This window comes from Clostridium sp. MSTE9 (assembly GCF_000277625.1).
Taxonomy (GTDB): domain Bacteria; phylum Bacillota; class Clostridia; order Oscillospirales; family Acutalibacteraceae; genus Faecalispora; species Faecalispora jeddahensis.
In genome coordinates, this window is sequence record NZ_AKFU01000008.1 from 1 (window position 1) to 57671 (window position 57671).

Sequence of the window (57671 nt, forward strand, 5' to 3'; positions counted from 1 at the left end):
CAATATATTCACTTGAAAATTGTAAAAACCACAAAGACAACAGTTGGTTTTCTTTCTATATATAGTATATAATGAAAGCAGCAGAGAGAGGCAGAGGGGTGATGATATATGCTGTTTTTTGGCATGGTAATTCAAAATGAGGAAGACCGAAGTACAATAGAGAATTTATACCATAACTACCATCGGCTGATGATGTACATAGCCAGAGAAATTTTAAAAGATCAGGAAAAAGCGGAAGACGCAGTTTCTCAAACTTTTATCAAGATTATTGACAACCTGCAAAAATTTTCTTTCGAAGATTGTAACAAAACAAAGGGCTTAATCGGTATATTAGTGAGGAATATTTGTTACGACATGCTCAGGTCAGAAAATCGATGGGGCCTGGTTTCCCTGGATGAAGCCGATTTACGCGGCAATTTGGAGGATTTTCCTTACGAAAAGCTTGCGTCAGAAGAAGGCTACCAGACAATTTTGAGTGGAATTTCCGAGTTAAGTGAAAAATCGAGCAGCGTTTTAAAGCTGAAATATATTTACGATTACTCTGACCGTGAAATAGCGGAATTGCTGAATATCTCGCAGGAGAATGTACGGGTGCGACTACACCGGGCCAAAACCGCCCTTTTACAAAAACTGACAGAAGGGGGAGCAAACCATGAATAAGCAGGAAATGAAAGATCAGATTTTTGAAGTTATGCTCCAAACGGCGGTGAAGGAAAATTTCGAAAAAGAATTACACGAACTTCCAACAGCAAAAGAGCTGACGGATGATTATGAATTATCTGAATCTACCCGAAAAGAAATCGAAAAATGGATCAAAACCGCCAATCACAAATCCACACGCCTGCGGATGCAAAAAGCAGCGAAAAGGGCAGCGGTGATCGCAGCGATCATCATCCCGGTTTCTATGGTTAGTCTTCTGAGCGTAGAGGCTTCCCGGAATTTGATCTTCAACGCTGTGATGAATTGGGCCTCTGACCATGTCGCTATTCAATATCAGGATGGACAATCCTCTTCCAGCGAGATGTCCTCACCGGATGATTCTGAAATAAGACCACACTATCTTCCGGAAGGATTTGTAAAAACGGAGACAACCCAAACAGATTCAAGTTTTACTATACAATACCGAAACGATCAAGGCGAACTCATTCTTTTTCGAAAAAGCCCCATATCAAAACAAGGACCCTTTGCGGTGGATACGGAGCACACCACTCACAAAGAAATTGAAATACAAGGAGAAAAAGCCAGTCTTTTTATTGCAAATGAGCCGGATGGAATGTCTTACTTGGTGTGGAAAAATCATTCTTACAGCTTCCAACTAAGCTCTGAAATTTCTCCGGAGCAACTCGTAAAAATGGCAGAAAGCGTGACAAAATAAAAAATTTAAAATTTTTGGGAAATTTTTGTAACAAAATGGGGGGTTCAATCGTTATATCAATGTAAGGAAATTCAAAAATAAAGGAGAATGGTTATGTATAAAAAAATCCTCGCTTTTTTATTGACATTTTCGGCGATCTTTACCATGAATGTTCCAGCCTTCGCAATGGAAACAGAAAGATTAGACGTGCCAAAGGCAAATTCCGGATATCAGGTTATGTGGACTAATACGGACATCGTCACAGTCTCTTTGAATTTTTCCGGAAACAGGGCATCATGTACAGCAGAAATTTATGCTAAATCCGGAACAAACAAAATTTCAGCTACTCTTTTACTGATGCAGGTAACCAGCAATGGAACTAAAACAGTAAAGTCATGGACAAAGAGCGTTTCCGGTAGTTCATTGTATTTTGATGAAGCGTATTACGTTACGAGCGGAAATACATATATACTGGAAGTCGACGCAAGTGTCTATCGAAACGGCACGGTAGAATATGTCTCTCTTTCCGACAGAGATTCTTGCTGATCATTCCCCAATAACTTCCTATTTGAAAAAACATCCCTGTGTAATTTAAAATTTAAAAAATTTTGATACTGATAACCCCTCAAACTTCTCATAACAAAAAGACAATTTCAACGAATTCGCTTTTTTCATGATGTAACATTCCTCCATTTTCTTAGTATCCCATCCGCAATTAATGCGGATGGGATACTAAACCCTCAAGAATAAAACATCTTTATTGTTTTATTCTCCTGCCTTATCGGTTTTATTCTGGAAATCAATTCATTCCGACAATATCAAACGGAATGTAACCATAGCGATAATTAATGACTAACAGTTTTTTCCTTAAAAAACCATATATTTTATTGACAGTTATTGTTTTATGTGATATATTTGCTTTAAAATTAAAACAATAAATAAAATATTGGAGGAGGAGAGATTGCCGTGCATTTACCAATCGACGAAAAACAGAAACGTCTCTCTCCCTCCGAAATCGGAATTCTTATTTTTACAGTTGTACTGCTGATGTTCAGCGGCTGTGCCTTTCCGTCTTCCTCCGCAAAAATCCAGTCGGAAATACAGTTGTCTACGGCGCTCTCCAATTCCTTTACACGAGGCTGGTTCGATAAATGCAATGCCCTGCAAAATGTTGCAAAAATGGCGACTGAGCAGGATTCTGGAAAATCTGCCGACTACCTGCTGGGCTACCTGCAGGGTAGCAGTCCCTCCCGCGTCGGTTATTTTCTCCGAAATATTTATTTCAGTCAGTCTGAGCTGAAAGACCAGCTGATTCCAACGGATGTCAAGCAATCCCTGGACTCCTTTACCGCCGCAGAATCCGATTATTTGGAGCAGCTCGGAAACAGGCTGCAGACAGATGGCCAAGTTCCCCAAGAGGAAGCATTTCAAAGAAATACCCAGGAGTTAGCTGAGCTGATTCCGTATATTAATATTTGTGCGGGCGACCTGAAAGAAAAACAAGAGGTCAAGCTTTTCCAGAATAACCTGGAAAAAGCGGTACAACTGATGAAAGCCGCTTTCCCGCAATCCAATCCCGCAGAGGCCTTCGCACCATCCGATAATATCATCATCCTCCCGGCCTCTTGATTCATTTTTATATTGCTTTCCACGTAGGTTCTATCCTAGTCTATTTATCCCGAAAAGAGAAGCGCCCCCTGTGCAATGCACAGGGGCGCTTCTCTTTTTCTGATCAAACGGGGAATGGCCCGATCTTTATTTTACGAGACCCAGGTTTTTCAGGAGTGCGGGAATCTCCATCTCGAAATTCACGCCGAAGCGGATGTCTGTTCCCGCCGCTTTGGTTCTGCGGATCGCCCCGCAGGTGAAATCGACTGCCAGCTGCATGGACTTCTGCAAACCGAGCCCATTGAGGAGACCGGCCAGCAGCGCACTGCCGTATACGTCGCCGGTGCCGTGGTAAGAGCCCCCAATCCGCTCCGAAAACGCATAACTGATCTCACCCGTGGTGCTGTCGTACCCAGCGGAGCCAAGCTGACTTTCATCGAACCAAACGCCGGTCAGAACCACTTTCTTGGGGCCGAGCGCCGCCAGCGCCTTCAGCAGTTCTTCGATTTCCTGCTTCTCATACGGGCCCTCCTGATACTCCCTCTCCAGCAGGAACGCCGCCTCGGTCAGGTTAGGCACAATCAGATCCGCGCTTTTGCACAGGCGCGCCATTCCCTTGGCCATTTCGGGCGTGTAAATGGAGTACAGCTTCCCGTTGTCCGCCATGACAGGGTCCACCATAATCAGGTTATCTTCTGTTCTGAATTGGCGGAAAATATCCTCTACAATATCAATCTGCTCAAACGAGCCCAAAAAACCGCTGTACAACGCATCGAACTGCAGGCCAAGACTCTTCCAGTGCGCCGCGAACGGCGGAAGATCCTCCGTCAGGTCCCGATACGTAAAGCCGGTAAATCCGCCCGTATGGGTGGAAAGCACCGCTGTAGGCATCACGCTGGTTTCAATCCCAGCCGCCGAAATAATCGGCAGCGCCACGGTGAGGGAACATTTTCCGAACCCCGAAATATCGTGGATCGCCGCTACTCTTTTTTGCCGTTCCATCCCTAAAACACCTCTATTTTCTTTCTGCAATTTCGCCGGCACATTTGTAAATGCTGTTCGGCGGTATCACTCCGCGCACCATCGAAAGCGGATACACTGTACTGCCGGACCCCACAACCGTACCGGGATTCAGAACCGAATTGCATCCAACCTCTACCGAATCGCCCAGAACGGCACCGAACTTTTTCAGCCCCGTTTCCAGTATTCCGTCTTTGCTGCGAACTGTTACCAAGGTTTTGTCGGACTTCACATTGGACGTAATGGAACCGGCCCCCATATGGGAACGATAGCCCAAAATCGAATCACCCACATAATTGTAATGCGGAACCTGCACCTTGTCGAACAGAATGACATTTTTCAACTCCGTGGAATTCCCCACCACACAATCCGCGCCCACCAGAGCGCTTCCCCGGATGAACGCACAGTGGCGCACCTCGGCGCCCGGCCCGATGATCGCAGGCCCCGCGATGTAAGCCGTAGGGGCTACCTTGGCGCTGCGCGCAACCCAAACGTCTTCCCCGCGCTGTTCGTATTCTTCCACTGAAAGCGCCGCGCCCAGCTCGCGGATCCACCCGCTGATCTGGGGAAACGCCTGCCAGGGATACCGACAGTCCCGCAGAAACGGAGCCGCCAGCGTATGCGTCAGATCAAATAAATCCCTTGTCTCAATACTTGACATATTGCTGATCTCCTAAAAATTGGTATCGTTTTGTTTCCTCTTACCATTATTCAGCTTATCACCAAAAAACGGCGACTTCATCCCCTGACGAAGTTAAGGGATGAAGTTAACACGATTTTAAACTGTATTATTTTATTTTTATCTGAAAAAGAGCAAATGTCAAGGGGATTTATTCAATTCTTTTTTCAGGATCAGCAGGTCTGCCGTTGTCAGCTGCCCGTCGCCGTCCAGGTCCGCAGCGGAAAACGACGCCTCGTCCAGTTCCGCCGTACCATTCAGCACACGGTACAGCAGCTTGCTGTCGGTCTGCGTCAGGCGCCCCGTGCCGCTCAGGTCACCGGGCACGATCGCGGTAAGGCCGTCCGTCACTTCTCCGCTTCCGTTTTTGGCGAGCAGCACCGCTCCCGTCATCACATAGCCGCTCACAAGCGGCACGCCGTTGGGCTTCTGCGCCTCCAGCGTTCCATTCTGTACCCGCAGCATGTTTTTGAGCGCCGCATATGTAGTATTTGCAGGTAAATAGATTTTTTGCGCATCGCGGTCAATTCGAACCGCTTCACTGAGACTGAAAATCTCTGTAGTCTGGTCAGAGTTCGAGGATGACTGAGAAGATTCTTCAGAAGACGAGGACTCCCCTGTCTGCGAAGAGCTTTCCTCGCTGCTATCTTCCTGCGAAGAATCATCGGGCTCCTCCAGCAGGTCGTCCGTCACCGGAACAAAATACCAGCCATCCTCACCCCGTACCACTGCGGCTGCGCGATCCCCGTCCGCGGCCAAAGAAATCAGCTCTCTGCCGAACCCATAGGTGCCGATGCGTTCGCCGTTTTCAAACGCGTCGGCGCGGGAATCTCCTGTTTTGACCAGAACGCAGCCGGAAGAAAGCGCGGCGGCACAGTTAAGGTCTCCCCCTGTTTCCGCCGAGCGGCTGAACAGACGCGTGTCGGGCAGCACGTCGTACAGATCACCGGACTCATCAATCAAAATTTCAGCGCTTAAAAAGCGGAAGCCGCCCCGCGGAATTTCACTGGCAAAGAGCGATGGCTCCCCGAGCTGCGTCTCCTCCCGAATGGAGTCGGGCAGAACCTTCACACCCAGCTTGCTTTCATCAGAATATAATGTATAAAGCACATCGTCTGGCGATACCGCCAGGGAGGAAAACTCCCCGCGCGACGAAGAGATCTGATTCAGCAGCCAACCCGAAAAATCGAACAGCAGAATTGTTTCCTCCATTGGGGTATGGAGCGCGTAATACCGCCCCGCGGAGTCCACATCGAAATCATTGCGTTCCTCTACATAAATCTGAGGAAGATCGATAAAGAGCTTTGTATCCAGCCGATCACGCCGAACCGTATAGGTATAAACACCCACGCCAAACTCATCCTTGCTGGTACCCCGATAGGGACAAACCAGTGAAAGATTTCCCTCACGATACAAGGGGTAGGCCATGTGAGCTGAAACGGTGGCCTGATCGATCACCTGTCCGTTTTCATCCAGCAGAAGGACAAATGATCGATTCTCCTCGGTTCCGCAGAGCAGAAAATGATTCTCCCCGGCAGACAGCAGCTCCACCCCTTCCGGATCCGAGAAGCCGGAGGGGAACGTCAGAGACACCGCCGCGGCAGAAGCCCTCGCAAAAATAGAGTGCGTACCAATCGCCGTAAGCAGCAGGACGGCAGCTAACGTCAACACGACCAGAACGGAGCTTTTTCGACCAAATTTCATCTTTTCCCCCTCCTTTTTCATTATTATAGTAGAGTAGAGAAAAAATTTTCCATTTATGTGAAAAATGTCCATGTAGTAATTTTTCATAAAAATAATAAATCTATTCGTTGATTTTCCCTAATCAAAGGCGGAGAAAAATCCCTGTTTTCACCCTTGCATCACAGATTCACATCAAAAAGGAACGGCCCATCGCATCCAGTATGCTTTGGGCCGTTCAGGAGGAATATGAGAATCACAAAAAAGAGTGTCAAAACGCGTAACTTTCTACTTCTCGCAGCAAGGGGATCGACGGTGCGGCCCCGTGCCGGGTAACTGCAATAGAAGAAGCCTTCGAAGCCAGCTCCAGCGACTGCGGCACGCTCAGGCCGCGGGTCATCCCGGCCAGGAAGTAACCGGTAAAGGTATCGCCCGCCGCGGTGGTATCCACCACCGGCACGGGGTAAATCCCGTGCGAAAAGCGTTCGCTTTGATGTTGATAAACCACGCCCTGACTGCCCAGCGTCAGCACGACCGCCAGCTCGGGATATTGATGTGCCAGAACCTCCAGAATCGAGTCAGGCTTCCGCTGCGCGCTGATCTGCCAGCCCTCGATTTCATTGACCAGCAGGATGGACACCTTAGAGAGGTCACACTCGCTGATCACCTCATCATACGGGGAGGGATTCAGAACGATCCGCATGCCGCGTGCGTGGGCATTCTCAATCAGGCGTGGGATTCCATTGATCTCGTTCTGCAGCAGAAGAAGGTCTCCCTCGCCGAATGCGGCAAGCACCTCGTCGGCAAAGTCCTGCGGAATACTGCGGTTGGCTCCGCCGAACAGCAGGATATTGTTCTGGCCCCCCTTATCCACCTGAATCACCGTGTGGCCGCTTTTGCCCGGCACCTGACGAATATATTCGGTATTCACACCGTTTTCGCGGCACATCGTAAGAAGCTGCCCGCCTTCCTCGCCTACCTGCCCGGCATGCCACACCTCGGCTCCCGCGCGGGCCAGCGCCACCGACTGATTCAGGCCCTTGCCGCCGATGAAGGTTTCCATCCGCCATGCGGCGGAGGTTTCTCCCGGCAGCAGGATATGGTCGACCGAATACACATAATCGTAATTCAGAGAACCGAAATTGAGTATCTTCATAGAAAGGCTCCTTTAATCGGGGAACGCCACGCCCGCCTGTAAAATCAGATTGGAATACGGCGTGAACTCGCCGGTGCGCACGGCAAACTTGATGTTCTCCGTCTGGCGCTTCAGCTCGTCGTGCGGAATCGTCTGTTCGGGAATCCCCAAAAGCTTGCCGCGAACATAAGCCACCATGGCGGGGTTCTTCTCCTCCGCCTCTGCGGCAAAGGTATAGCCCTCCACTACCGTTTCATTCAGCACGGCGTCCACTACCTGCTGAAAGGTGGGGATTCCGCCGCACAGCACCAGGTCAACAACCGGAATCCCTTTCGGGACCGGCATCCCCGCGTCGCCGATCAAAAAACGCTCCTTATGCCCCAGCCCGGCGATATATCCCGCCAGTTGGGCGTTCAAAATACCCGTTTTTTTCATGCCAAATTCCCTCCCGGATTGGAAGCCGCCGTTTCTTTTTCCTCGCCCCTCGCCTGAAGCGCCATTTTTGCCTGCAGGTTCCGCTGGAACTGGTCAATGACGACCGCGAATACGATCACAAGGCCCTTAATGACCATCTGCCAGAACTCCGAAACGCCGCACATGACCATGCCGTCATTGATGACACCGATGACGAACGCGCCCACGATGGTGCCGCCGATACCGCCGATGCCGCCCGCCATGGAGGTTCCGCCCAGAACCGCCGCCGCAATGGCGTTCATTTCCCACGATTCACCGGAGGCGGGGTGTGCGGCCACCAGCTGCGCGGAATTAATGATACCGACGATTGCCGCGCATACGCCGGACAAAATGTAAACCATGATTTTGACTTGATTGACCTTGATGCCCGAAAGCTTCGCGGCCTTTTCATTGCCTCCAATCGCAAACACATGCCAGCCGAAGGGCGTGAATTTCAATAGGATCGCGGTGATGACTGCGATGATCACCAGAATGATCGCGCCAACCGGAATGCCCATAATATTGCTGCCGAAGAAATCATAGCCCGTGTTGCCAAGCGCCGGCTTGCCGACGATGTTGGAATAGGTAGCGCCGTTCGAATGCAGCATTGCAAGGCCGCGCGCCACATACATCATGCCCAGAGTGGCGATAAACGGCGCGACATTGAACCGGGTGATCACAATGCCGTTCAACCAGCCGACCAAAGCGCCCACCACAATGGTGATCAGCACGATGAGCGGCACATCAAAATACAGTGTGACGCCGAACATCGGCAGCGTAAGGCCTTTGTTGATCAGGCCGCCCGCCACCATGCCGGCCAGGCCGACCACCGCGCCAACCGAAAGATCGATGCCGCCTGTGATGATGACGTAGGTCATACCGATCGCCAGAATCCCGTACAGGGCCACATGCTTCGCAATCAGAAGCATCGTATTCTGCGAAAAGAAGTTGGGCGCCGCAAAGCTGAAGAAAATCAGCAGAACAATCAGCACGATGAAGGTTCGGCCCTTCAGGAGCGTCATCGCGAGCCCATGATTGGATTGATTCTTTTTCATACCAGCATTCTCCCCTTTATGTTCCCGATGCCTGCAAATGATGCCCCTGATAGGACGCCATCACAAGATTATCTTCCGTAATTTCATCCCCGGCCAGCTCCGCTGTCTTCTTTCCGTTCGAAAGCACGATAATGCGGTCGGCGATCGCCAGAATTTCTTTCAGCTCAGAAGAAATCACGAGGATGGTCAGGCCCTGCTCCGCGTACTGATTGATGATATCGAATACCTCGGCCTTCGCGCCGACATCGATTCCGCGGCTGGGTTCATCCATCAGCAGTATTTTGGGGTCTGTCAGAATTCCCTTGCCGATGACCACCTTTTGCTGGTTGCCGCCCGAAAGCGACAAAATGGGCAGGCGCTTATCCGCAACCTTAATATGAATGTCCTTGATCTGCCGTTCCACCTGTTCGTCTTCTGTCTTTTTATCCAGAAAAATTCCTTTGGTACAGGCTTTGAGGCTGGAGAGGGAAATGTTCTTCGCAATATTCAGGGTCTGCACCAAACCCTCGCGCTGACGATCCTCCGGCACAAGCGCAAAGCCCCGGTGAATCTGCCCAGCCACGCTATCGACCTTGATTTCTTCCCCGTTCAGCAGTACCTGGCCGGTATGCTCGGGGTGCAGACCCATGATACACTCAAACAGCTCCGTGCGCCCCGCGCCGAGCAGCCCGTAGATACCGAGGATTTCTCCTTTTTTCACCTGAAAGCCGACGTGGTCGAGCAAATACCCGCCCCCGCTTTTCGGCAGGGTGATGTCGCGAACCTCCAGCACAGTGGGGACCTCACTCCAATCCACGTTCCGCTCCCGGTGGGCGTAGCCCTTTTCCTCGCCGACCATCCGCTTGACGATCCACGGCACAGTGATGTTTGCAACCTCTTCGTCCGCAACGTACTTCCCGTCGCGTAAAATGGTAACGTGGTCGCCGATCTGCAAAATTTCTTCGAGACGATGCGATATGTACACGATCGAAATGCCTGCGGCGGTCAGCTCGCGCATGATCTTGAACAGAATCTGCACCTCCTGCGCCGAAAGCGACGAGGTGGGTTCATCCATAATCAGGATTTTCAGGTCATCCTGAATCAGATTGCGGGCAATTTCAATAATCTGCTGCTGCCCCACGCGCAGGTTGCCCACCAGCGTTTCCGGCGGAATGGGGTGCTCCAGGCGCTGCAGCACCTTTTCGGTCAGCTCCGCGTGCTGGGCGTTGTCGAGCCGGATATGATGCTTTGTTTTTTCGCGCGACATAAAGATATTTTGATAAATATTCAGATTCGGGAACAGGCTCAGCTCCTGATGAATGATTCCGATTCCGTGTGCGCGGGCCTCGGTGGTATCCCGGAAGGAAACCTCCTGATCATCCATGTACAGCTTGCCGGAGCTGGGCCGCTCAATTCCCGCGATGATCTTCATCAGCGTGGATTTTCCTGCTCCGTTTTCTCCGATCAGCACGTTCACCTTGCCCCTGAGTACTTGAAACGACACATCGTCCAGCGCCTTGGTGCCGGGGTAAATCTTACAGATGTGCTCCGCCCTAAGGCAGACCTCTTGATTATCCATGCTGTTACCCCCTATTTCACTGTCATCTGCACTGGGGTGATGAGCAGCTTGTCGTTGCCGTCTACGGTAAAGCACCCGATGAATTCCACGGTTTTTCCGGTAAGCGAGGAAACGTTCAGCGGATCGAGCACCTGCTTTTGGATCACCGTGTGGATGCTCTGGGACACGTTGGCCCACTGCACCTGATTCTTGTAATCCTCATACTTGATAAAGTTCAAAGAATCGCGCACGGCAGAACCCTTGAACACCGAGCCGATCTGCAGCTGGATGGTTTCGGGGCCATCATAGCCCTGAAGCTTGACATCCATTACGCCGGCCTTCTTTGTCTGGTCTACCTTTACCACCTCGGCAGTTCCCTTTACCACATAGTTCAGCTCGCCGGAGGTTCCCATGGAGTATTTCCCGTATTTGTCCGCCAGGGTTTTGAGATCTCCCTTGGATTCCGTCAGGAACGCATTCAGGTCCACCGCTTTTTCCGTCAGCTCCGGTACCGCTTTCGACTGCCAGATGCTTTCCACGTCACTGTCCGCGTTAAAGGCGACTTCCCCCGTCAGCTTGCCCTCTTCCCCGATTTTCACCACTTTTACGCAGCCTGTCAGGGAGGATGCTGCAAACGCCAAAACCAAAAGCAGTGCGGCTAATCGTTTTTTCAACTTGCACTCCCCATTTCTGAAATATCGCTGAAAGCCCTTTACAGGCTTTTGTTTTCCAAGTTACATGCCCTTTTAAAATCAGTGAGGATAAGGGAGAGCGTGCTCTTTTACCCTTCTCCTTATCCTCACCCATCAAATCTTGCGCTTTCTGCTCAATTGATCTTTTATGGCAGATTCCGTTAAAAATCTTCTCTTTGGAGTTTTGGCGCCCCGCCAAAGCCGCCGGTTCTAAAGTGTGCTTGGCGGTTCAGCCGGAATATACGAAGTTCTTCAGTTTGTCTACGTTGTCTTTGGTGATGGCGATGCAGTCTACGAGCTGCTTCTCATCCTTGCCGGTGCTGCCGGTTTTCAGGTACTGGTCTGCCTGCTCTGCGCCCATTTCGGCGATCAGGGCCGCCTGCTGCAGCGCTGTGCCGACCATGTTGCCCGATTTGATCTGCTCCGCCGCTTCGTCAGATCCGTCAACGCCGACAATCGCAATATCCTTCAAACCAGCCGCTTTAATGGCCGCAGCCGCGCCAACCGCCATGGTGTCGTTGCCGCAGACGATGCCTTTGATGTTGGGGTTGGACTGCAGAATGGTTTCCACCTTCTGGTAGGCTTCGGTCTGCTCCCAGTTCGCGGTCTGCTGTGCAACCATCTTCATGTCGGGATACTGGTCGATGATCTCGTGGAATGCGCTGGAACGCACGCCCGCGTTGGTATCGGACTCTTTGCCGAGCAGCTCGGCATATTCGCCCTTCTCACCCATGGCCTCAACAAATTTTTCTGCGATGGCCTTGGCGCCCTGGTAGTTGTTCGCTACGATCTGAGAGATCGCCACGCCGGATTCATTGATTTCGCGGTCAATCAGGAAGGTGGGAATATTGTTGTCGCGGGCTTTCTTGACTGCCGCAACGGTCGCGTCGGCGCCGGCGTTATCGCAGATGATCGCGGCTGCCTTATCGGCAATGGCGTTGTCGAACAGTTCGGCCTGCTTGGTTGCATCATCATCGTGAGAAACAACCTTTACCTCATAGCCAAGCTCTTTTGCTTTGGCGGAAGCGGACTCCGCCTCTGTCTTAAAGAAAGGATTCGAGTGCGAGGGAGTAATGATGTACATGATTTTTGATCCGCCGCCGGTAAGCGGCTTTGCTGCCTCAGCTGCAGAAGAAGCCGGTGTGCTGGACGCTGGCGCCGCGGAGCTTGCGTTGTTTCCGCCGCAGCCTGCCATACTCGCTGCCATTGCGATGGCCAAAAGACCTGCTGTCAGTTTCCTTGTGTGCTTCATTTTGTTTCCTCCCAGTTTTTGTAATATATTCGGGGCTTGCCGTGCTCTTTTCCGGCCTGCCCCAACAGAGACCACAGGACCCCAAATTTCCCGTTGGTCTTCTATCCGTGATTCAGTGCCGTCTGTACGGCATGCTTCCAGCCCCGGTACAGCTCTTCGCTCTGCCCGGCCGGCATTCTGCGCTCATAAGCCGTGCGTTCCATACAGGAGAAAATCGCCGCCTGGTCATAAATACCCGCCGAAATTCCGGCGGCATAGGCCGCGCCCATCCCCGAAAGCTCCTGCCACTGGGGCACACAGACGGGGATACCCAAGATATCGCTCTGGCGCTGCATCAAATAGCCACTCTCCGTCGGCCCGCCGTCTACCCGCAGCTCGCGGATCGCAAGGCCCGACTCCTCGCGCATCAGGTTCACGATATCCGCCACCTGATAGGCGATACAGTCCACCCCGGCCCTGACCATCTCGGCCCGGCCAGTCAGGCGGGTGATGCCCGTAAACAGCCCTGTTGCGGCGCTGTCCCAATACGGCGCGCCCAGCCCTGTGAACGCGGGGACAAAATAGGTTTGATCGAGTGGATTCGCGGCAGCGGCCAGCTCATGAGCCTGCTGCACCGTCTGCACCAGCTGCAAATCGTTTTTCAGCCAGCTGATGACCGAACCCGTGTAATTAATGTTTCCTTCCAGCACATACTGCACCTTGCCGTGCATACACCACGCAAGCGAGGTGACAAGCCCGTTTTGACTCACGATGAGATCGTCGCCCGTGTTCAGCATTACGGAAGATCCCGTGCCATAGGTCGCCTTGACCAGTCCCGGCTCCCGGCAGTCCTGCCCGAACAGTGCGCCGTGTGAATCGCCCAGCACCGCAAGAATGGGAAGGGAATGATCGAAAAAGCCCTCGAAATCTGTATCCCCGTACCATTCGTCAGAACCCCGAATCTGCGCCATGCAGTCCAGCGGAATGCCGAACAGCATACAGAGCTCCGGGTCCCACGAAAGGGCGCGAATGTTGAACAGCTGCGTGCGCGACGCATTGGAATAATCGGTAGCATAGGTTTTTCCGCCGGTCAGGCGGTACAAAAGCCAGCTGTCCACCGTGCCGCAGCAGATGCCCCCGGCTCTGGCGCGCTCCTCCACGCCGTCTACATTCCGGAGCACCCAGGCGATCTTCGCCGCCGAAAAGTACGGCGAAAGCGGAAGGCCAGTGCTCTCGCGAACCCGCTCCGCATAACCCGCTGCGCGGATTTCCTCGCAAATTGGCTCACCACGCGCACACTGCCATACGATGGCATTGTAAACCGGCTTTCCGGATTCACGATCCCAGACCACGGCAGTTTCACGCTGATTGCTGATGCCGACAGCCGCGACCTGATTTTTATCGATTCCCGCCCGCTCTACCACATCGTGTACAACGGCGATGGTATTGCGGTAAATTTCCTCCGGGTCATGTTCTACCCAGCCTTTATCATCGATCCGCTGCGCGTGGGAGCGGTCACACCGGGCGGTCAGTTTCCCTTCGGCGTCGAACAGCATCCCCTTGGTGCCCTGAGTGCTTTGGTCTATCGCAAGCAAATAGGTTTGCCGCATCGTCAGATCAACTCCATCGCAGCCCTCGCAATGCCCTCGGCATTCAGGCCGTAATAATCAAATACCTGCTGGGATTTTCCGGTGATCACCGGTTCATCCGGCAGTGTGAGACTCTTTACCCGTACAGGGTGCTCTGCGCAGACAATCTGGCTGACCATAGAGCCTAGCCCGCCGAACGCGGTATGCTCCTCGATCGTCACAATTCCCCGCGTCTCCCTTGCAGCCTTTAAAACCGCCTCCCGGTCGATGGGTTTGAGACAGTACATGTCGAGCACACGGGCCGAAACACCCTTCTGCTCCAACAGCTCTCCCGCCTGCTTTGCGGCAGAAACCATCTCGCCGCACGCGATGATCGTCACATCCGTGCCGTCGCGCAGCAGCGTCGCTTTATTTAATGTAAAGGGAACTTTCCCCTCCTCGTAAACATCCTCCACGGCGTTGCGGCCCACCCGGATATACGCGGGCTCTCCGTCCTTGAGCAGGGCCCGAATCAAACACTCTGTCTGCAGGCGGTCGCTCGGAAGATACACCCGCATATTCACAATCGAGGCCATCGCCGCGATGTCGTTGGTGGAATGATGCGTCAGACCCAGCGCACCGTAGCTGACACCGCCGGAAATGCCGATTAGCTTCACGTTCGCGTGGTTATACGCCACATCGACCTTGGCCTGCTCCATGCTGCGGGTAGAGAGGAAGCACGCGGGGGAAACGACAAACGATTTTTTGCCGCATTTGGCCAGCCCCGCGCTGATCGTGACAAGATTCTGCTCGGCAATGCCGGTTTCTACAAACTGCTTTGGCCGCTGCTCGGCAAAGGGAGTCATGGAGCCGGAGCCGCGCGAATCGCTGCACAGCACAACAATATCCTGATCGTGCTCCGATTCCTGCAGGAGCACGTCGCAGATCGCCTGCTTATTCGCAATCTTGTTCATGTGCCGCCCTCCTTTGCTCCAGCTCGCGCATCGCGAGTTCATAATGCTCGTCGTCCACAGATTTGTGATGCCAGGACGCCTGGTTTTCCATAAACGATACACCGCAGCCCTTTGTGGTGTTCGCAATAATCATCGTCGGCCTGCCTTTGATCTGCTTTGCCTCCTGCAAGGCGAAATCCAGCGCTTTGGTACTGTTTCCATCCACTGAAAGCACGTGCCAGCCAAATGCGCGCCAGCGCTCCTCCTGGCTGTCCTGCGCCATCACCGTCTCTGTCGAGCCGGAGATTTGCAGGCGGTTGCGGTCGATTACGGCGGTGAGGTTGTCAAGCTTGTAGTGGGCCGCCGCCATAGCGCCTTCCCACACGGAGCCCTCGGCCAGCTCGCCGTCGCCCATCACGGTGTACACGCGGTACGGTGCGCCGTCCATTTTGCCGGCCAGCGCCATGCCGATGCTATACGACAGGCCATGCCCCAAAGAGCCGGAGCCGATCTCGACGCCGTTGACCTTATCGCTGGGGTGACCGATATATTTCGAAAGATAGCCAGAATAGCTATCCAGATCCGACTTTGGGAAATAACCCTTATCCGCCAGGATGCAGTACAGCGCCTCCACACAGTGGCCCTTGCTTAAAATAAAGCGGTCGCGATTCGGGTCGTTCTGGTTTTCGGGCGAGCAGTTCATGTGCTTGTAGTACAGCGTAACCAGAATATCGGTTACGCTCATATCGCCGCCGATGTGGCCGCTGCCCGCCTTGTGGATCAGAGTCACCACGTCTTGTCTGATCTGCCATGTCTTTTCCTGCAAATTCACCATTTTTATTCCCCCCTGAGATAAGCGCGCACCTGCTCCTCAATCGGATCATAAAAATCGGGTGTTACATGGATGTATTTGCAGGCCTCGTACAGAACCGGCACCACATTTTTGTGGATGCCCACACAGTGGTGGATATACGGGCCGCAGACGATTTTATCTTCCAGGCGCTTGATGTTTTCCACTTCGATCCAAAGGTAGGTTCCCATGCAGTTCGGGCCGTCGACGCCCTTGGCGTTGCCCAGCAGCATGGAGTATTCGCCGTTGTCGCCGTCAAACCGGCATAGGGTCAGCTCGCCGTGCTTTGCTTCGGCGGTCAGGCTCCCCGGATGCTTGAACGCCAATGGGTAGCCCAGAACCGGCTTTTGCTGCGCGACCGAAACCGGCCACGGGCCGCAGTGCTGCAGCAGCTCGCCGTTTTCAATGTCGGGGTGGCGCACCGTCCAGTCCGCAAAGAACGAACGGGTTTCGCCCATCCCGGCGGCTTCCACCAAAAGGGCGGTGATCGCGCCGTGAATATCCGTTTCGCACACCACCGGGATCCCCTCATCGTTCATCAGCGCGTTCGCCGCGCAGGGCATGATCCCGATTTCCTGCTGCAGAGCATTCCAACACTGAATTGCCACCGCGTTGCAGCCGTATTTTTTCACCAGATGCTTCATCGCAACCTTCAGAGCCGCCACGTTCTCCAGCGCCTCCTCCGCGATGCGGACATCCATGTTTTCGCGTATGTAGCCGAGCACCTGCTCGACCTCATCGGGAGTGTGCTCCTTGGCCAGCCGCATTTCCTGCGTCAGCTCGGGCATCGGGATGGGCGAAAGCTGAATGTTGAAGCGCTCGAGCAGCTCGCCCTCGTTGCACATGGTGGTCCAAAAATCGAACGGGCGGGTAGAAATCTGCAGAATACGGGTATGCCGGAACGTTTTGACCACATTGCACACCGCCATAAAATCACGCAGACCGCGCTCGAACACGGGGTCACTCAATCGACAGTTTGTCATGTAGGTAAAGGGAACCTGAAAGCGCCGCAGCACCTTGCCGGTGGCGAACAGGCCGCACTGGGTGTCGCGCAGACGCACGCCGTTCGGTTCGGGGCGCTCGTCGAGCGGGCCCCACAGCAGCACCGGAACATTCAGCTCTTTGGCAAGCCTTGCGCACACATATTCGGTGCCGAAATTACAGTGCGGCAAAAACAATCCGTCGATCTTCTCGGCTTTGAATTTTTCGGCAATCTTTTGCATATCGGCGTCGTCGAACAGCAGGCCCTCGTCGTTGATGTCTGTGATATCCACAAAATCCACGCCCAGCTCATGCAGCCGGTCGGCCGTCAGATTCCGGTATTTGAGCGCGTCCGGCGCACTGAAAATGCTTCTTCTGGTAGGCGCATACCCCAGCTTGATTTTCTCCATCGAAAAGCCCTCCCTTAGTTATGTTGCATTCAGGTCGCGAACGCTTTCACGTTCCACAAATTCGGTGCAGACCTGTATTTTCGTTTTGACCTTGCTCTCCTGCCGGATATGGTCGTTCAGCCGCCGAACGGCGATTTCGCCCATCTCCTGCTTGAACACGTGGATGGTACTCAGGCGAGGGCTGGAAATCTCGCAGTACGGGATGTTGTCAAACCCGATGATCGAAACATCCTCCGGCACGCGGTAGCCTTTTTCCTGCAGCGCGCGCATGGCGCCAAGGGCGATCACGTCGTTATCGGCAAAAAAGGCCGTGGGCAGATCCCTTGCCCATTCCAGGTGGGCAACCATATCGCGGTAAGCGGACTCCGTTGTGGTGCCCAGGGTAATGATGTGCTGCGGCTCTATGGAAAAATTCGCTTTTCCCAGCGCACGTTTATAGCCAATGCTGCGGTACGAAAACGCCTTGATGCGGAAGCGCCCACGCAGATAGCCGATCTTTTTATGCCCCTTTTCGATCAGGTATTCCACTGCATGGCAGGCGGAATCGGTGTTGCTGATCAAAACACTGTCGAACGTGATGGTATCGCTCCAGCCGTCGAGCAGAATCAGGTGGCATTTCGGATTGCGGAACAACTGAAAATCCTGCTCCGTCATCTCGGTACCGAGGAGGATCACCGCCGCGCTGGTATCCTCCAAAATGCTATGTACCTGCTCCGCGCAGTCGGGGCTGCTGCTGTCGATATTGCAGAACACGGTTTCAAACTGCAGATTTTTCGCCTGACGTTCCACTCCCTCGATCACAGCCGGGAAAAACGGGCTGTCGTTGATAATCAGACCGTTCTTTTTATAAATGACAAATTTGATTTTGGATATTCTGGGCTTTACAGAGTACCCGATCTCTTCCGCAACCTGCAAAACACGTTCCACCGTCTGCTTGTTGACCCCTCTTTTATGGTTCAATGCATTCGAAACGGTTGCCGGAGAAAAGCCGGTCATTTCGCTGATCAATTTAATGGTTCCCTTCAACGGAATCCCTCATTTCCTTCCTGTTGCTCACCATTATACACATCATTTAAAAATTTACAATCGAAATTTTAGTCATTTTCATATTTTCAAATAAATTTATATAGTTATAACGAATAAAAATTTAGTATATTATTTAAATCGACCATGGATTGTCTAAAAATAAACGATATTTTACATTTTTACATGCATATTTATATAAAAATTTATATAAATATTTATAGAATTCTTCAAAATCGAGCTGAAAATATTCTGTAAATTATCTATTTTGAGGTGGAGATTTTATGGAAAATCACTTGTTTTCTGAGCAGGTCCTCAGAAAATCAAATTGTGTGTTTTATATAAAAACCACCGCAAATATTTTGTAATTTTTTCACTACGGACATGCCATTCAATTTGAAGGCACACAGACAAAGTGTTATAATAACCTCAGCCGCAGACCGAAGCAAAGCTTCGGTCTGCGGCTGAGAAAATATGGAACTATCAGCTTAGTGGCTCTGCCGCTTGAGCTGTTTTTCTGTGATTTCATTTTAAGATTAATGATAGAATCCGAAATGCGGCCCCACAGGGCCGCGTTTTCCTGAACGGGAGCTGTATTTCACGTGGAAAAAGCAAAAACCAGAATTTATCGCATCCTCTCTGGAATGAACCAGCTCAAATGGAGCCTGACTTTGAAAGGAATTGGGGTTGGGGTGCTGGCGGGTTTACTCTCTATATTTTACCGAATGGGCATTGAGCATGGAGTAGATACCTCCATTCAAATTTATGCTTACCTGAAAACACACCCCCTGCTTTTGCTGCCGTGGCTGGCTTTGATCGCGGGAGTCGGTTTTCTTCTGAATTGGATGATAAAGCACGAGCCGATGGCTTCCGGCAGCGGCATCCCGCAGGTGAAGGGCGTCGTGCTGTTCGGCCTGAAAATGAAGTGGAAGTCGATTCTGGCCGTGCGGTTTGCCGGCGGTATTCTATGTTCCTTTTTCGGCCTGTCTCTGGGACGGGAAGGTCCGTCGATCCAGATCGGCGCGGCGGCAGGGCAGGCTGCGGCGGAGCGCTGCGGCCGTCATGGCACGCTGGAGGACGATTACCTGATCACCGGCGGCGCAGCGGCGGGACTTTCCGCAGCATTCAGCGCGCCTCTTTCTGGAATGGTGTTCGCACTCGAGGAAATCCACCGCAGTTTTTCCCCGCTCATTTTGATTTCGGCGACCGCCGCTTCTCTTACAGCAGACTTTCTGTCTAAAAACTTTTTCGGGCTGAGGCCTGTTCTTGATTTTACCGATGTGCCCGTACTGCCCATCCCCTATTACGGGTGGCTGCTGCCGCTGGGCATCGTTTCGGGCCTGATCGGCTCGCTTCTGAACCGTACGCTGCTCGACTTTCAAAAATTGTACACCAAGCTCCCCGCACCGGTGCGTCCGTGCGCAGCACTGCTGATTGCGCTGCCCTGTGGGCTGTTTCTGCCTCTGACGCTGGGCGGCGGGCGCGATCTGATCCGCCTTTCCGAAAGCACACAGCTCGGCCTTGGTATGCTTTTTATTTACCTGATTGTAAAGCTGCTGTTTACCGGCGCCAGCTTTGGCAGCGGTGTACCGGGTGGTATCTTCTTCCCCATCCTCACCGTAGGTGCGCTCTCTGGCAGTATCGTAGGGTACGCCGCTTCCGGAATGGGCCTGCCGCCGCAGTATATTTCAGATTTTGCCGTATGTGCTATGGCCGGCGCGCTTGCAGCCTCTGTAAAAGCACCCGTTACCAGCATTCTGCTCACGGCAGAGATGTCCGGCTCGCTGGTTCATTTACTGCCGGTGGCGGCCTGCGCATTTGTTGCACTCCTTGTTTCAGACATGCTGAAAATCGAGCCGATCTACGATTCCCTGCTGGATCGCTACCTGGAAAAGAGCGGGAATTCCTCCCCTCATCCCGAGCAGGGCGGCCTAATTGAGTTCCCGGTGGAATACGGCAGTACCGCCGCAAATCACACGGTAAAAGAGGTCAAATGGCCGCAGGGCCTTTTGATTGTGGGCCTGCGGCGCGGAACCAAGGAACTGATTCCCAACGGTAAAACGCGGATTCTGCCCGGAGATTATCTGGTCATTCTTTCTTCGGAAACCCAAGAGAGGAATATCCGTGAGCAGGTGCGCTGTCTGTGCCGAACTGCGCAGGACTAACCCCCTTAAAATCGGATAAAAAAAGCCACCGGAGTGCCCGGTGGCTTTTTTATCTGGAGCCGCGGAATGTACTCCGCGGCGCTTTTGTATTCTATTTTTTATTTTACAATCTGCGCAAAGGGCTTAAACAGGTCGCCTTTCGCGGCGCGCATCATTTCAAACAGGGCCATTTCGGTGCTGGTAATCACCGCACCCATTTCACGCATGCGCTCAAGAGCAATATTGCGATTCCACTCGGTGCGCGACGATACCGCATCCGACGCAACATGCACCTCATACGGCTGCTTGAGCAGATCGCGCACTGTCTGGTATACACAAACATGCGCTTCAATCCCGGCAACCAGAAGCTGGCGGCGGCCCGCATCGCGCAGCTGCTGCTGGAACTCCTCACTGTCGCAGGCACTGAAGAAAACCTTCTCAATCGCAGGCTGGTCGCCCAGCAGCTCGCGCAGGGCCGGAGCCGTTGGCCCAAGGCCCTTCGGGTATTGCTCCAGAATCAGAATCGGCATCTCAAACAGTTTGGCCGCCTGAATCAGCTTTGCGCAATTCTCCAGAACCATATCGGGCTCAAACATGCTCTGTGCAAGCTTTCCCTGCATATCAATCAGCAGCAGTGCCGCATTTTCTTTTACCAACATAACGCATTCCTCCCAGAGCTTTTTGATTTCATTTTAGCCGATTCGCCGGAGTAATGCAACCCGCCAGCTCTTTTTGCAGGCAAGCCAGCCGCAAAGGGCGACTGGAGAATCGATGCCGTATTCTTCCATTTGAACAATCATCTCTCATTATTTTCGTATATTTATATAAATTTAAAAAATGTATATCGTTAAATATATACTTTTTGTGGTAAAGCTGTTATAGTATAGACAATCACTTGATTGATTTATCAAGCTACCATTTTATAATATTAGGAGGATGCCATATGAAATTAAAGGACAAGATTTGCATTGTTACCGGCGCGAGCGCTGGTATGGGACGTGCCATCGCCAGACTGTTCGCGAACGAAGGCGCCACCGTAATTGCCGTGGCCCGCAGAAAAAACCGATTGGATGAACTGGCCGCCGAAAATTCCAACATTCATCCTCTGGCAGCAGATATGATGGAAAAGGATCAGGTCATCGCCATGGTAAAAGATACGATCAAAACCTATGGCAGACTCGATATTCTGGTCAACAACGCGGGAATCATGGACGATTTTACCATGCTCGCCGATGTATCTGACGAACTGTGGGACAAGGTAATGCGCGTCAACGTAACCGCACCGATGGTTGCGATGCGCGAGGCGCTGCCCACGATGGTCGAGCAGGGCGGCGGCGTGATTTTGAATATTTCGTCGATCGGCGGTCTGCAGGGATGTAGGGCCGGCACGGCGTACACGGCCTCCAAGCACGCGCTCAACGGCATGACAAAGAACGTCGCGTTCCAGTATGCGCCGAAAAAAATCCGCTGTAACGCGATTTGCCCCGGCGGCGTGGATACCGAGATTCTGAGCGATTTCTCTCATGTGCATAAAGAAGGCATGGAACGCTCGATGGCCGGCACCGGCGCGAATTACCGCAGCGGCAGCCCCGAAGAGATTGCCAACGCCGCACTGTTTTTAGCCAGTGATGACTCCAGCCTGATCAACGGCGCCCTTCTGGTAGCCGATGCAGGCTTTACCGCTTATTGAGCTCACACACAAAAGCAAAGGGCAGGCCAATTATGGCCTGCCCTTTGCTTTATTTTTGTTCCCCGCCGGATGGCAGGTTTTCTGCCTGCGTCTTCAGATAAGAAATCATCTTTTCCAGAAACGGCGGAAGCTGCACACCGGTTTGCGCAATGTTCTCCAAAATGGAAAGCAGCTCGTTGCAGATCAGCCATACGGCGACCAGCGACGCTGCGGCATAGCCGAACGGCAGCGTGATTCCCGTCTGCTCGGCGGCATACGCCGCCAATATGTCGATGACAGCGCCAACGGCAACCAGCAGCCACATGCACACCTTCTTAATGATTCCGCGAATCCCCCGATAGGAACTGACCGTTTCTTTCCGACAAATAGAGGCCGCAATGCCTGTGGCATAATCGATCACGTTCGTCACTACCAGCAGATAAACCGGCACGGCCAAAACTCCCATCCAGGCGGAAAGCACGGTAAAGCCCGAAATGGCCGCCGCCTTAATTTTTTCCATATTCTTCTCCCTTCTTCCATTCATTTTTCCACACAGTGCTTGCATTGTGTGGAAACGCCTCTACCCACCCAAAAAAATCGCCGGAACTTTCCCCCTGAAAGGAAAGCTCCGGCGATTTGCCCAATCGTTCAAAATAGAGTCATCCACTTTAAAACAACGAGCGATTTCTTCCCCCGCCTGTGGCGGGGGAAGAAATCGCTGTACTTACAGCAGCTATGGAAATAGACTTGCCGATACAAAAATCCCCTTGTCAAAGCCCTGCTTTGACAAGGGGTGGTTTTAAAATTCAGCCTTCTTCCTCCGGGCAGATGTAGTTCAGCTGGCCTACCGGCTTGCCTTCGCGCAGGAACACACGCGGCACACGCTTGCCAACCAGGCAGACCATCTCATAATGAATCGTACCGTCCAGCCGGGCAATTTCATCCACGCTGACCTCATTTTCGCCGTCACGGCCCCAGATCGTCACCGTCATCCCCGTGCGAACATCGGGAATATCGGTCACATCCAGAATCACCTGATCCATGCAGACGCGTCCTACCACGCGGGCGCGTTTCCCGCAGACAAGCATGTCGGCCCTGTCGTGCAGGCGGCGGGGATATCCGTCGGCATAGCCGATCGGCACCGTGGCCAGGGTCGTACGCCGTTCGGTCACAAATTCCCGCCCGTAGCTCACGCTCGTGCCCGGCTCCACCGTTTTCAGCTGAGAAATCACCGTTTTCAGCTCCATCGCGGGGCGCAGGTCCAGATCGCGCCGCATCTGATCCGACGGCATCAGACCGTACAAAATCACGCCGGGGCGCACCATGTCGAGGTCCAGCTGCGGGTAATCGACCACCGCGCCGCTGTTCGAACAATGGCGCAGCTCAAAGGTAATCCCGCGCTGTTTCAGCTCCCTGACGGCACCGTCAAAGCAGTCATACTGAAGCATGGTGAAATCTTCCCCGGCACCGCCGTCATCCGCAACGGAAAAATGCGTAAAAATTCCTTCCGGAATCAGGCCCGGCTCCTTGCAGACGGCTTCGATTTCGGAAAGCGACCCGCTGTCCCTCTCCGGGTTTTGATACAAAAAGCCGATGCGGCTCATCCCGCTGTCGAGCTTAATGTGAATCCGCACCCGAACACCGGCCGCCACGGCGCAATCCGAAAGCTCTTTGCCGTATTCCGCGGAAAAGACCGACTGCGAAATCGACAGCTCCCGCAGGCGCTCCGCCATCTGAGGCGGCGTATAGCCCAAAATCAAAATCGGGCGCAGAATCCCGGCCCGCCGCAGCTGAACCGCTTCCTCCAAATTGGATACCGCAAACCAGTCCGCCCCTTTTTTCTGAAACTCACGCGACACAAACGACGCACCATGGCCGTAAGCGTCTGCCTTCACGACACAGCAAATCTTCGTTCTGGGGTCAACCGCAGCACGGATCACATCGTAATTGTGATCCAGAGCATCCAGGTCAACCTCCGCCCAGGTACGTTTTAAAAAATGATTCATGAAACACCGGTTCCTTATTTTAAATTCAAAATCGGGCTCAAAGCCCGTGCTTCTATTTGTACGGATATGGCTTCTATTATAGTACCGCTGTGTGAAATAATCAACCGCCGCAGGCAAGATAAAAATACGCAAAAAACGAACAAATTTTTTTTGAAACCGGAAAATCATTCGTCATTCTTTTGGAATTTTTTCAGAATTCAGGGCATATACTGGTAGAACACTTTTTAAAAAATAAGATAAGGGATTGGGGAGGCGATGACATGGAACAGACCATGCAGCTGAATCGCCCTGAAAATCTGGATGATGACCTGTACCGTTGTCTGTACAGCGAACTAACTGCCGGTGTTGACCTGGATGATCTGATTTTCAATGGCGAAGAATGGTACGAAAGCGAGCGCTAAAGGATATGAAAACCGAAAAACAGAAAGGCTGTCGCAGAGCTCCAAAGGAGCAGTCGCGACAGCCTTATTTTTTTGTTGTTTATTGAAAGTATGCTACACCGGATTCAAAAATCTGCTGATCCTTTGCGCCCGGCACATTCTTGTACAGGTTTTCGCCCTTGCGCTCTGAATGGGCCATCTTGCCCAGCACGCGGCCGTCGGGGCTGGTGATGCCCTCCACCGCCCACACGGAACCGTTGGGATTCCACTGCGTTTCGCCGCTGAGGATTCCCTCCGGCGTGGTATACTGTGTGGCGATCTGACCGTTTTCCATCAGGCGGCGCAGCGTTTCCTCATCCGCTACAAAGCGGCCCTCACCGTGTGAAACCGGCACGCAGAACACGTCACCGGCCTGCACACCCGCAAACCAGGGCGATTTGACCGAGGTGATGCGCGTATACGCCATGCGCGAAATGTGGCGGCCCAGCTCGTTAAAGGTCAGTGTGGGCGCGGATTCCCCAGTAGGTACAATGTGACCAAACGGAACAAGCCCCAGCTTGATCAGCGCCTGGAAGCCGTTGCAGATACCAAGCATCAGACCGTCGCGGTGATACAGCAGTTCTTCCACCGCCTGTGAAAGACGCGGATTGCGGAATGTGGTGGCAATGAATTTGCCGGAGCCGTCCGGCTCGTCACCGCCGGAAAATCCGCCGGGCAGCATGATGATCTGCGCATTGCGAACCGCTTTCTCCAATCGGTCAATCGTCTCCTCGATCGCCGACGGCGTCAGGTTGCGCACAATCAGAACCTCTGGCTCCGCTCCGGCTTTTTCAAACGCGCGTGCGGTATCGTACTCGCAGTTCGTGCCCGGGAACACCGGAATCACCACGCGGGGCTTCGCCGCTTTAATGGCGGGCGCACCTGCAAAGCGCTCTGTAAACAGCGGCACCTCCGGAGCAGGTGCCTCTTTCGTTTGGGTCGGGAAAATCTTTTCGAGCGTACCGGTCCAAGCGGCAAGCAAATGATCGACGGAAAGTGCTTCCTCGCCCAGCACCACCTCGGGTTCCTCGGTCACCGTGCCCATCAGGGCGGCACGCAGCTCTTTCGGCAAAACAGCGCCGGGTGCGGCTTCGATCACCAGCGCGCCGGACTGCGGCGCGAACAGCAGTTTTTCAGCCAGCGCTCCACTCTCAAAGCGGAAGCCCATACGATTGCCGAAGCACATGCGGGAAATTGCGGCGGCCGCGCCGCCCTCGCGCACGACCGAAGCGGCAGCTATGCCGCCCAGTTCCGCCATTTCGCGCACTGCGCGGTAATACTCCTGCAAAGCGGGATAATCCGGCAAGCCGCTCTCCTTCTGCTCCGGCAGCGGCAGTAGATATACTTTGTCGCCGGGGGCGGAGAAGGCCGCCGAAAGCGTGCGGCTCGCCTTTGTCATCGTCACCGCAAAGCTCACGAGCGTGGGCGGAACATCCAGCTCTTCAAACGAACCGGACATACTGTCTTTTCCACCGATCGCGGCAAGGCCCATGCCGATCTGCGCAGAAAACGCTCCCAGCAGCGCGGCCGCAGGCTTGCCCCATCGCTCGGGGTCCTTGCGCAGGCGCTCGAAATATTCCTGGAATGTCAGTCTTGCACTCAGGGGGTCAGCGCCGACCGCTGCAAGCTTCGACAGGCTTTCCACCACCGCCCAGGCCGCGCCGTGGAACGGGCTGAAACGCGAAATGCCGGGAATAAACCCGTAGCTCATCGCGGTTGCGTCATCGGTTTCTCCGCTGAGAACCGGGAGCTTTGCCACCATCGCCTCTTCTGGCGTACGCTGGTATTTTCCCGCAAAGGGCATCAGCACGGTTGCCGCGCCGATGCTGGCGTCGAACCGCTCCGCAAGGCCCTGCTGCGAGCAGACCTCGAGGCGCGACAAATTCTGCTCGAACGCCTTTGCCAGCGGCTGGCCCACCAGCTCTGCAGGAACCAGCTCGCGGTAATTCTGAGAAAGATCGGGCGCCGGAATCGCCGCCTTCGCGGAAAGCGTCACGCCGTTCGTATCAAGAAACGCGCGGCTGAGGTCGACGATCGTATCGCCGCGCCACTCCATACGCAGGCGTGGCTGCTCGGTGACCTCAGCCACCACCACCGCCTGCAGGTTTTCTTCCTCCGCCAGCGCACAGAAACGCTCCACGTCTTCGGGGGCAAGCACCACGGCCATGCGCTCCTGCGATTCCGAAATCGCGAGCTCGGTGCCGTTTAGACCTTCGTATTTTTTCGGCACGGCATCCAGCTGAATCTGCAGACCGGCAGCCAGCTCGCCAATGGCGACGCACACACCGCCCGCGCCGAAATCGTTGCAGCGCTTGATCAGCTTTGCTGCTTCGGGGCTGCGGAACAGGCGCTGAATTTTGCGCTCCGTAGGCGCGTTGCCCTTTTGCACCTCGGCCCCCGCCTCCTTGACGGATTCCAGCGTGTGGGCCTTCGAGGAGCCGGTTGCGCCGCCGCAGCCGTCGCGGCCGGTGCTGCCGCCCAGCAGAACGATCCGGTCGCCCGGAGCGGGAATACCACGCACGACATTTTCTTTCGGGGAAGCACCAATCACCGCGCCGATCTCCATTCGCTTGGCCACATAGCCGGGGTCGTACAGCTCGGTCACCTGGCCGGTGGCCAGCCCCACCTGATTGCCATAGGAGCTGTAGCCCTGCGCCGCGCCCACCGTGATTTTACGGGTGGGCAGCTTGCCCGGCAGAGTGTTGGGATTGCGCGGATCGCCCGAACCGGTAACGCGCATCGCCTGATACACATACGCGCGGCCGGAAAGCGGATCGCGGATCGCGCCGCCAAGGCACGTGGCCGCGCCGCCGAACGGCTCGATCTCCGTCGGGTGGTTATGCGTTTCGTTTTTGAACTGTACCAGCCAGGTCTCTGTCTTTCCGTCGATCTCGACGGGAACCTCGATGGAGCAGGCGTTGATTTCCTCGCTGACATCCAGGTCCGGCAGACGGCCGCGCCGGCGCAGCAGCTTCATGCCCATCACCGCGATGTCCATCAGGCAGATCGGCTTTGTCGTACCCGCAACCTCTACACGCGCATCGTAATAATCCTTGAGCGCCTTGTCGATCGCCGGGGCGCCCGGCTCTACCTGAATATTTTCAAGGCGGGTAGCAAAGGTCGTATGGCGGCAGTGATCCGACCAATACGTATCAATTACACGCAGCTCGGTAATGGAAGGATCACGATGCTCCGTGTCGCGGAAGTAATCGCGGCAGAAAAACAAATCCTCAAGGCTCATCGCAAAGCCCATGGAATCGTAATATTCCGAAAGCTTCTCGTCGTCCCACGAAATCAGGCCCTCCACCCGGCTGACCGCCGCAGGCTCCTGTACTCGCAGCTCCAGCGACTCGGGCTTGTCCAGAGAAGCTTCGCGGGATTCCACGGGGTTAATCAGGTATCGCTTGATTTCGGCAAGCTCGCTGTCGCTCACACTCCCCAGTAGAACGATCATTTTGGCCGACGCTACCTGCGGGCGCTCTCCCGCGGTCAGCAGTTGCACGCATTGGGCTGCGGAATCCGCCCGCTGGTCGTACTGGCCGGGCAGGTATTCGGTTGCAAACACCCGCGCCCCCTCAGGCACCGGGTATTCCTCATCGTAAACATTGTCCGCGTTCGGCTCCGAAAAAATCGTGCCCCGCGCCGCCTCAAACTCCTCCGGCGAAAGGCCGGAAATATCGTACCGGTTCACAATGCGAACCTCGGTAAGGCCGGTAATCCCCAAATTCTGCTGCAAATCCTCTTTCAGATGCTGCGCTTCCACATGAAAGCCAGGCTTTTTCTCCACATACACCCTAATGACCGCCATTGAATCCCCCGTTCCGGCCGCCAAAGCGGCCTTTCCTATTTCTGTTCTATTTTAACATAGTTCGTCACCGGATAAAATAGAAAAATCCCCTAAAAAACGCGGCGGCGGCGAATCGCTTTCCGCATAATATGCCCCTTTCCGCCGGCACAAACCGGGCAAATTTCGCAGATGGCATCAAAACGAATGGCTGCATCCATTTTCTGAAAAAATTATGAAAGAAAATTCAATACCAGCCTGCCTATTTCTTGCCAATTGTCATTCTGCATGTTATACTGGTAGACAAGCTAAATCAAGCTCCTTACCGCATTTGGAGGAGGTTACAGACTCTGTGGCACAAACAAAACCCGAAAGCGAAACGATATGGATACATACGTTGGGTAAATTCAGTATACAGCGCGGGGAACATGTTCTGACGCAATCGAGCGGGAAGCCGAAGCAGGTATGGCTTTTGATCGAGTATTTGATCGCCAACCGCAATTCCGGCCCCAGGATTGAACAGCTGATTCAGGCTCTGTGGGCGGATTCCCGCTCAAGCGCAGACCCGATGAACGCCCTGAAGAACCTGGTTTACCGCGCCAGAGACCTGCTCAAAAAAGAGCTGCATGACAATGAAACTGAATTTATTATCTATTCGCAGGGTTCGTATCTGTGGAATCCCGAACTGCACTGCGTGGTGGATGAGGAAGAGCTTCGCCGCCTTTCTGCTTTGGCCGGACTGCCCGGGCAGAAAGCGACGCGGCAGATTTCTTTGTACCAGCAAGCGATTTCACAGTACCGGGGGGATTTTCTGCCGAATTCCAGCTATTCCTCGTGGGTGATCGCCCGCAGGAAAGAGTTGACCGGCCTTTACCTGCAAAGTGTGCGCAACCTTTGTCTGCTGCTCGAAGAAGCGCAGGAGTACGCGGAGATGATCGCCCTGTGCGAATCTGCAACCGCACTGGTCCCCTTTGAAGAATCCCTGCACAAATACCTGACCGGCGCGTATTTGCGCACCGGCCAGAACAGCAAGGCCCTGGCGCATTATCAATATGTGACCGAACTGTTTTACCGAGAGCTTGGTGTAAACATTTCGAAGAATCTTCGCGACTTATACCGCCAGATTACAAAGACGGTTCACAAGGCCGAGCTGGATCTGTCTGTCATTAAAGAGAGCCTGCGCGAAGAATCGGACAATGCCGGAGCATACTACTGTGATTACGAAATCTTTAAAAATCTGTATCGGATTCAGGCCCGCGGCCTGAAGCGGACGGGTCAATCCATCATCGTGGCGCTGATGACACTGATGGATGACAACGGAATGATCGTAAACGGCTCGGAGGCGGTATCTGCCGTAAACCTGTTTCGAGAGGTGATTGTGCATAACCTGCGCAAGGGCGACGCCGTAGCCGCATACAGTTCATCTCAGTTTATCCTGATGCTGCCCCTGACGAATCTGGAAAACGCAGAGGGAGTCATGCAGCGCATCACGCGTAAATTTGAAGCCTCCTATAAAAAGAAAGACCTGAAAATCATTTTTACGCTGCGGCCGATAGAACCGCTTGAAAAATAATCTTTTTTCCGTATGATCGTGCCGCGCTTTTCGCAGCGGCGCGCTGCCGGGTTCTCTTTTGGCCGGGAAGGGAAAAATATTCCAATGAATCGATTGCAGGAACTGGTTTCTGCACCAAACGGAATCAACCGTTACGAGGTAAATCTCATTCGCATTGCTTCTTACCGCAATCGCGAAATGCAGGGAGCTTTTTACAGCCCATACTGCAAAAAAAGCGCTCCATTTTCGAGTGAACTGGAGCTTTTAAAACTGCTGACCCGATGGATGGACTCCAAAGAAATTCCACAGTCCACCACGCGGCTTCGCAAATTTGCCAAAAAGACCAACAACAAACGGGCAAGGGAGGGATTCCCCGTGAAATACCCCTCGCAAAAGCCCCGCGAGGTTTTAACGACCGCCGAGGAATGGAACCTGCAGGAGCAGCCCGAAGGCAGCACAACCTTCATTGTACAGGTCACCATGCGGCAAAATTCCACTTGGCAGGGCATCCTCCAGCGGACGGACACCAATCAGGTGCGTTCCTTTCAAAGCACGCTCGAACTGCTTTTGCTGCTGACCAGCGCTCTGGAGGGGTCTTTGTCCTCACCCTGGGATGACGAACCATCCGCTGACTACGGTGCATCCCAGCACTGAATTCAAATGGATCATTCCTACATGTAAAGATCAATGTCCCCCTGTCTTTTGGCAGGGGGACATTGGTTTTCATGCAGTATCGTTCTACTCTTCATTGCTTACGGAACACAAGCGTCCGGCTGCGGGAAACCCGAAAGCCGGACGCTTTTTATTTTCAGGAGGCAGAGGATGCTGATCCGCTCTGCTGTGTTCTTCCGTTCGGGCCGCCGCCTGCGTCGGCGGGAGCGCCGCTGTCCAGATCGGGCGGTGTACCGCCATTACCGGAGCCGCCGGCGTTCTGCCCATCGTTTCGGTTGGGGCGGCCGCCCCCGCCCATTCCTCCCATTCCACCCAGAGTCGTCTCTTCCCCGGTGCTGGAGATCACGGTACTCGCGCCTGAAAGCGTCACCTTCGTCAGCTGTGTGCCGCCGGAATAGGTGCCGGAAGCGGCATAGCCGTCTTCATTCATACCGCTGTTCTCGCCGCCGGTAGAAACCGTGTAGCTGCTGCCCTGTTTCAGGCCCGGAGCGCTGACGACGATCGTCTGGAACTGCTTCGTAGAGGCGAACGTGAGAATGGAATTGCCTGCAGCATCCGAAATGTTCACCGCGGTACCGGCAGCCTGCGTTTCGGTAAAGACCACCGTCAGCGAATTCTGCTGCGAATCCTCATCAGGGGCCTGCGCCATACCGGAGCTGCCCGCCGCCACAAGGACTCCACCGGAAATTTGATAGGTGCCGCCAAAGTCCAGCGCGCCGTTGCCGGAATTGACCGGCCCGTTCACCACAACCGTGCCGCCCTCCTGCACAACGTTTCCGTTGGAATCGACTCCATCGCCGGACGCGTCGATCACGACTGTTCCGCCCGTAAAGCGGATCTCATTGTTGGCGTTTGCCTGGAAGCTGTCGCGGGAATCCGTGTCATCGTCACTGCCGCCCGCGGCATTGATGCCGTCATCGCTTGCGGTTACATGTATGGTTCCTCCGCTGATGGTGACGCTGGCGCCCTCGAGGCCCTCGTAGCTCTTTTGAATCTCGATGGTTCCGTCCTGAATGACGAGCGCGTCGTCGGCGTGCATACCGTCATCCCCGGTGGAAATGTTCAGATTTCCGCCGGCCACGATCACCGTGCCGTTGGAATGCACCGCGTCGTCCGCCGAATCGATCTGGAAGGTGCCTCCGCTGAGGTATACCTCACTGCCGCCCTTCAGGGCCTTGGTGCTGGTGCTGTCCTCTTCCGTGCTTTCCGCTGTGCCGGAAGAACCGCTCTGATCCGGCTGTGCAGTCTGACTTTCCGCTGTATTGGAGCTGGCCGAAGCGGCAACATTTTTCGTCGCGGTACCGGCACTCGACTCCGCCGGCGGAGTCACGTTCGGGCGTTCAGCCTGTGTACCTGAAGCAGCCGCTCCGGAAGCGGTGCCGGAGGAAGCGGAGCTTCTGTTGCCGCCGGGCTGGAAGCCGCCGTTCCCACCGGGACGACCGCCGCCAAAGCCGCCGCCCTGTCCGCCGAACTGCTCCTGATGGGCAGCCGCGTTCGCGCTGCCGCCGCCGGCAGTAATGTCGAAGGTTCCGCCGGTCACCTGCAAAATGGTCTCTGCCTGGAAGGCATCCTGGCCGCTGGTAATTTGGAAGGTGCCGCCTTCAATGGCGACCCAGCCCTTGGTGGTGTCTTCGTCGTTGTTCGAGCGAACCGCGTCACCCTTTGCGTCGACAGCAATGGTGCCATCCTTTACAGCCACGGCGTCGCGGCCCCTGATTCCGTCATTTGCGGCAGTCACGCTGATCGTACCGCTGACGATCTTCAAAGTATCCTTGCTGCCGATCCCGTTTTTATAGTTGCCCGTCACCGTCAGCGAGCCGGTGCCGTTGATGGTCAGATCATCCTTGCTGAAAATGGCCGCGTCCGGCTCATCATCATCTGCACTTTCATATTTGTATTCTGTCGCGTCGGTCACGGTATTTTTGCTTCCCTCGGCAAGAACAATCACAGTCTTGCCGGCCTGGCTGGAATAAATTGGCGCGCTCGTGGAATTGGAGAGTGTTACACCATTCAGAACCAAACGAACCAAATCCTCTTTCCCCGCGCTGACCTCGATCTGCCCGTCCGTCAGTGTACCGCTAAGCACATAGGTTCCTGCGGCAGAAATCGTAACCGTACTGTCCTTTACCGTAGCGCCGCTGCCGGTAACTGTAGCGGTATTCCCGCTGAGTGTGATGGATGTGGAACCGGATTCGCTCCAGGCGGCATCCAGATCTTCTTCCGTGTATTCCACCGTTAGCGGTTTTTCTGTGGAAACTTCACTGACGGCGCTGCTGCTCGTTTCTTGTGTCTGGGCACACCCGGCGGCCGTATAAAGAAGCAACATGGCGGACAAAAGTCCCGCCAGAACCGCTTTCCCTTTTAATTTCATCGTAATTCCTCCATGCTGATCTTTCTATTTTGATGATATAAAACAGGCTGTCAAATTTCTCCCCACCTACGGAGGGGAGAAATGTTGTATTTTGCGTTTGATCCAATCTTCGTGTTACAGTTCCTCACGAAGATTGGAAACCTGCCCGCAGGAAATGCTCAGATTTCCATTGCGGCAGCGAAGCGCGTCGATAAATTCTTTTTCCACCACCGGGGAAGCCAGCGTTACGTGGTACCGCAGCTCATACAAGCTGCCCATATTCGCGGTTTTCACCTGCACCAGCTCCGCACCCTTGGTGTATTTTTCGAACAGATCATCAAAAATGCCGTCGTAGTCACGGTCTTCCGGCAGGGTAATTTTCAGCTCCTTACGGATTTTGCGCGGTTCTGCGAATGGAGTGGTGTACAGGACCATCGTCATTACACCGACCAGCACCAGGAAGAGCAGCGCGAAGCTCAGGTAACCCATCCCGGTGGCAAGGCCGATGGCCATTGCAAAAAAGATGCTGCCGATTTCTCTGGCGCTGCCCGGCACCGAACGGAACCGAACCAGGTTAAACGCACCCATGACGGCGATTCCGGTGCCGAGGTTCCCGTTGACGAGCATGATGATCGTCTGAATGATCACCGGCATCAGGGCTAGAGTGACGACAAAGCTTTTGCTGTAGGTGTTGCGGAACATGTAGCACAGCGCCACGCCGATGCCAAGCGCCATGGAGGCCAGCGTGCAGAGAATCAGCCCATTCATCCCCACAGCAGCGGCGGTGGTAGTTGTGGCTGTCGATAAGATACTGTCAAGCACAGATGATCCCTCCCGAATGTTTTTCGAACGTTCTGGATGCCGGAACCCCCTCATAGCGGGTTCTGTATGTGGCTTTGGGAGCCAGGAACTCCTCATAGCAGGCCCCGTATTTGGAAAACGAAACCGGGTAAATCTTCAGCTCCGTCATCAGGCGGCAAAGCCACAGGGGCATGGCGCCGGGCGCCTTGATTTCCATGAGTACCAGCTCCGGCTCAATGATGGGCGAGCCAAAATCACCGGAGCTTAAATCCAGAGAGGTATCGCGCCAGCGCAGATTCTGATCAAAGGTAATGCGCAGCTCCGAATCCTCCCGCCCAAACAATGCCGCACGGTCATACCCGATAAACGTCTTTGGAACGGGTCGGTAGAAATCCACAAACCAGTGGATTTCCTCAAAAATCTGCGAATCCTCCTGCGGCAGGCGGCCGCAGGCGAGAAAATTCATGGCTTCTTCCAGCGGGAGTGAAATCCGCCGTTTGTACACAACGCCCTTGTATTTCTTTTTCAGCTCCAGAAACACCGAATCGTTCTGCTGTGGCACACCATAGCTGCGCACGCGGATTTTCTCTTTATAGACCGGTTTCTCCAGCGACATGCGGATCAACCGGTAATCCTCGGTATCCAGATACAGGTTGCAGATCGTGTGCCGTCCATACTGGTCATGCTTCATATAAGGCGTCAGCCCCGCTTCCAGCGCGGCATACTGCGTCTGATTCATCAGATATTTCTTTTCATATCGTTTGAACACATCCTGATACTGCGTCATTTGAAATCCCTCCATCGGTCAGATTTTATACACGGCCGATCTCCCACTGGAACAATCCATTTGGATATGTTACACTAAAGGAAAACGTCCGGGAATGTTTTGTTGTGTGACCATCATAAATCAAAAGGCTGAAATTACTCTGAAAATGCGGCTTCAGAGTAATTTCAGCCTGGTCAGTTAAGATAGCATTAAAGAGAGACTCCGGTAAATCAAAAATTCATCTTATTCATGTATAAAAGGATCTATACTTTAAGGTACTATAATGGAAACTACCGGAACAACAGGGAGGGGTCGGCTGTGAATATTTTGATTGTGGAGGACGAGGTTCGCCTTGCGGAGGCGCTCGCTCAGATCATGACGGAGCAAAAGTATTCCGTGGATGTGGTTCATGACGGTGAGGATGGCCTGGCCTATGCGGAAAGTGGATTATACGACGTGGTCGTTCTGGATGTGATGCTGCCGAAACGCAGCGGGTTCGAGGTGGTGCGTGCCCTGCGCGGCAAGAAGATTGCCACGCCCGTGCTGCTGCTCACCGCGCGGGACGAAATTTCGGATAAAGTAACCGGGCTGGACTGTGGAGCGGATGACTACATGACAAAGCCGTTTTCCCCTGAAGAGCTTCTGGCAAGGGTTCGCGCGCTGGCGCGCCGCCAGGGCGACGTGGTGCTGGAGGAAATGACATTTTCTGATGTAACGCTGAATCTGTCGGCCTACACGCTGGAGTGCGGCGCAAAATCGGTGCACCTTGGCTTTAAGGAATTTGAGGTGATGCGCCTTCTCATGGGGAACCCTTCCATGATCGTGCCAAAGGACGATTTGATCACCAGGGTATGGGGAACTGAATCCGGCGCGGAGGACAACAACGTGGAGGCCTACATTTCGTTTCTGCGCAAAAAGCTGTTCTTCCTCGGCTCAAAGGTCAACATCGGCACTGTCCGCAAGGTCGGCTACCGTTTGGAGGAGGATGCTTCATGATCCAGAAGCTGCGGCGTAAATTTGTACTGATCAATATGTCGCTTGTGTTCTCCGTTCTGCTCATCGTATTCTCGGTGTTTCTGTACACAAACTATCAGCGGCTGGAAAATACCAGCAAAAACGATATGAAGATGGCATTGACCCGCACCTCTGAAAAAACGCCGCCGAAGTTTGAAATCGGCGGCAGCAAGCCGCAGGATCTGCCCCCCACCACACCGATCGTCTGTGCCGTGCTTGACAGCGACGGAGAAATTCTGAAAACCGTGGGACAGAACGCGGAAATTTCACAGCAGGTTCTGGAGCAGGCGGTACAGCAGGCTCTGGAGGCGAATACGCGGGAGGGGACGATTTCTTCTCTCGACCTGCGCTTTCTGCGGCAGGACATGCCCAGCGGAGTGAAAATAGCCTTTGCGGACAGGAGCCACGAACGCGATTCCATCCGCAGCCTTCTGTTCAGCGCGCTTTTAGTGGGAGCCGGCGGGCTGTTCGCCTTTTTCCTGATCAGCCTGTATCTGGCCCGGTGGGCGCTGCGCCCGGTGGAGCGCGCATGGGAGCAGCAGCGGCAATTTGTTGCAGACGCCTCTCACGAGCTGAAAACTCCGCTGACAGTGATCCTCGCCAACATCGGGATTTTACTTTCGCACCGCGAGAGCACGATCGAACAACAGCTGAAATGGGTGGAATACACCGGCACGGAGGCAACCCGCATGAAGCAGCTGGTAGACGACCTGCTGTTCCTGGCCAAATCGGACGCGCGGCGCATGCCGCCGCCCCAAACGCCGGTGGATCTCAGCAACATTGCGTGGAGCAGCCTTCTGCCGTATGAATCCGTCGCGTTTGAGCAGGGCGTTACGCTGAACAGCAGCATTGCGCCAAACCTGTTTATACTGGGGGACTCGGGCCGCCTGCAGCAGCTGATTGTGATTCTGCTGGACAACGCCTGCAAATATGCCGGTGAGCATGGAGTCGTTACGCTGACGCTCGAGCAGCTGCAGTCGAAAGCCAGATTGACGGTCAACAACACCGGCGCCTTGATCCCCACGGACCAGCTGGAGCAGATTTTTGAACGCTTCTATCGTCTGGATCAATCCCGCGCCCGAAAAACCGAGGGCTATGGCCTGGGCCTTTCCATCGCAAAAACCATTGTGGAAGCGCACGGCGGAAAAATTTCTGCTGTCAGCTCGGCCGGGGCGGGTACTTCTTTTATTGTGACGCTTCCGCTTCAACCATAATTTTTATTTTGCTTCAAACTATGGCTGATTTTGATTTCCCCAAAATTAGCCATAACTGTTTTGTTATAGTTAAATATAAATACACTTATACGAAAATGAAAAAATGTAAGTATTATATAATAAAATTGACTTTTTGTCGAAAAACAATTAAAATGATAATACACATAGGCTCGAATTCCCCTGCCCCTTAATTTATTACTGTAAGGTAAGTGAGGGCAAACATGCAATTGGAAAACCGAAATGACTCAGCGTACACCATCGTCAAGAAATTCATCATTTATGAAAACTGTACTCCCGGGGAGGCGATCAGTGAAGCAAAAATACAGATGAAATACCCCGCTTTCAGTCAAAAAGCCATCCGCGACGCTTTTCTTCTGCTGGAAAACGAAAGCCTCATTCTGCGGCAATTTCGCAAGGGATACCGAATCGCCCATATTTCCCCCAGACGCCTGCAAGACGTTTACGAAATCCGCCAAATCCTTGAACCTTACGCGCTGGAAAAGGGCATGCAGAATATTGACCGCAGCTGGCTGCTGGAAACACGTAAAAAATTCGTAACGATCTGTACCTCTCCTGTTCAGGAAAGCAGGGAGCTTGTCGAGCTTGACAACGAATTTCACATGGTATTGATCGCAAGCCTGAATAATCAGTATGCGGTGAAATCGCTGGCCAGCAGCCTGGATTATTTGACTCTGGTTCGGATGTACATGCTCGAGCAGAATCGAAAATACAGGCCGCGCCATCAGGAGCATACCGATATGATCGATGCGATTTTAAAAAATGACCGGCAGAAGGCAGTACAGCTGATGAGCGAGCATCTTGACGAATCTTATCAGCAGGTGCTCAGGCGAGTACTGTCCATCCTGTAGCAGAGGCGTCTGCGCGCGGCACAGGTACACCAGCCGATCCAATCATATTGACCTGAAAAAAAAGGGCCGCTGAAAATTTTCATTTTCAGCGGCCCTTTTCTGTTTTTCAATTTAACCGGTGTGGTCCATCACGGTAAGCACAGAACTAAACTCTGCTATAAAGAGTTGCCTTCCGCCCCATATTATCATGTTCCAATTACAAGGTACCCAAAACTTCGCTTATTACAACACACTGTCGATCACGCGCAGAGCGTTCTTCCAGCAGATTTTTTCAATTTCCTCATCGGTAAAGCCAGCGGCAGTCAGCGCATCCGTCAGCTTGTAAAACTGCGTGCAGTCACGAACCTCACAGGGGCCGGAGAAGCCGTCGAAGTCGCTTCCCAGCGCGATCACATCAATTCCCGCTACCTTGCGGATGTGCTCTATATGGCGGACCATATCGGCGATGCTGCCCTGTCCGTCCTCACCCAAAAACTTATGGTAAAAGTTGATGCCGGTCACACCGCCCCGATCCGCAAGCGCGCGCAGCATCTCGTCCGTCAGATTCCGGCGAAAATCGCGCACCGTTCTTGCATTGGAATGAGACGCCACAAACGGCCCGCGTGTTAACTTCATTACATCCCAGAAGCCGCCGTCGGACAGGTGAGAAACATCTACGAGCATGTGCAGCTCGTTCATACGCTCCACAATCTGTTTGCCCAGCGGTTTCAGGCCCGCACCCATCACGGCGGGGTCATCCGAATTCGGGTAGCCCAGCGAGTTCTCGTAGTTCCATGTGAGGGTGATCAGCCGCACGCCCATATCGTGCAGCTCTTCTAGGCGCTCCGGAGAGTCGCCGATCACGCCGCCCTCCTCTACGGTAAGAATTCCGGAAAGCTTCTTTTCCTCCCGGTTTTGATGCAGGTCCGAGGCGCACAGCACCGGACGAATGTACTCGCGATTTTGCTCCATCTCGCGCAGGTAATGGCTCTGCATTTTCTTCAGGTATTCATACGCGGCGTCGACGCTTTTAAAATCCGTCAGACGGATAAACATCGCGAAAAACTGGCAGAACACATCCGACGAGCGCATTTTTTCAATACTGACGTTCCGATCGCTGGAACGCAGCGGCTCACCGCTCTCCAGGAGAACAGAGATGGTATCGCAGTGCAGATCAATAATAGGCATATTTCCCCTTCTTTCCGGTAGACTCCCCTGCCCCCGCAGCAAAATCATAGCAAGGGCAGGGAGTCTCCTTTTCATTTACCGCAGTATCCAAAACGGACGGCCCGGCAGCATGCAGAGCAATCTGCCTCAGGTACTACGCCGGCGTTCCGATCTCCTTCGCTTTCTGCAAAGAATCCAGCCAAGAAACGCCGTTGGCACGGCGGACTGTCAAATCGTTGATGACAACACTGCGGATTCTGGCGGTAGAGGTTGCACCGGTCCCTTCCGGCGCAAACCCACCCGTAGAGTTGATCACATAGTAACGACCGTCCACCTTTCCTAAGTAAAGCGTGATATGTCCGGGCTGATTCAGAATCGAACCGGGCTTCAGCTGATCCAGAATCTGTTTGCGCTGAGCAGTTGTTTTGCCGGTAAAATCGTATGTCAGGCACGGAATGTTCCCCTGATCCCCAGAATTTCTGGGCAGCTGGAATCCAAAGCATTTGTATACCTCATAGGTGAGAGAAGAGCAGTCTCTTGCATTGAGCATTCCGCCCCAGCCGTAGGTATCGCCAAGCATCTTAAAGCTCTGCGTAACAACATTCGCTCTGGTGTAGGGAAGGTACCCCACGCTGACATCCCGGTTCATCGGCAGCAGCGCATATTCATATTTCACCATGCCGTCGGCCTGCCGCGTGGGAAGCTTTAACACGTAATTGTTCATGGGCACTCTCTCAAACACGGTCGAGGGGATTTGCTCCTTCTTTATAAGATCCATCACTGTTCCCATGGAAAGCTCCAGCTCCGACAGCGCGTCGGAATACGGGGTCTGCTCCAGGCGAACCCGGCTGCCGGTCACTACCAGAAAATCTCTGTGGACGCGCGCCTGCTCCCACTGGGTTTTGTTTTGGAACAGCGCGATGTCCGCAGCCGGAACCCAACCCCGGTAGTAGCCCGACACGGCATAGTACCATAACCCGTTGGCGGATTCATGCAGAACCACAACCGGCTCGTTGCACAGCAGCGCCGTCTCCTGCAGAATGTCATAGGCCAGATCGGTCGCTTCGTCCGTCACAACATCCTTTGTCGGGAAGCTGCGGACGCTGGTGCGGTGTACCGTCACTCCAAAGCGAACCGGGTTTTCACTGCCGATGTTCCCCAGGTTGAGCTGGCTCTGCAGGCCCTGCCAGTAAGCGGCCTCCAGCATTTTTCCGTCGACATACCATCCCCCGGAGGGAACGGACGCCTGTGACTCAATCAGATTTTTCAGCTCAGAACCAGCAATCGTGTCGCCATAACTGCTCAGATCATACATGACACCTGAACCAAGTGTTTCACGCGTGGCGATGTTAAACGACTGAATCTGATCCTGAGACAGGATGACCGCGTTGGCATTCTGGATGCGGCCTACCCAATACTGAGCCTGAAGCATTTCGGGGGTCACATGTTCCGCAACGGGAACCTGAGAATATTTCAGAGACGCATCGCTGGGGGAAGCTGCAAAAACAGTATCTGGATATGAAACAACGGTACAGGCCATTAGAACGCTCATTGCAAAGGCATATAACTTTTTCATGATACCGGGATCCCCTTTCTTCCATGTCATCGTCTGGTCTGATCGGTACGAGTGTGAAAACTATTTAAAACAATTGGTCTGCGGAACAGGACTCGATTCCGAAACCATCGGCTACATTAAAACAGGTGCACTTTCCGTTATAGGTATTGACTGCGGAATACAGCACCGGATTTATGCGGCAGGCTTCTTCCAGCCCATTTTCCGCGATCTGCAGGCCATAGCGAAGCGTCGCGTTGGTCAGGGCGATGGTAGAGGTTCTGGGCACCGCGCCGGGCATATTGCCCACACAGTAATGTACTACGCCGTCCACCGTGTACACCGGGTCGTCATGGTAAGTCACATGGGTTGTTTCACAGCAGCCGCCCTGATCCACCGCCACGTCAACGATGACGCTGCCGGGGCGCATGTTTTTCAGATAGGAGCGCTTGACGATCTTCGGCGCTTTCTTTCCGGGGATCAACACCGAGCCGATTACCAAATCGGCTTGAGCCAGCTCTTTTTCCACGGCGGAATCGGTGCTGTAAATGGTTTGAATGCGCGCGCCGAAAATATCGTCCAGGTATGCCAGGCGCGGCAGGCTAATGTCTGTGATCGTCACGTCGGCTCCCATGCCCACAGCAATTTTACAGGCATTGGCGCCAACCGTGCCCGCGCCGAGGATCACCACCTTCGCCTTAGGCGTACCGGGCACACCGGAAAGCAGCATACCGGACCCTCCCATGGGTTTTTCCAGATACTTTGCTCCCTCCTGAACGCTCAGGCGGCCCGCGATCTGACTCATGGGCGCCAGCAGCGGAATACTGCCGTCCCGCTCAATCAGGGTTTCATAAGCCACACCTTTTACTCCGGCGCTCAGCAGCGCGTCCGTCAGGGGGCGGTCCGCCGCCAGATGCAGGTACGTATACAAAACCAGATCCTTGTGAAAACACTGGTACTCCGCCTCCAGAGGCTCTTTGACCTTGACCATCATGTCAACGGTATCCCATACCTCTTTTGCGGTGTCAAGTACAATGGCTCCCGCGGAACAGTACTCCTCGTTGGAAAAGCCGGAGCCGATTCCGGCGTCCTTTTCCACATAGACCGAATGCCCCGCGCTGTGATACGCTTTCACATGGTCCGGAGTAAGCCCCACACGAAACTCATTGTTCTTGATTTCTTTCACGGTTCCAATTTTCATAACAGCAATGCCTCCCATTTTAAGTTCTGCCTCAACTTACTGCTGGGCAGACAAAATATCACGCAATCTTCCGTTTGCGTCGCGCAGAGCTGCCACCAGAGCCTTTTGCGAGGAACCAAAATACCGGCTTCTCACCCGATGGATGGCATCATCCAACCCATCCAGAAGGTCGCACCCCACCAGCAGGCTTCGTACAAAATCCCTGCTGATATCGAGGATCGCATTACAAGATACATCAACAATTTGATGAGTATGCAGATCCACCACAAAAGGCAGGAAAAAAATTCCGTAAGAAATGCTGATCGGATTGTCGCTGGCTACCTTCGCGTGGCCCACCAGATACACTGTGTTTTCGGGATAATCCATACCCTGAAACCCCTTTCTTATGGTTCTGGTTCTATTTTCAGCGATTTTTTGGCATGTCTGCGGACGTGGTCATTCGTGAAAAGCGGTCTGTTCAGCAACCGCCTTTCAAGGACAAAATGAACTCTGTAAGCCCCTTGCTTTTTCATTTTGGCCGAAGGACCTCTTTGGCCAAGCGTTTCAACGGGATCCCACTTTTTACCGCAATGCAGGTTTGCTGCCTTACTGAAAAATAAAACCGTTGTTATGTTATTCCAAAAATGCCCGCAGCGTCAAGAGAACATTGCTGCTTTGCGCAGCAGCGGGCTGCAGAAACACCTTTGGATTCTACTTTTTCATCACCAATGGCATGGTCAGGTCAGAATCATTGGCCCGATCAAAGCCCAGATGACCACGAATACAATGGCCGCACCGCTGGAGATCCAGTTCGCCTCCAGCATTTCACGGGTGTTTTCGCTTTGGGCGATCCCCAGCTGTCCCATCATATTGCTGGTAGGATAAATGCCGCCCGTCAGGCGTGTCGCGGACAAAATCGCAATGGCAAACATGGTCATGGGCAATCCGCTGGAAGCAGCCGCCGCACCGAACATCTCCGCAATGATCTTGATTTCCGCAACAGCCGCCGCTTCGATTCCGAAGCCGCCTACCACAGAGGCGATCAGCATAACAGCCGTGGGGCTGGAGCCGGCCGCGCCGCCCAGCAGATTCGAAATCGCGTCAAAGCCGCCGCCCAAGGTGACCAGATTCAGCAGCACGTCGATGGTGACGAACACGACAAACATTTTCGCCTGCGACGCAATTCCTTTTGACATCGATTCGACCACGTGGTCAATATCCATTCTGCCTACAATGCCAACCACCGCCGACAGGATAATCATAACGATCAGCGCGTAGCTGGTGCCCTGCTTGGTCATGATTCCATAGGCAATCAGCAGGAGGAAGGAAAGCAAAAATACAATAGTGGTGGTGCGCTCTCTGGGGGTGATGACAATTTCATTTATGTTCTGCATATCGTCCAGCCGATAGAATTCCTTGCCCTCGGTACGGCGCTGGGTACGCTTTACCGCGAACCACATGCCGCCCAGCCAGAATATTGCAAAAGGAATCACAGCGCCTATCATCAGCTGGCCGTAAGAAAGCCCCGTGACCTCCATGGTGATCAGCGTAACACCGGTCAGCGGCCCGACCATCAGGCCGACTTCTCCCGATACCTTAAACAGCGCCGCCACCACAGTGGGCGTAACGCCCAGGGTCGCCATCAGCGGAATCAAAATCGGCGCGATGACCGCATTTCCGCCGCCAAGGGTTCCGAGCAGACCGCAGACCAAGATGGAACAGATCACCAGGGTGACTTTTGCTTTTGTCTGTGTATTGACTCCGATCCGCTTTACGATCCAGTAAACCAGCGTATGTGTCACTCTCGCCTCTGTCATCAGAACGCCAAGGCCTGCGCCCGTCATAATGATAACACCGATCAGCGCCGTACTGGAGCCCAGGCTCGCCGCAAAAGCGGAAGCAAGCATTTTCAGATCCTGACCCATCATCAGTGCGCCAATCGCGATACCTACGATAATGCCGGACGTATTGTCCTTTCCCCGGAACACCATGACGATGTAAACTGCCAGCGGAATTAATGCCAGCAGCGAAGGGGAGTGGATCAGTGACCAGCTTCCAAGTTCCATAAAATAACCTCCTCAGATCAATTTCAACCATTGTTTTCACGGCATGCGGCTCGTACCCCTGCCGAAAGACTGCGGCGGAGCTGCCGCACCCTTTCTGATCTTTGAAACTGCGTTTTTCTCTGTGTTGTCACCCCCCGCCGTACGCTGGATTCAACCTTTACAGCCAGATTGCTTTATGCAGGATTGCCTGTCAGGCAATTCATTCGCTTCTAGAAACAATACCCCGCGGGCCCCCTGATAAAAACACAAAAAGGAACCCACTGTATTGCATCAAAAAATGCAAGACAACGGATTCCTTTTACTGATAGAACCGGAGGACGTCCGGCCCCAATAAATAAAAATCGTGTATTGTTTTCAGAAAACGGCTTTTTATCTGCCAGTATCTTTTGAAAAAAGGCTCCCGGCAAATCATCGGCGGTTCCTGCAGAAAATCCCGCAAAAGCAATTGCTGATTTCTGCAATCAGTATAAATGAATCCTGCACAATTTGTCAATCCATTTTTTTGAAAAATAATGGATTTGTACGGAATGACTACAAAAGAATTCAAAAATTTTCATTCATACATCGCGTGAGGAACCTGTTTGCCGAAGAGAAGAATATTCAAAAACTGCCGTTCCCTTTTGCCTTATTGATAAACCGAAAACGTTCAAACAGCTTGAGCAGCGAGAACAAAAGCGCCGTATCGATCGGCAGCATAATCAGATTTTTAATGATGCGTGCGCCCAGCAGTATGATAAATCCATTGCCATACATCAGAGACAGCCACAATGTATTGAGCACCCAGTTCACCAGCACGGTATTCAGAATGCAGGCGGTCAGAACGCGTTTAGCGGTGATCGGCTTTCTATACAGCAATTGCCCGAACAGCGCGCCGGTTACCATTGCGCTGATGGTAAAGCCGGGGAAAAACGGCCCTGTCGGGCGCATCACAAAACCCGCCACATCGCTGACAGCCCCGATGATTCCGCCCACTACCGGCCCGAACAGCATACCGCCGCCGGCAATCGGCAAAAACGCAAAGCTGATTTGAAGGGTTTCTGTAATCGCAAGCTTAAAGAACGCCAGAACCACACTGATTGCCACCAACAGACCGGCAACAGAAATGGTCGATACCTGCTTCATCTCATGTGCGGAGGACCTGATTTGTTCCATCCAGTTTTTCAAGAAAAATGCCCCTCTCGTTGCCGCGCAGCTTTCTTTGGTAAACGCGCAGTCTTAATAGATTCAAAAATTGCCTTTTGGCACTCTCTATTATAAAGAAAAATATTGTGTGCCGCAAATAAAAGTATCACAATTGCGTCGATTTTTCGTCTACTCCCACTCAAAATCAGGCCATTTATCGTCGCTTCCCATGTTGCGAATCGGTTTTTTAAAAGTTTTATGTTTCCAAAACGCCAAAATCCGTCTATTCAAATTCTTTTAATGAACCAAAAAAAGTTTTGCAATTTATTTTGATCAGTTCATAAGGAACGGCACGCAGCCCGTTAAACGGGCTGTTGACACTAAAAAACAGGCTGTATGCTTCCACTACGGGAGCATACAGCCTGTTTTCTTTTGTTTATCTCAATTACCGAAATTAACTACTTCCCACTTGTTTTCGGGAGACTTTCCGATTACAATCATATGCCGTTGATTATTATCTAATTCTACATCAAGAGCGTAAAACGTCCAATCAGGATAAGAGGTCGATTTTGTGCCTATCATTTCAAGCCAAATGCTCTCAAATTCTGATCCGTAAACAGGGTCATAAGTATACTTTCTATTCTCCCAGCCCATTTTTTTAGCGTCGATTACATTTTTATAGTAATCATCGGCAACCTCTTTGGCCTTTTCTATTCCTTGCTCATCATTGCCTATGTTAAATTTATGCGGTGTACTGCTCTCTTCAGGAATAGAAATATCCGTGTTTGAACTGGTGGCAGTAGATTCCTCTGGTGCGGAAGTTTCGGTGTCCTGCGTTGTGCAAGCTACTATTGCCAGTAAGCAGCAAGCTGTCAAAAGCAGCGTCATTATCTTTTTCATATTTCACTCCTGCCTCTCATTATTTGATATTAACCATTATAATAAATCACATTCTTATTATCAATAGACAAAAGATAATTTACAATTTTGTAAAATTTGTTGATATATTTATGATTATTGACTATAATAAAAGTGCCAAAATATGGAAAGGAGCTGTTATAATTGAACAAACGAATTAACAGAATGCTTTGTATTATGTTAGCAATGGTCGTTTCTTGCTCGATGATCATTGTTAACGCTGCCGAAGCCGTAACCTTGCCAGCAGGGGTTATTTCTCAAAATGAGAATGGAAAAGCAGTAAAAATCAATGAAGAGCAAGTAAAAACGATTTTGCAAAATTATTTCGATGCCTATTACTTGGACTTCTCTGAAACAGAAGATGGAAAACTTTTAGAGTTCGCAAACGGCAATATTAACCCAAATGAGAGCACAAATCTATTTTTGGCTTTCCACGAATGGGAAAATAAATCTGTTGATTTAGCAGAAAACTGGTATGAAGATAGCACTGTCACGTTAGATTTCACAGACATAACAATCAACGACAGTAAGGTTCAAACGTCCTTAAATATGACCTTGAAGTACAAATATACACTTTCAGAAGATTATTCTTATATCGTACAAGTTCCATATCGTTTTTCTTTAATAATGGAAAACAATGTTCTAAAAATTGATTCGATTGAAACGGATTCTGATGATTTCAAGGGTTTTCATCAAGATTACATGAGGGAAGTCAATCGTAGTTCCAGTGCTCGAAACTCCGAACAGAAAAAAGAAAATGCTTTGGAAAAAGTCAAAGAAGACTATATCAGTAACACAGAAGCTTTTGCGGCACAAGTAAAAAACCTTATTTCTGAGCAATCAGAGGAGGAATTGGATACTCCGACTATCGTTCCTTTTACCGCCGCGTCTTATACTGCTTCTGATGCAACTAGATATGCTGAACGCTTGGTTTATGCGGATGCATCTCGTTTCTTTTATAAAGTGAACGGCAATAATTGTACAAATTTTGTTTCTCAATGCTTGTGGGCCGGTTATGGCGGATATGCAACTGATTTTAGCGTGATGGCAGATAGAATGAATAGAAGATACCAAATGACAAGTGAATGGTATGCTGGTTCCGGCGGCGGTAGCCCTGCATGGGAGAACGTCACAAATTTATGGGATTATTTAATGAAGAGCAAGTCAACAGGGCCAACTGCAACCGGTTTAAATAATGGTGCGGTATATACAAAGTTGTTTGTGGGAAGTTCTCCACAAAGAGCGATAAAACCGGGCAACGTTTTGCAATTCAGAGTCGGTAGCACAGGTAATTATGGCCACTCCGTTATTGTATATACTGTACCAAGCAGTCCGTCTGATACCGATACGGAATTAAATCAAATCACAATAGCACAGAATACTGATGATATAATTGGTCGTTCATTGTGGGAAGTCATTAATAGAAAAGGTGGCTCAAATTGCAATATGAGACTGATTCGTCCATCTAATTTTAAGTAAGTAGGAAATTTTCATAGACATTTGTAACCAGAAAGCTGAATTTCTCTCTGTTAATGGATAAAAAGCCATGAATCGATTTGCCGATTCATGGCTTTTTCCATAACACTTATCTTTAAGAAGAATTGCCTGCGGATATATCATAAATCAACGAATTCTTTTCGGGAAAGGATGAAAGCAAAACGGCAGAGTTGACGGGAATTGCGATCAGGTGGTACAATAACCGCTTAGATGATAAATGATCTAAAGTTGATTTGTGAATTTGTTTTATGCTATACTAATGCGGCAATACGCGTCATTTGCAGCCTGTGGGACATTCTGTGTCACGCTGCCGGCAGCTCTGTGCGCGACTGAGGGGAGGAAATGCTTCCGTGTATCTGGTTCTTACGCACCTTGTAGGCGGTGCGGGCGGCTATTGGGGAAAGAAAAAAGGGATTCCGGCCGGCGCGATGATCGGCGCGCTGCTGGCTGTGGCACTGATGAACACTCTGGTAGGACATGCGGCCCATTATCCGCCCAACCTGCGCGTGATCGTACAAATTCTGTCGGGCCTGATCATCGGCGGCCGTTTTACGCGTGAGGACGTGAAGGCGCTGCGCGTGATGGGCAAGCCGATTTTGATTCTTCTGACCATGATGTTCACCTTCACGATCCTGTTCTCCGTGCTGATGCAAAAAATATCCGGTCTTTCTTTCATGACCTCGCTGTTTGCCTGCTCGCCGGGCGGAATGTCGGACTTGTCACTGATTGCGGTCGACTTCGGTGCCAGCACCGACAAGGTGATGCTCCTGCAGCTGTTCCGGTTTGTCATTGTGGTCATGTTTTTTCCCAACATCATCAAAAAGCTGTATCTGAGCACCTCTGCCCCCCCGATCTCTGTGGAGGACAGCGAGGCGGAACCCAAGGAAGAAGAGTCCTCCAGGCAATTTTCGCCGGAGAAGCTGAAAAAATTTGCGGTTTCTCTCATCGTATCGTCAGCCGGCGCGCTGCTGCTGCGCTTTTTGGGTGTTCCGGCCGGCGCCATCATCGGCGCTATTCTGGCCACAGTCGTTTTGAGCGTGGCTTCGGATCTGCTCTCTTACCCGTCTTTTGTCAAGGTTCTGTCCCGCGTGCTGGCGGGGTGCTACATCGGCAGCCAGATCAGCCGGGCTACCTGGGCCGCTCTGGGTGAGCTGGTCATTCCCATGATCATCATGGCCGTAGAGGTTTTTGTCATGTCTTTTGTCACGGCATACCTGCTGAGCCGTTTCACCGGGATGAACAAAGCCACCGCGCTGTTTTGCTGCACTCCCGGCGGAATCGCCGAAATGGGTTTGATCGCCGAAGAGCTGGGCCTGGATACCCCGAAGATCGTTTTGATGCATTCCTGCCGGTTGATTTCGGTCATCTGCCTGATTCCCGTTCTGGCAAATATTTTTACCTGAGTATGGAAAACATAGCCAGGGCGTCTTTCTTTCGCTCCGAATGGAGCAGAAGAAAGACGCCCTTTTTATTTGTCCGGTTTCTGTACATCGCTGCTCAAAAACTATTTTCAAATATCAACAAATCTTTTTATCCCCGCTGCTCTCATCCATCTGACCGGAAGCAGCCGGGCAAAAACGTTCCGGGAATTCCCGCTCCAGCCACCAGGCCATCAGCGTCATGGAGAGCATGTCCGCCGCACCACCCGGGCTGATATTTTTGCGGATGAACTCCTGATCCATCCGCGCCGCCTCCGCAAGCAGCATCGCCGGCGAAAGGTCGGGTGCTTGCAGCAAAGCGGCCAGGTGCTCCCGAACCTGCCGCTGTGTTTGCAGATCGGAACGGCTGATCAGGTTGGTATCCTCCAAATTGGCCATAATATGAAACAGCGCATAAATTCCGGCGGCGTCAATGTCCCAGCCCAATGCACCGGCCTTGCGCAACGCCGGCAGGCCATGCACGCGCGCCGCAGGAAACCCATTGGCCGCCTCTCCGCGCACACCCTCAATACGGTACTGGCGGTACAGGCGTTCGCCGTTCGTTTCCGTCTTTTCTTTCGGCGGGTGGTCGCCGCAGGCAATTTTCGCGCACAGCGAAAACAGCCGCTCCACCGAAACACAGCGGGGCTGGCGGTACAAAAGGCCGCAGGCAGCGCAGAAAATCCCCATGGAATACACGATTCCCTTGTGGGTGTTTACCCCCCCGGTCGCACGAAACATTTCGCGCTCCGCCTCGATACCCGGCACGCGCAGGTGCGGCAGCAGCCGCTCCGGCGGTATCCGGCCAAGGCGCATCGCCTGTGCGGTAATCTCCCGAAAATAGCTGGACAGCGCACAGGCGCTGTCCAGAAAGGTAAACAGGTTCATATCGCGGTGGGCGCCGTTGTTAAAACGGTCTACCAGGCCGGGCTTCGGCCCAATGCACACCTCATACAGCAGCGAACGAACCGCCAGTTTTGAAATTTGGCCGCAGTAAGCTTCACGCGCGGCATGCTCTGCCGCCCGCCGGGCATGGCCCGCCCGCATGGTTTGCCTCTGATTTCGCCGTGTCATTCCATCCTCCGGTACAAATCCTTCAGGTCATCCCTCATGTTTTCCTGTGAACGGATGATTTCACGCATCACAAATTCCTTGGAATGATTCAGGTGCTCTTTTACGATCAGCGTGATCAATTCCTCGTCCTTTGTCTGCATCCCGCGGTAAATCAGACCGTGTTCTTTCACGGCAAGACTCCGCCTTTGAGCGTCGTACAGAGAAATGTCGCGAAAGCGAGAGACGTATTCCAGCATCTTGCCGACGACTGCTTCCAGTCTTTGCATGCGGGAAAAACGGTATATCAGCGCGTTGAAATCGGTACAATAACGGATGACCTGCTGAACCTCTCCCGCCTCGTTCTTCTCTGCCATGTTGCGCAGCAGCTCCTGCATTTCGCGGTGATTTTCCGGCGTCATGCGCTCCATGGCGGCAATGGTCGCCATGGTTTCGAGCGCGATGCGGATCTGATAAATCTCCTCCGCATCCTCAATCGTCACCCGCTTGACCACCACGCCGTATTTGGGGATATACTCCACCAAATCTTCCTCCGTCAGCTTTTTGATCGCGTTTCGGATCGGCGTACGGCTGATGTTCATGTAGTCGGACAAGACCTTTTCGTTGAGTCTTTCGCCGACCGGAATCACACCCTGAATGATTGCTTTTCTCAGGCCCTCATACACCATGTCGTTGAGCGGTCTGTTCTGCGATAAATTGATGATTTGCACCAACCTGCTTAAATACTCATGCACAAAACCACCGTCCTTTAATGATAATCATTATAAGGGTATATTCGATTGTTTGTCAATTTTATTTATACGTAAAAAAAGCAATAAAAAAACACCAAGGACATCAAAAGCACACCCACCCTGTGATTAATTAATGTATAATGTCCACAGACAAAGCAAAAAAGCGCAAAAGTGATTTTGACAGATTCGAGTAAAAACTCTTCCTTTTACGACAAAGTATTGCAAAAATATCCTAAAACCATACATTGCCGTTTTTCAGGGGGATATTCGGTTCTGAAGAACAGGAGCCATAGGATGGAGTACGAAATCAGGCGTTTATGGATCGACCGTGATCCCCGCCAAAAACAGCTTTGGCAGAATCTGCTGCAAAGCAGCGGCATCCGTGCGGAGGCCGCCATCTCATACTGTGCGGGACTTTTCTTTGAAGACCAGCTCGTCGCAACCGGTTCTCTGTATCAGAACATCATCAAGTGTGTGGCAGTCAGCCCCGCACATCAGGGTGGCAAGGCGGTCAGCATTCTGCTTTCCCACCTGCTCAGCACCGTGATGGAAAACGGCAGCTCCTCCTGCTACGTGTACACCAAGCCCCAGGCGGCCCGCTCTTTTGAGGAGCTGGGATTTCGGGAGCTGGCCCGCGTAGACGATCAGCTGGTATTTATGGAGAAAGCCATTTACGGCTTCCCGCAGTACCTGAAGGATCTGGAGCGGCAGCGGATCCCCGGCCAGGCGGCCGGAATTGTGATGAACGCAAACCCGTTCACACTGGGGCACCGTTATCTGGCGGAAAGAGCCGCCAAAGAAAACGAAACGCTGCATCTGTTCGTTCTGTCGGAAGATCTGTCCGCTTTCCCGGCCAGTACCCGGCTGGAGCTTGTCCGGCGCGGAGTTCAGCATCTGCCGAACGTTCGTGTTCACCCCACAGGGGATTACATGGTTTCTGCCAAAACGTTCCCTTCCTACTTTTTGAAAGAGGACGTTCAGGTGGCAAAGGTTCAGGCCACGCTGGATGCGATCCTGTTTCGGGATCATATCGCCCCGGCGGCGGGAATTACCCGCAGGTACGTTGGCGAAGAACCCCTGTCTCCGGTGACACAGCTATATAATGAATCGATGAAAGAGGTGTTTCACGGAGCGATTGATTTAGTCATCCTCCCCCGCATCGAACAAGGGGGAAACGTCATCAGCGCTTCCCGTGTAAGGGATCTTCTCAAACGGGGAAAAACAGAAGAAACGAAAGAGCTTGTTCCAGAAAGCACTTACGCCTACCTGATTTCTCCCGAAGGAAAAGCACTGATTCAGAAATTGCAGCAGGAGGGATAAACACATGCCGCTTTATCAAATTCAAAAACCGGCAATTGCCGGTACGCTGGAATCTTCCGATATTCAGATCATGATCGACAAGAATGACGGCGAGGGAATCGACATCAACCTGACCAGCAGCGTAGAGCACCAGTACGGCCGGCAGATTCGCGAAACGATCTGTAAAACCCTTTCGAACATGGGGATCGACAACGCAAAGCTGACCGCTGTGGATAAGGGCGCGCTGGACTGTACCATTATCGCCCGCACCATTGCGGCGGTACATCGGTCGTGCGGAATTACCGAGCACTATGATTGGGAGGCGATCGATTCATGGAACGTTTAAGAAGAACAATGATGTTTTTGCCGGCGAGCAATCCCGGCATGCTGAAGGACGCGATCATTTACGGCGCGGACTCCATTATGTTTGATCTGGAAGACGCGATCTCCCTGGCGGAAAAGGACACTTCCCGCTTTCTTGTTTTCCAGGCGGTAAAAACCTTTGATTTCTCTTCTACGGAAACCGTTGTCCGCATCAACTCGCTGGACGCAGGCGGCATAGACGACGTGCACGCAATGGTGCGCGCCGGCATCGACGTCATCCGTTTGCCGAAAACGACCTGTGCCCAGGATGTCCTGGACACCGAGGAAGTGATTCTGGAAGCAGAGAAAGCCTGCGGCCGTGAACCCGGCTCCACCCGGATGATGGCGGCTATTGAGGATCCCCGCGGCGTTTTGGACGCGGTTGCGATCGCCCATTCCAGCAAGCGCCTGATCGGCATCGCGCTGGGATCCGAAGACTATGTTACAGCGATGAAGACCAAACGCTACGCAGACCGCAACAGCGAAGAGATCTTTTTCGCCCGCTCCATGATCGTCCACGCCGCCCGTGCAGCCGGAATCGCCGCGCTCGACACGATCTTTGCCGATGTGAACGACATGGAAACCCTGCGAAAGGAAACCGAGTTTGTCCGTCAGCTCGGCTTTGACGGAAAATCCGTCATTCATCCCCGCCAGATCGCAGTGGTCAATTCCGTTTACACCCCGAGCCAGAAGGAAATCGACAATGCGCTCAACGTCTTCCGCGCAATTGAGGAAGCCAACGCCAAGGGCTCCGGCGTCATCGCCCTGAACGGCAAGATGATCGATAAGCCCTTTGTAGAGCGTGCGGAGCGCGTGCTCGCGCTGGCCAAAGCCGCCGGCGTTTATACCGGGCCGGAAGGACAGGAGGGTTAAGCAATGGAAACGGTTAAAAATGCAGTGGGCCGTGAAATCCCGAAGGAATACGCAGACCAGTACGGCGTGTTCGAGGGCCAATACGCCCGCAAAAATGAATATAGAAGAGCGGCCGGCAAGGTGGTGCCCACCCTCCCCGGCGAGACAAAGCTCGTTTCTTCCCTGCGGGAAGCAATCGAGAAATCCGGCCTGAAGGACGGCATGACGATTTCGTTCCACCATCACTTCCGCGAGGGCGACTATGTTTTGAACATGGTTATGGAAGAGATCGCCAAAATGGGCATCAAAAACCTGAAGCTCGCCGCCAGCTCGATCGCCAATGTGCACGAGCCTCTCATTGAACACATCAAAAGCGGCGTGATTACCGAAATCACCAGCAGCGGCCTGCGCGACAAGGTAGGCTCCGCGATCTCTCACGGCCTGATGGAAAAGCCGGTCGTCATCCGTTCCCACGGCGGACGCGCGCGCGCCATTGAATCCGGCGAGATTCATATCGACGTTGCTTTCCTCGGCGCCTCGAGTGCGGACCCTTACGGCAACGCGAACGGCTCTCAGGGCAACGCGACCTGCGGTTCCCTGGGCTACGCCAAGGTAGACGCCGAATATGCAGATAAGGTCGTAATCATTACCGACCACCTGGTCGATTACCCCAACACCCCCATCAGCATCTCCCAGACTCTGGTGGATTATGTTGTGGTGGTAGACGCGATCGGCAATCCCGACGGGATTGCAAAGGGTGCAACCCGCTTTACTTCTGACCCCAAGGAGCTTTTGATCGCGGAAAATGCCTGCAAAGTCATCACCGCCTCTCCTTACTTTAAAGACGGCATCTCCTTCCAGTCCGGTTCCGGCGGCTCCACCCTGGCGGTCACCCGCTTCTTAGCAGAGAAAATGCGTGAGAGCGGCATTACCGCAGGATACCTGCTGGGTGGCATCACCAGCAACATGGTGGAACTGCTCGAAGAGGGCCTGGCCAAGAAGATTCTGGACACCCAGACCTTTGACCGCGGCGCTGCGGCCTCGATCGCCCGCAATGAGAACCACTACGAGATTTCGGCTTCCTTTTACGCCAACCCCGGCAACAAGGGCGCGGCGGTGAACCAGCTGGATGTCGTAATGCTCTCGGCACTGGAGGTCGACACAGACTTTAACGTGAACGTCATGACCGGTTCCGACGGTGTGATCCGCGGTGCCTCCGGCGGACACAGCGACACAGCGGCCGGCGCAAAGCTGAGCCTGATTCTGTGCCCCCTGCTGCGCGGACGCATCCCGACCATTGTGGAGCAGGTCAACACCGTCATTACCCCCGGCGAGGGAATCGACGTTGTCGTTACGGAAGTCGGCATTGCAGTGAACCCCCGCAGAAAAGACCTGCAGGAGGCCCTGAAAAACGCCGGAGTGAACCTCTTTACCATGGAGGAGCTGAAAAACAAGGCCTATGCGCTGGCCGGCACACCCGACCCCATCGAGTACGGAGACAAGGTCGTGGCTCTCATCGAGTACCGCGACGGCAGTCTGATCGATGTGGTAAGGCAGGTTAAGCGCTGAGATGAACGCGGCAGAAATGTTCGCACACGGAGAGACCCCCGAGCTCGACGAGGTTCTTCTGAACCGCGAGCGGCGGGTACAGTTCATTGAGGAGCTGCTCAGGCGCTTCCCGAAAAGCTGTGTGATCTCTCTGAAGTGCAACATTCCCGGGCCTATCAAAAGCAACGGGGAAATTTTAGCTTTGTTCGATTACGGAGAAAACCGGATTCGTGAAATCCTGTCGAACCAAAGCTGGCAGCCAAACTACCAGAAGCGGCTGAGCCTGCGCACAGGGCCGGAGGCTTTCTGGGTCATCCCGAAGGATTCTTTCGAGGTGAAGCGTAACATGATTTTATTTGAGGAAGAAAAACTGGGCAGATTGTTCGACGCGGATGTGCTGGATCAAAAGGATGGGCTTGTGCGGACTCGAAGCAGAGTGGAACTCGGCTATGAGCCCAGACGATGCCTGATCTGCGATCAGGATGCCAGAATCTGCGCAAGCAGACGGCTTCATCCGGTCCCCATGCTGCAGCAGCGCTTGATTCAGCTGCTGGCGGAAAACGCACGGGAGCTGGAGAAGAACGGATCCACGCAGTGAAACGCGGAATCGTAACACAGCACGCTGGCTTATTTCCTTTTTGGAATGTCTCCCGGCAACGGGAGCCTTCCGCCTACATAGTCCGGTCAGGCGTGCATGCACGTTCGGGAACCATTGTCGCCGGGCATGCCCAACTAATTTGAGGAGGATCGCTTATGTTTTTAACTATTTTAGCATGGGTTATGATCATTGTATTCCTTGCGCTGGTCATCTCCAAAAAAATGCAGCCATTTACCGCTCTGGTACTGGTACCTATCGTATTTACACTCTTTGGTGCACTGGGAAATCAGTACACTGAGCTGGTGGCAAAGGCCAAAGAAGTTCCTGTTACCGATGTAACCATCTGGGATCAGGTTCGCATCATCGGCGATTGGACTGCGGCCGGTCTGAAAACGACCTCCACCACCGCAATCATGCTGCTGTTCGCCATTCTGTTCTTCTCTGTGATGCTGAACGTCGGTCTGTTTGATCCTGTCACCAAGTTCATCATCCGTCTGGCCGGCGGCGACCCGGTAAAGGTTTTGGTCGGCACCGCAGTGGTTGCTGCGATGGTCTCCCTGAACGGCGACGGAACCACCACCACTTTGATCGTCTGCACCGCGTTCATCCCGATTTACCAGAAGCTGGGTCTCAAGATGATGAACCTCGGCGTTCTGACCGTTCTGATGAACACGATTATGAACCTGCTGCCCTGGGGCGGACCGACCGCCCGCGTGATCTCTGTGCTGGGCGAGGTTTCTGAACAGAGCATCCTGAACGCTCTGCTGCCCGGCATGGGTGTTGCCATCATTTACATGCTCGGCGTCGCTTACTATCTGGGTCTGAAAGAGCGCAAGAGAGTCGGCATTCAGCACCTGAACCATGAGGAAATCGAGGCGCTGACCAAGCCCGCTACTCCCGAAGAGGAAGCCCTCAAGCGCCCGAAGCTGATCTGGATCAACGCGATCCTGACTGTCGGCGCGGTTGTTATGCTGGTTCTCGGCACCTTCCCGTCCGTCTTTATCTTCCTGGTTGGCACTGCTCTGGCTGTCCTCATCAACTATCGTTCCATTAAAGATCAGAAGGCCCGTATCTCCGACAACGCCGGCGATGCTCTGCAGGTATCCATCCTCGTTATGGCGGCTGGTATCTTCATGGGTCTGTTCACCAACTCCGGCATGTCCGACGCTCTGGCTTCCAGCATGATCTACCTGATCCCCGAGCAGATGGGCCGCTGGTGGGGTCTTGTAACGGCGGTCATCTCCGCACCCGGTACCTTCTTCCTGTCCAACGACGCGTTCTACTATGGCGTGCTGCCGGTATTCGCAGAGGCTGGTTACCGTTACGGCTACACCGCTCTGGAGCTCGGCACTGCATCTCTGCTGGGCCAGGCATTCCACCTTTTGAGCCCCCTGGTGGCTTTCATTTACCTGCTGCTGAACCTGACCGGACTGGACATGGGCGAGTGGCAAAAACAGTGCGCGAAATGGGCCATCGGTATCTTTGTCATCTTTATTGCTATGGCGGCTATTACCGGGTCTGTGCCATTGTTTAAATAACCTTCTCCTTTTTTCAAATAAGTTTTGCCCCCAGGCAGGGCGCGGTGCTTTCGTACCGCGCCCTGTTCCTGTATAGCGATACAGGCCGCCAAAAACTGTGCAAGACAAGACGGCCATACGGCAAAGGAAACCGCATACTCGTTGTATATGGATGAACCTTACGGGATGCAGCTATCTTGCGGGCACACAGTACCCCTAAGGGTACACGGCAACACAGGGAGCAAAATCGTTTTACCATTTTGCGGCTGCGCAGCTTTCCCGGCGCCCTGTTGATATGCCGGTTGCAATCGAACCGCAGACATGCTATGCTAAGGCAAGCGGCGCTTTTGGGGCGCGCCTTACAACGGAAAAGGAGGCTCCTTATGTCTGTTCCGGAAGAAAAAAAGAAACTGCGTGCCGAACTCAAACAAAGAATTGCGGCACTGACCCCAGACTATATTAAAGAATCCAATCGAGGGATTGTACAGAATATCCTTAGTCACCCCTGCTACCAAAAAGCAAAAACGATTTTTTGTTTTGTCGGTACTGCCAGCGAAATCAACACCAGCATTTTGATCGAGCAGGCGTTTTCCGACGGCAAGCGCGTCGCGATTCCGCTCTGCATCGGCAAAGGCATTATGGAAGCGCGGGAAATCCATTCGCTTGCTGAACTGCACAGCGGAATGATGGGAATTCTGGAGCCCGCTGCGGACAGCACACTCGTCACCCCAGCAGAAATCGATTTTGCGATCCTCCCCTGCGTTTCGTGCGACAGACAGGGAAACCGTCTGGGTTATGGAGGCGGCTATTATGACCGCTTTCTTGGACAGGCATCTTTCTGCTCGGTTCTGATCTGCCGGGAACGCCTGCTTTGCGAGCAGATTCCGACAGAGCCGCACGATATTGCCGTCCCGGTCGTGATCACAGAGGCCGGCTGTTTTTCTCACGAATAAATCATTTGCAGCGTTCCTCACAATCGCTTTTTCAAGCAGCCCAAACGGGCTGCTTTTTTATTGATAAGAATCCGCCCCGCTGACGAAGTCAAAGATTTCGAGCGGAGCCAAGAGCTTTGCAACTCAAAGCAGCAGATATACCCACCTCTAGAAGACAGGGGATTTGAGCTGCGCATTTCTAACTATAATCAATCTATAATGGATAAGATAAAATAATCATATTTTACTTATTGATTGGTCGGCGTTATAATAAGCAGGCAAAGAAAGTAAGACCCGCGCCTCGGCACAAGCAAGCGTGTACTGCACCAGCAGAAATTTCCGTACGGGGGAAATCCGCTAAAGCTTTATCAC

The 57671-nt window shown here is 52.9% G+C and carries 51 protein-coding genes; 21 read left to right on the forward strand and 30 right to left on the reverse strand.

Annotated elements, in window-relative coordinates; all coding sequences use genetic code 11:
- Positions 1 to 108: 108 nt before the first annotated feature.
- The 4 genes from HMPREF1141_RS01475 (at position 109) to HMPREF1141_RS01490 (ending at position 2983) form a co-directional block, all read left to right on the forward strand.
- Entirely contained in the window at positions 109 to 660 is a 552-nt protein-coding gene (locus HMPREF1141_RS01475; RefSeq protein WP_009060271.1) for a sigma-70 family RNA polymerase sigma factor, read from the forward strand.
- Positions 653 to 1375, forward strand: coding sequence for a DUF4367 domain-containing protein (locus tag HMPREF1141_RS01480; protein ID WP_009060250.1), 723 nt, complete (start codon positions 653 to 655; stop codon positions 1373 to 1375). The genes HMPREF1141_RS01475 and HMPREF1141_RS01480 overlap by 8 nt, the downstream gene beginning before the upstream one ends.
- Positions 1376 to 1468: 93 nt before the next feature.
- The gene (locus HMPREF1141_RS01485) at positions 1469 to 1900 is read left to right on the forward strand and encodes a hypothetical protein (RefSeq protein ID WP_035316380.1); all 432 of its coding nucleotides are present in this window, start codon (positions 1469 to 1471) and stop codon (positions 1898 to 1900) included.
- A gap of 420 nt (positions 1901 to 2320) precedes the next feature.
- A complete protein-coding gene (locus HMPREF1141_RS01490) occupies positions 2321 to 2983 on the forward strand; it encodes a hypothetical protein (protein WP_009060336.1) in 663 nt (220 codons plus the stop codon).
- Between the two features lie 126 nt (positions 2984 to 3109).
- On the opposite strand, the gene HMPREF1141_RS01495 is transcribed toward HMPREF1141_RS01490, so the two are convergent.
- The 14 genes from HMPREF1141_RS01495 to HMPREF1141_RS01560 all read right to left on the reverse strand — a co-directional run bounded on the left by HMPREF1141_RS01495 (position 3110) and on the right by HMPREF1141_RS01560 (position 18232).
- A complete protein-coding gene (locus HMPREF1141_RS01495; protein ID WP_009060359.1) occupies positions 3110 to 3964 on the reverse strand; it encodes a pyridoxamine kinase in 855 nt (284 codons plus the stop codon).
- A gap of 13 nt (positions 3965 to 3977) precedes the next feature.
- Positions 3978 to 4643 carry a UDP-N-acetylglucosamine pyrophosphorylase gene (locus HMPREF1141_RS01500; RefSeq protein ID WP_009060348.1) on the reverse strand — a complete coding sequence of 222 codons (666 nt, stop codon included), beginning with the start codon at positions 4641 to 4643 and terminating at the stop codon, positions 3978 to 3980.
- A 159-nt stretch (positions 4644 to 4802) separates the two neighbouring features.
- Positions 4803 to 6365: a dockerin type I repeat-containing protein gene (locus HMPREF1141_RS01505; protein WP_009060334.1), complete on the reverse strand. Its 1563-nt coding sequence runs from the start codon at positions 6363 to 6365 to the stop codon at positions 4803 to 4805.
- A 247-nt stretch (positions 6366 to 6612) separates the two neighbouring features.
- Entirely contained in the window at positions 6613 to 7497 is an 885-nt protein-coding gene (locus tag HMPREF1141_RS01510) for a ribokinase (RefSeq protein ID WP_009060249.1), read from the reverse strand.
- Between the two features lie 12 nt (positions 7498 to 7509).
- On the reverse strand, positions 7510 to 7911 hold the full coding sequence (rbsD, locus tag HMPREF1141_RS01515; protein WP_009060322.1) for a D-ribose pyranase: 402 nt from the start codon (positions 7909 to 7911) through the stop codon (positions 7510 to 7512).
- Positions 7908 to 8984, reverse strand: a complete 1077-nt coding sequence (locus HMPREF1141_RS01520) for an ABC transporter permease (protein WP_009060286.1) — start codon at positions 8982 to 8984, stop codon at positions 7908 to 7910. Before HMPREF1141_RS01520 ends, rbsD begins: the two co-directional genes overlap by 4 nt.
- Positions 8985 to 9000: 16 nt before the next feature.
- Positions 9001 to 10542, reverse strand: a complete 1542-nt coding sequence (locus HMPREF1141_RS01525) for a sugar ABC transporter ATP-binding protein (RefSeq protein WP_009060312.1) — start codon at positions 10540 to 10542, stop codon at positions 9001 to 9003.
- A gap of 11 nt (positions 10543 to 10553) precedes the next feature.
- On the reverse strand, positions 10554 to 11195 hold the full coding sequence (locus HMPREF1141_RS01530; protein ID WP_009060291.1) for a DUF2291 domain-containing protein: 642 nt from the start codon (positions 11193 to 11195) through the stop codon (positions 10554 to 10556).
- 247 nt (positions 11196 to 11442) lie between these two features.
- The gene (locus HMPREF1141_RS01535) at positions 11443 to 12465 is read right to left on the reverse strand and encodes a D-ribose ABC transporter substrate-binding protein (protein ID WP_009060297.1); all 1023 of its coding nucleotides are present in this window, start codon (positions 12463 to 12465) and stop codon (positions 11443 to 11445) included.
- Between the two features lie 101 nt (positions 12466 to 12566).
- Positions 12567 to 14054 carry a glycerol kinase gene (locus tag HMPREF1141_RS01540; RefSeq protein ID WP_009060247.1) on the reverse strand — a complete coding sequence of 496 codons (1488 nt, stop codon included), beginning with the start codon at positions 14052 to 14054 and terminating at the stop codon, positions 12567 to 12569.
- A gap of 2 nt (positions 14055 to 14056) precedes the next feature.
- A complete protein-coding gene (locus tag HMPREF1141_RS01545) occupies positions 14057 to 14986 on the reverse strand; it encodes a transketolase C-terminal domain-containing protein (RefSeq protein WP_009060289.1) in 930 nt (309 codons plus the stop codon).
- A complete protein-coding gene (locus HMPREF1141_RS01550; protein ID WP_009060305.1) occupies positions 14967 to 15800 on the reverse strand; it encodes a transketolase in 834 nt (277 codons plus the stop codon). The genes HMPREF1141_RS01545 and HMPREF1141_RS01550 overlap by 20 nt, the downstream gene beginning before the upstream one ends.
- Positions 15801 to 15802: 2 nt before the next feature.
- A complete protein-coding gene (locus HMPREF1141_RS01555) occupies positions 15803 to 17206 on the reverse strand; it encodes an L-fucose/L-arabinose isomerase family protein (RefSeq protein WP_009060330.1) in 1404 nt (467 codons plus the stop codon).
- A gap of 18 nt (positions 17207 to 17224) precedes the next feature.
- Positions 17225 to 18232, reverse strand: a complete 1008-nt coding sequence (locus tag HMPREF1141_RS01560; protein WP_009060326.1) for a LacI family DNA-binding transcriptional regulator — start codon at positions 18230 to 18232, stop codon at positions 17225 to 17227.
- 599 nt (positions 18233 to 18831) lie between these two features.
- On the opposite strand from HMPREF1141_RS01560, the gene HMPREF1141_RS01565 reads away from it, so the two are divergent.
- Positions 18832 to 20394: a ClC family H(+)/Cl(-) exchange transporter gene (locus tag HMPREF1141_RS01565; RefSeq protein ID WP_009060329.1), complete on the forward strand. Its 1563-nt coding sequence runs from the start codon at positions 18832 to 18834 to the stop codon at positions 20392 to 20394.
- Positions 20395 to 20492: 98 nt separating this feature from the next.
- Here the strand turns inward: HMPREF1141_RS01565 and HMPREF1141_RS01570 are convergent, their stop codons facing one another.
- Complete coding sequence (locus tag HMPREF1141_RS01570; RefSeq protein WP_009060340.1) at positions 20493 to 21032, reverse strand: hydrolase; 540 nt, start codon at positions 21030 to 21032, stop codon at positions 20493 to 20495.
- Positions 21033 to 21316: 284 nt separating this feature from the next.
- On the opposite strand from HMPREF1141_RS01570, the gene HMPREF1141_RS01575 reads away from it, so the two are divergent.
- Positions 21317 to 22063 (forward strand): glucose 1-dehydrogenase, encoded by a 747-nt coding sequence (locus HMPREF1141_RS01575; protein ID WP_009060281.1) that lies wholly within the window; start codon positions 21317 to 21319, stop codon positions 22061 to 22063.
- Between the two features lie 49 nt (positions 22064 to 22112).
- Here HMPREF1141_RS01575 and HMPREF1141_RS01580 read toward each other — a convergent pair whose 3' ends face one another.
- Positions 22113 to 22562: a phage holin family protein gene (locus HMPREF1141_RS01580; protein ID WP_009060314.1), complete on the reverse strand. Its 450-nt coding sequence runs from the start codon at positions 22560 to 22562 to the stop codon at positions 22113 to 22115.
- 286 nt (positions 22563 to 22848) lie between these two features.
- Positions 22849 to 24048 (reverse strand): alanine racemase, encoded by a 1200-nt coding sequence (gene alr / locus HMPREF1141_RS01585; RefSeq protein ID WP_035316391.1) that lies wholly within the window; start codon positions 24046 to 24048, stop codon positions 22849 to 22851.
- A gap of 260 nt (positions 24049 to 24308) precedes the next feature.
- Here alr and HMPREF1141_RS17445 point away from each other — a divergent pair, with 260 nt between their 5' ends.
- Complete coding sequence (locus HMPREF1141_RS17445) at positions 24309 to 24449, forward strand: hypothetical protein (protein WP_009060251.1); 141 nt, start codon at positions 24309 to 24311, stop codon at positions 24447 to 24449.
- Between the two features lie 79 nt (positions 24450 to 24528).
- Here the strand turns inward: HMPREF1141_RS17445 and HMPREF1141_RS01590 are convergent, their stop codons facing one another.
- Entirely contained in the window at positions 24529 to 28275 is a 3747-nt protein-coding gene (locus tag HMPREF1141_RS01590; protein ID WP_035316393.1) for a phosphoribosylformylglycinamidine synthase, read from the reverse strand.
- Between the two features lie 328 nt (positions 28276 to 28603).
- On the opposite strand from HMPREF1141_RS01590, the gene HMPREF1141_RS01595 reads away from it, so the two are divergent.
- A complete protein-coding gene (locus HMPREF1141_RS01595; RefSeq protein WP_009060264.1) occupies positions 28604 to 29824 on the forward strand; it encodes a BTAD domain-containing putative transcriptional regulator in 1221 nt (406 codons plus the stop codon).
- An 84-nt stretch (positions 29825 to 29908) separates the two neighbouring features.
- Complete coding sequence (locus tag HMPREF1141_RS01600) at positions 29909 to 30457, forward strand: hypothetical protein (RefSeq protein WP_155863439.1); 549 nt, start codon at positions 29909 to 29911, stop codon at positions 30455 to 30457.
- Positions 30458 to 30611: 154 nt separating this feature from the next.
- Here HMPREF1141_RS01600 and HMPREF1141_RS01605 read toward each other — a convergent pair whose 3' ends face one another.
- From HMPREF1141_RS01605 to HMPREF1141_RS01615, 3 genes are all read right to left on the reverse strand, one after another.
- Positions 30612 to 32846, reverse strand: a complete 2235-nt coding sequence (locus tag HMPREF1141_RS01605) for a carbohydrate-binding domain-containing protein (RefSeq protein ID WP_009060279.1) — start codon at positions 32844 to 32846, stop codon at positions 30612 to 30614.
- A gap of 114 nt (positions 32847 to 32960) precedes the next feature.
- Complete coding sequence (locus tag HMPREF1141_RS01610) at positions 32961 to 33647, reverse strand: DUF4956 domain-containing protein (protein WP_009060257.1); 687 nt, start codon at positions 33645 to 33647, stop codon at positions 32961 to 32963.
- A complete protein-coding gene (locus HMPREF1141_RS01615; RefSeq protein WP_009060273.1) occupies positions 33640 to 34413 on the reverse strand; it encodes a polyphosphate polymerase domain-containing protein in 774 nt (257 codons plus the stop codon). Before HMPREF1141_RS01615 ends, HMPREF1141_RS01610 begins: the two co-directional genes overlap by 8 nt.
- Before the next feature lie 297 nt (positions 34414 to 34710).
- Between HMPREF1141_RS01615 and HMPREF1141_RS01620 the strand changes: the two genes are divergently transcribed.
- The 3 genes from HMPREF1141_RS01620 to HMPREF1141_RS01630 all read left to right on the forward strand — a co-directional run bounded on the left by HMPREF1141_RS01620 (position 34711) and on the right by HMPREF1141_RS01630 (position 37489).
- The gene (locus tag HMPREF1141_RS01620) at positions 34711 to 35388 is read left to right on the forward strand and encodes a response regulator transcription factor (RefSeq protein ID WP_009060255.1); all 678 of its coding nucleotides are present in this window, start codon (positions 34711 to 34713) and stop codon (positions 35386 to 35388) included.
- Positions 35385 to 36620: a HAMP domain-containing sensor histidine kinase gene (locus tag HMPREF1141_RS01625; RefSeq protein ID WP_009060310.1), complete on the forward strand. Its 1236-nt coding sequence runs from the start codon at positions 35385 to 35387 to the stop codon at positions 36618 to 36620. The genes HMPREF1141_RS01620 and HMPREF1141_RS01625 overlap by 4 nt, the downstream gene beginning before the upstream one ends.
- A 221-nt stretch (positions 36621 to 36841) precedes the next feature.
- On the forward strand, positions 36842 to 37489 hold the full coding sequence (locus HMPREF1141_RS01630) for a GntR family transcriptional regulator (protein WP_009060262.1): 648 nt from the start codon (positions 36842 to 36844) through the stop codon (positions 37487 to 37489).
- Between the two features lie 222 nt (positions 37490 to 37711).
- Here HMPREF1141_RS01630 and HMPREF1141_RS01635 read toward each other — a convergent pair whose 3' ends face one another.
- The 7 genes from HMPREF1141_RS01635 to HMPREF1141_RS01670 all read right to left on the reverse strand — a co-directional run bounded on the left by HMPREF1141_RS01635 (position 37712) and on the right by HMPREF1141_RS01670 (position 45455).
- Positions 37712 to 38656 carry a dipeptidase gene (locus HMPREF1141_RS01635; protein ID WP_009060347.1) on the reverse strand — a complete coding sequence of 315 codons (945 nt, stop codon included), beginning with the start codon at positions 38654 to 38656 and terminating at the stop codon, positions 37712 to 37714.
- A gap of 133 nt (positions 38657 to 38789) precedes the next feature.
- Complete coding sequence (locus HMPREF1141_RS01640; RefSeq protein WP_035316383.1) at positions 38790 to 40211, reverse strand: SH3 domain-containing protein; 1422 nt, start codon at positions 40209 to 40211, stop codon at positions 38790 to 38792.
- A 64-nt stretch (positions 40212 to 40275) separates the two neighbouring features.
- Positions 40276 to 41388, reverse strand: a complete 1113-nt coding sequence (gene ald, locus HMPREF1141_RS01645) for an alanine dehydrogenase (RefSeq protein ID WP_009060267.1) — start codon at positions 41386 to 41388, stop codon at positions 40276 to 40278.
- 36 nt (positions 41389 to 41424) lie between these two features.
- The gene (locus HMPREF1141_RS01650) at positions 41425 to 41754 is read right to left on the reverse strand and encodes a DUF3870 domain-containing protein (protein ID WP_009060259.1); all 330 of its coding nucleotides are present in this window, start codon (positions 41752 to 41754) and stop codon (positions 41425 to 41427) included.
- 350 nt (positions 41755 to 42104) lie between these two features.
- Positions 42105 to 43433: a TRAP transporter large permease subunit gene (locus HMPREF1141_RS01655; RefSeq protein ID WP_009060246.1), complete on the reverse strand. Its 1329-nt coding sequence runs from the start codon at positions 43431 to 43433 to the stop codon at positions 42105 to 42107.
- A gap of 600 nt (positions 43434 to 44033) precedes the next feature.
- Positions 44034 to 44597: a folate family ECF transporter S component gene (locus HMPREF1141_RS01665; protein WP_035316385.1), complete on the reverse strand. Its 564-nt coding sequence runs from the start codon at positions 44595 to 44597 to the stop codon at positions 44034 to 44036.
- A 399-nt stretch (positions 44598 to 44996) separates the two neighbouring features.
- The gene (locus tag HMPREF1141_RS01670) at positions 44997 to 45455 is read right to left on the reverse strand and encodes a hypothetical protein (protein WP_035316387.1); all 459 of its coding nucleotides are present in this window, start codon (positions 45453 to 45455) and stop codon (positions 44997 to 44999) included.
- 162 nt (positions 45456 to 45617) lie between these two features.
- On the opposite strand from HMPREF1141_RS01670, the gene HMPREF1141_RS01675 reads away from it, so the two are divergent.
- Together HMPREF1141_RS01675 and HMPREF1141_RS01680 are read left to right on the forward strand one after the other, a co-directional pair.
- On the forward strand, positions 45618 to 46952 hold the full coding sequence (locus tag HMPREF1141_RS01675) for an amidase domain-containing protein (RefSeq protein ID WP_009060294.1): 1335 nt from the start codon (positions 45618 to 45620) through the stop codon (positions 46950 to 46952).
- A 368-nt stretch (positions 46953 to 47320) separates the two neighbouring features.
- The gene (locus tag HMPREF1141_RS01680) at positions 47321 to 48373 is read left to right on the forward strand and encodes an AbrB family transcriptional regulator (RefSeq protein WP_009060253.1); all 1053 of its coding nucleotides are present in this window, start codon (positions 47321 to 47323) and stop codon (positions 48371 to 48373) included.
- A 114-nt stretch (positions 48374 to 48487) separates the two neighbouring features.
- On the opposite strand, the gene HMPREF1141_RS01685 is transcribed toward HMPREF1141_RS01680, so the two are convergent.
- Together HMPREF1141_RS01685 and HMPREF1141_RS01690 are read right to left on the reverse strand one after the other, a co-directional pair.
- Entirely contained in the window at positions 48488 to 49462 is a 975-nt protein-coding gene (locus tag HMPREF1141_RS01685; protein ID WP_242824542.1) for a triphosphoribosyl-dephospho-CoA synthase, read from the reverse strand.
- Positions 49459 to 50193 (reverse strand): GntR family transcriptional regulator, encoded by a 735-nt coding sequence (locus tag HMPREF1141_RS01690; protein WP_035316389.1) that lies wholly within the window; start codon positions 50191 to 50193, stop codon positions 49459 to 49461. The genes HMPREF1141_RS01685 and HMPREF1141_RS01690 overlap by 4 nt, the downstream gene beginning before the upstream one ends.
- Before the next feature lie 291 nt (positions 50194 to 50484).
- Between HMPREF1141_RS01690 and citC the strand changes: the two genes are divergently transcribed.
- From citC to HMPREF1141_RS01725, 7 genes are all read left to right on the forward strand, one after another.
- Positions 50485 to 51510, forward strand: coding sequence for a [citrate (pro-3S)-lyase] ligase (gene citC, locus HMPREF1141_RS01695; protein WP_009060332.1), 1026 nt, complete (start codon positions 50485 to 50487; stop codon positions 51508 to 51510).
- Positions 51511 to 51514: 4 nt separating this feature from the next.
- Positions 51515 to 51835: a citrate lyase acyl carrier protein gene (citD, locus tag HMPREF1141_RS01700; protein WP_009060331.1), complete on the forward strand. Its 321-nt coding sequence runs from the start codon at positions 51515 to 51517 to the stop codon at positions 51833 to 51835.
- Positions 51823 to 52725 (forward strand): aldolase/citrate lyase family protein, encoded by a 903-nt coding sequence (locus HMPREF1141_RS01705; RefSeq protein ID WP_009060270.1) that lies wholly within the window; start codon positions 51823 to 51825, stop codon positions 52723 to 52725. The genes citD and HMPREF1141_RS01705 overlap by 13 nt, the downstream gene beginning before the upstream one ends.
- A gap of 3 nt (positions 52726 to 52728) precedes the next feature.
- Positions 52729 to 54273 carry a citrate lyase subunit alpha gene (gene citF, locus HMPREF1141_RS01710; protein ID WP_009060342.1) on the forward strand — a complete coding sequence of 515 codons (1545 nt, stop codon included), beginning with the start codon at positions 52729 to 52731 and terminating at the stop codon, positions 54271 to 54273.
- Position 54274: 1 nt separating this feature from the next.
- Positions 54275 to 54850 carry a citrate lyase holo-[acyl-carrier protein] synthase gene (gene citX / locus HMPREF1141_RS01715; RefSeq protein ID WP_009060350.1) on the forward strand — a complete coding sequence of 192 codons (576 nt, stop codon included), beginning with the start codon at positions 54275 to 54277 and terminating at the stop codon, positions 54848 to 54850.
- Between the two features lie 155 nt (positions 54851 to 55005).
- Complete coding sequence (locus tag HMPREF1141_RS01720; protein ID WP_009060303.1) at positions 55006 to 56388, forward strand: citrate:proton symporter; 1383 nt, start codon at positions 55006 to 55008, stop codon at positions 56386 to 56388.
- Positions 56389 to 56750: 362 nt separating this feature from the next.
- The gene (locus HMPREF1141_RS01725; RefSeq protein WP_009060338.1) at positions 56751 to 57320 is read left to right on the forward strand and encodes a 5-formyltetrahydrofolate cyclo-ligase; all 570 of its coding nucleotides are present in this window, start codon (positions 56751 to 56753) and stop codon (positions 57318 to 57320) included.
- Positions 57321 to 57671: the final 351 nt, after the last annotated feature.

Coding starts and splice junctions, on each gene's coding strand:
- HMPREF1141_RS01525 (WP_009060312.1), bottom strand. CDS start 10,542: ATGGATAATCAAGAGGTCTGCCTTAGGGCGGAGCACATCTGTAAGATT.
- HMPREF1141_RS01510 (WP_009060249.1), bottom strand. CDS start 7,497: ATGAAGATACTCAATTTCGGTTCTCTGAATTACGATTATGTGTATTCG.
- citX (WP_009060350.1), top strand. CDS start 54,275: ATGAACGCGGCAGAAATGTTCGCACACGGAGAGACCCCCGAGCTCGAC.
- HMPREF1141_RS01505 (WP_009060334.1), bottom strand. CDS start 6,365: ATGAAATTTGGTCGAAAAAGCTCCGTTCTGGTCGTGTTGACGTTAGCT.
- HMPREF1141_RS01625 (WP_009060310.1), top strand. CDS start 35,385: ATGATCCAGAAGCTGCGGCGTAAATTTGTACTGATCAATATGTCGCTT.
- HMPREF1141_RS01535 (WP_009060297.1), bottom strand. CDS start 12,465: ATGAAGCACACAAGGAAACTGACAGCAGGTCTTTTGGCCATCGCAATG.
- HMPREF1141_RS01580 (WP_009060314.1), bottom strand. CDS start 22,562: ATGGAAAAAATTAAGGCGGCGGCCATTTCGGGCTTTACCGTGCTTTCC.
- HMPREF1141_RS01550 (WP_009060305.1), bottom strand. CDS start 15,800: ATGGTGAATTTGCAGGAAAAGACATGGCAGATCAGACAAGACGTGGTG.
- HMPREF1141_RS01605 (WP_009060279.1), bottom strand. CDS start 32,846: ATGAAATTAAAAGGGAAAGCGGTTCTGGCGGGACTTTTGTCCGCCATG.
- HMPREF1141_RS01480 (WP_009060250.1), top strand. CDS start 653: ATGAATAAGCAGGAAATGAAAGATCAGATTTTTGAAGTTATGCTCCAA.
- HMPREF1141_RS01615 (WP_009060273.1), bottom strand. CDS start 34,413: ATGACGCAGTATCAGGATGTGTTCAAACGATATGAAAAGAAATATCTG.
- HMPREF1141_RS01655 (WP_009060246.1), bottom strand. CDS start 43,433: ATGGAACTTGGAAGCTGGTCACTGATCCACTCCCCTTCGCTGCTGGCA.
- HMPREF1141_RS01575 (WP_009060281.1), top strand. CDS start 21,317: ATGAAATTAAAGGACAAGATTTGCATTGTTACCGGCGCGAGCGCTGGT.
- HMPREF1141_RS01640 (WP_035316383.1), bottom strand. CDS start 40,211: ATGAAAAAGTTATATGCCTTTGCAATGAGCGTTCTAATGGCCTGTACC.
- citC (WP_009060332.1), top strand. CDS start 50,485: ATGGAGTACGAAATCAGGCGTTTATGGATCGACCGTGATCCCCGCCAA.
- rbsD (WP_009060322.1), bottom strand. CDS start 7,911: ATGAAAAAAACGGGTATTTTGAACGCCCAACTGGCGGGATATATCGCC.
- citD (WP_009060331.1), top strand. CDS start 51,515: ATGCCGCTTTATCAAATTCAAAAACCGGCAATTGCCGGTACGCTGGAA.
- HMPREF1141_RS01725 (WP_009060338.1), top strand. CDS start 56,751: ATGTCTGTTCCGGAAGAAAAAAAGAAACTGCGTGCCGAACTCAAACAA.
- HMPREF1141_RS01520 (WP_009060286.1), bottom strand. CDS start 8,984: ATGAAAAAGAATCAATCCAATCATGGGCTCGCGATGACGCTCCTGAAG.
- HMPREF1141_RS17445 (WP_009060251.1), top strand. CDS start 24,309: ATGGAACAGACCATGCAGCTGAATCGCCCTGAAAATCTGGATGATGAC.
- HMPREF1141_RS01475 (WP_009060271.1), top strand. CDS start 109: ATGCTGTTTTTTGGCATGGTAATTCAAAATGAGGAAGACCGAAGTACA.
- HMPREF1141_RS01600 (WP_155863439.1), top strand. CDS start 29,909: ATGAATCGATTGCAGGAACTGGTTTCTGCACCAAACGGAATCAACCGT.
- alr (WP_035316391.1), bottom strand. CDS start 24,048: ATGAATCATTTTTTAAAACGTACCTGGGCGGAGGTTGACCTGGATGCT.
- HMPREF1141_RS01705 (WP_009060270.1), top strand. CDS start 51,823: ATGGAACGTTTAAGAAGAACAATGATGTTTTTGCCGGCGAGCAATCCC.
- HMPREF1141_RS01720 (WP_009060303.1), top strand. CDS start 55,006: ATGTTTTTAACTATTTTAGCATGGGTTATGATCATTGTATTCCTTGCG.
- HMPREF1141_RS01540 (WP_009060247.1), bottom strand. CDS start 14,054: ATGCGGCAAACCTATTTGCTTGCGATAGACCAAAGCACTCAGGGCACC.
- HMPREF1141_RS01630 (WP_009060262.1), top strand. CDS start 36,842: ATGCAATTGGAAAACCGAAATGACTCAGCGTACACCATCGTCAAGAAA.
- HMPREF1141_RS01495 (WP_009060359.1), bottom strand. CDS start 3,964: ATGGAACGGCAAAAAAGAGTAGCGGCGATCCACGATATTTCGGGGTTC.
- HMPREF1141_RS01570 (WP_009060340.1), bottom strand. CDS start 21,032: ATGTTGGTAAAAGAAAATGCGGCACTGCTGCTGATTGATATGCAGGGA.
- ald (WP_009060267.1), bottom strand. CDS start 41,388: ATGAAAATTGGAACCGTGAAAGAAATCAAGAACAATGAGTTTCGTGTG.
- HMPREF1141_RS01670 (WP_035316387.1), bottom strand. CDS start 45,455: ATGAAAAAGATAATGACGCTGCTTTTGACAGCTTGCTGCTTACTGGCA.
- HMPREF1141_RS01485 (WP_035316380.1), top strand. CDS start 1,469: ATGTATAAAAAAATCCTCGCTTTTTTATTGACATTTTCGGCGATCTTT.
- HMPREF1141_RS01590 (WP_035316393.1), bottom strand. CDS start 28,275: ATGGCGGTCATTAGGGTGTATGTGGAGAAAAAGCCTGGCTTTCATGTG.
- HMPREF1141_RS01635 (WP_009060347.1), bottom strand. CDS start 38,656: ATGCCTATTATTGATCTGCACTGCGATACCATCTCTGTTCTCCTGGAG.
- citF (WP_009060342.1), top strand. CDS start 52,729: ATGGAAACGGTTAAAAATGCAGTGGGCCGTGAAATCCCGAAGGAATAC.
- HMPREF1141_RS01555 (WP_009060330.1), bottom strand. CDS start 17,206: ATGGAGAAAATCAAGCTGGGGTATGCGCCTACCAGAAGAAGCATTTTC.
- HMPREF1141_RS01650 (WP_009060259.1), bottom strand. CDS start 41,754: ATGGATTATCCCGAAAACACAGTGTATCTGGTGGGCCACGCGAAGGTA.
- HMPREF1141_RS01685 (WP_242824542.1), bottom strand. CDS start 49,462: ATGACACGGCGAAATCAGAGGCAAACCATGCGGGCGGGCCATGCCCGG.
- HMPREF1141_RS01500 (WP_009060348.1), bottom strand. CDS start 4,643: ATGTCAAGTATTGAGACAAGGGATTTATTTGATCTGACGCATACGCTG.
- HMPREF1141_RS01545 (WP_009060289.1), bottom strand. CDS start 14,986: ATGAACAAGATTGCGAATAAGCAGGCGATCTGCGACGTGCTCCTGCAG.